This window comes from Kineococcus sp. R86509 (genome assembly GCF_042466365.1).
Lineage (GTDB): Bacteria > Actinomycetota > Actinomycetes > Actinomycetales > Kineococcaceae > Kineococcus.
The window spans coordinates 1,375,502-1,430,678 of the sequence record NZ_JAXHCE010000001.1 but is presented as its reverse complement, the minus strand read 5'-3'; the positions used below and the strand labels follow the sequence as shown (position 1 = coordinate 1,430,678).

Sequence of the window (55,177 nt, the reverse complement as noted above, 5' to 3'; positions counted from 1 at the left end):
GGGCGGGGGAGAACGTCGCCGGTGCGCTGGAGCGTGTCGCCGCCGGGAACGGCCCGTTGTGCGCGCAGCTGCGGCACAGCCTGGGCCGGGTCCGCACCGGGACGCCGCTGCTGGACGCGCTGCTGGACCTCGCCGGGCGGTGGGGCGTCGCGCCCTTCACCCGGTTCGTCGACGGGATCGCCGTGGCCGTCGAGGCGGGCAGCCCGTTGGCCGAGGTGCTGCGCGCCCAGGCGGGCGACGCCCGCGAGGCCGAGCGACGCCGACTCATCGAGAGCGGCGGTCGCAAGGAGGTCCAGATGATGGTCCCCGTCGTCTTCGGTGTCCTGCCCGTCACCGTGCTCTTCGCGGTCTACCCCGGCCTGGCCCAGCTGCAGCTCGGCTGACACCCCTCTCGAAACCCCTCGTCCGAACCCCTTGTCCGAACCCCTGAACACCGAGGAACTGGAGACCGTCCGTGTCGACGCTCGACCTGCGCCGCGTGCGCACCTGGATCGCCCGTGCCCTGGCGAACGTCCGGGAGAACTCCGACGACCGGGGCGACGTCCCCGGCTGGGTGCTGGTCACGATCATGACGGCCGGGCTGGTCGTCGGGTTGTGGGCCGTCGCCGGCCCCCGGCTGGAGGCGGTGTTCACCCAGGCGATGGACGCCGTCGTCGGGCAGTTGTGAGGAAGGACGAGGGTTCCGCCGTGGCGGAGTTCGCGGCCGTCGCGGGGTTGCTGGCGCTGCTGTTCGCGGCCGTCGTGCAGCTCGCCGTCGTGCAGCACGTCCGGGCCACGGCCGCGGACTGCGCGGGGGAGGGGGCCCGGTTCGGCGCCCTGCGGGGCAACACCCCGGAACTCGGCGCACGGCGCAGCCGGGAACTCCTGGCCGCGTCGCTCTCGCCCCGCTTCGCCGACCACGTCGCGGCGGACGTCGTCGACCTCGGCGGGCTGCGCGTCGTGCAGGTCGACGTGGACGCGCCGCTGCCCGTGATCGGCCTGTTCGGCGTCGGCCGGGGGATGCACCTCGAGGGCCACGCGGTCCTGGAGGGTGCGCGGTGACCCGCGACGAGGGCAGTGCGGCGGTGGAGTTCCTCGTCGTGGGCGTGCTCCTGCTCGTGCCCATCGCCTACCTGGTCCTCACCCTGGGCCGGGTCCAGGCGGCGACGTTCGCCGCCGAGTCCGGGGCGCGGGAGGCGTCGCGGGTGCTCGCGACCACGGCCGACGGGGAGACCCTCGCCGAGACGTCGGTGGCCCTCGCGCTGGCCGACCAGGGGTTCGCGACCCCGCCGGGGACGCTGGTGCTGGAGTGCGCGGCGGACCCGTGCCGTTCACCGGAGGCGGAGATCGCCGCGACGGTGCGGATCGACGTCGAGCTGCCCTTCGTCCCGGGTCTCCTGGGCGGGGCCGTCCCGGCGCACGTCCCGGTGCAGGTGCGCCGGGTCGCCGTCGTCGACCGGTTCGCCTCGTGAACCGGCGGGACGACGAGGGGCGGATCGCGCTGCTGTCGCTGGCCTTCGGCCTGCTCGCGATGGTCCTCGTGCTGGTCGTGGTGTCCGCCTCGGCGGTGCACCTGCAGCGCAAGCGTCTCTACGCGGTGGCCGACGCCGCGGCGGCCGACGCGGCCGACGCCCTCGACGACGCGGCCTACTACACGGGCGACGGCGACCTGCTGCTCTCCGACGCCTCCGTCCGGGCCAGCGCGGCCGACTACGTCGCCGCCCACGCGGACCTGGCCGGTGTCGTCGTGGCCGCGGACACGGGAACCCCGGACGGGCGCACGGCGGTCGTGGTCCTGGACGTCGACGTCCGGCCGCTGTTCGTCGCCTTCGTCCCCGAGGCGTTCGCGGCCGGGATCCGGCTGCGGGCCACGTCGCGTGCGGTCGCCGACCTGCGCTGAACGTGTCAGCGTCACAGCGTGAGCGAACTCAAGGACGCACGGATCCTCGTCACGGGTGCCGGCGGGGGGCTGGGACGGCCGATCGTGCGCCTCCTGACCCGGGCCGGGGCGCGGGTGGTCCTCAGCGGGCGGGACGTCTCGACGCTCGAGGGGGCCCACGCCGTGGCCGCCGACCTGCGCCTGCCGGGGGAGCCGGAACGTCTCGTGGCGGAGGCCGTCGACCACCTCGGTGGCCTCGACGGCCTGGTCCACGCGGCCGGCGTCGTCGCCTTCGGTCCGGGGGTGGAGGCCGACGACGAGCTCCTCGACGAGCTGTTCCTCGCCGACACCCTCGGACCGATCCGGCTGCTGCGCGCGGCCGTCCCGCAGATCACGACGGGCGGGTTCGCCGTCGTCGTCTCCGCGGTCGTCGCCGAACGGCCACAGCCGGGGATGGCGGCGTACTCCGCGGCGAAGGCGGCGCTCAGCTCCTTCACCCAGGCGCTGGCCCGGGAGGTCCGGCGCGAGGTGCGGGTGGTCGACGTGCGCCCCCCGCACACCGAGACGGGCCTGGCGCAGCGTCCCGTCGCCGGGACCGCACCCCGGCTGCCGACCGGCCTGGACCCGGAGGCGGTGGCGGAACGGATCGTGCGCGCGATCGTCGAGGACGAGCGCGACCTGTCCTCCGCGGCGTTCGCGTGAAGGGCGGGCCGGGTGCCCCGACGTAGACTCGTCGGTCGTGGCCATCGACTTCCCCGCTGAGATCTCCGCCCTGCGCACGACGTACGCGTCCATCCGCGAGGTGTCGGACCTCGAAGCGCTGCGCAAGGAGCTGGCCGACCTCAACGACGAGGCCGCCGCGCCGAGCCTGTGGGACGACCCCGAGCACGCCCAGACCGTCACCAGCCGCCTCTCCGCCGTGCAGGCCGAGCTCGACCGCATCGAGAAGATGGGCGGTCGCATCGACGACCTCGAGGTGCTCGTCGAGCTCTCCGAGGACGAGAACGACGCCGACTCCCTCGACGAGGCCGAGGCCGAGCTGGAGGCGGTGAAGGCGCAGCTGGCGCAGCTCGAGGTCCGCACCCTGCTGTCCGGGGAGTACGACAACCGCGAGGCCATCGTCACGATCCGTTCCGAGGCCGGTGGTGTCGACGCCGCCGACTTCGCCGAGATGCTGATGCGGATGTACCTGCGCTGGGCGGAACGTCGCGGCTACAAGAGCGAGGTCTACGACACCTCCTACGCCGAGGAGGCGGGCATCAAGTCGGCCACCTTCAAGGTCGCCGCGCCCTACGCCTACGGCACCCTGTCCGTGGAGCAGGGCACCCACCGCCTCGTGCGGATCTCGCCCTTCGACAACCAGGGGCGTCGCCAGACGTCCTTCGCCGGCGTCGAGGTCCTGCCCGTCGTGGCCGAGACCGACCACGTCGACGTCAACGAGAACGAGGTCCGCGTCGACGTCTACCGCTCCTCGGGTCCCGGTGGTCAGTCCGTCAACACCACCGACTCCGCGGTGCGCCTCACCCACCTCCCGACCGGCATCGTCGTGACCTGCCAGAACGAGAAGTCGCAGCTGCAGAACAAGGCCGCCGCCATGCGCGTCCTGCAGGCCAAGCTGCTGGAGAAGGCCCGCAAGGACCGTCAGGCCGAGCTCGACGCGCTCAAGGGCGACGACTCCGGCTCGTGGGGCAACCAGATGCGTTCCTACGTCCTGCACCCGTACCAGATGGTCAAGGACCTGCGGACGAACTACGAGGTCGGCAACACCTCCAACGTCTTCGACGGCGAGATCGACAGCTTCCTCGACGCGGGCATCCGCTGGCGCAAGCAGGTCGAGCAGGCCTGACCGAAGATCACCCGCGGGGAGTCTTGCGCTCACCCACAGTGGGCGGACCGTATGGTGGTGGTGGTCAGAGCAGCACCAGTTCTCCCTGTCCCCGAGACTGACCACCCCCACGAGTGATCACCTTCGAGCACGTCAGCAAGGTCTACGGCGAGGGGCACCGCCCCGCGCTCGCGGAGGTGACCCTCCAGATCGACAAGGGCGACTTCGTCTTCCTCGTCGGTCCGTCCGGGTCGGGGAAGTCGACCTTCCTGCGCCTGGTCCTCAAGGAGGAGCGCGCCAGCAGCGGGTCCGTCCAGGTCGCCGGGCGTGACGTCGGCCGGTTGCGCTCCTGGAAGGTGCCGGCCCTGCGTCGCCAGATCGGGGTCGTCTTCCAGGACTTCCGCCTCCTCGCCGACAAGTCCGTCTACGAGAACGTCGCCTTCGCCCTGCAGGTGCTCGGCAAACCGCGTCACGTCATCGCCCAGACCGTCCCCGAGACCCTCGGTCTCGTCGGGCTGGCCGGCAAGGAGAAGCGCCGTCCGCACGAGCTCTCCGGGGGTGAGCAGCAGCGCGTCGCCATCGCGCGCGCGTTCGTCAACCGGCCCTCGCTGCTGCTGGCCGACGAGCCCACCGGGAACCTCGACCCCGAGACCAGCGTCGGGATCATGAAGCTACTCGACCGGATCAACCGCACGGGGACCACGATCGTCATGGCCACGCACGACGACGACATCGTCGACCAGATGCGCAAGCGCGTCGTCGAGCTCCGCGACGGTCGCGTCGTGCGCGACGAGGACCGCGGCGTCTACGGATCGGGTCGCTGATGCGGATCGGTTTCGTCCTCGGTGAGATGTTCACCGGGTTGCGCCGCAACTTCACGATGACGCTCTCCGTCGTGCTCGTCACGATGGTGTCGTTGTTCTTCTTCGGGACCGGTCTGCTCGTGCAGAAGCAGGCGGGGACCCTCAAGGGCGAGTGGTACGACCGCGTCCAGGTGTCGATCTTCCTGTGCGGGGACGAGTCCCTGGCCACGAGCTGCCCCGGCGGTGCCGTCACCGACGCCCAGCGCACCGCCCTGCGGGACGCGCTGACCGCGGACCCGCTGGTCGAGCGGGTCTACTACGAGTCGAAGCAGGAGGCGTACCAGAACTTCAAGGAGACGACGGCGCCGGGCCTGTCCGACAACGTCACCGCCGACCAGCTCCCCGAGTCCTTCCGCGTGAAGCTCAAGGAACCCTCGCGCTACCTCGAGCTCACCGCCGCGTACCAGGACTCCGCGGGGGTCGAGGAGATCCCCGACCAGCGCGCCATCCTGCAGCCGCTGTTCACGGTGCTCGACACCGCGACGCGCGTCTCGCTCGGGCTGGCCGCGCTCATGCTGATCTGCTCGATGATGCTCGTCTCCACGACCATCCGGCTCACCGCGTTCAGCCGCCGTCGGGAGACGACGATCATGCGCCTGGTGGGGGCCTCGCGGGCTCTCATCCAGTTGCCGTTCGTCCTCGAGGGGGTCGTCGCGAGCCTCGTCGGCGGCGTCCTCGCCTCCGGGGCGCTGTGGGCGATGGTCAACTTCGGGGTCTCGAGGCTGCAGTCGCGGCCGGGGTTCACGACGCGGCTCATCTCGACCCACGACGTGCTCACCGAGACCGGACCGATCATCGTCGCCGTCGGCGTGGTCTTCGCCGTCATCGCCTCGCTGTTCAGCCTGCGCCGCTGGCTGAAGGTCTGAGTCGGCGCCGCGGGAGAACCGCGGTGCGGGACCCGGCGCGCGGCGCCTAGACTCGAGGGTCCGAGATCGAGACCTGGAGGTCCACGTGCCGCGCGAGACCGGTCGCAAGGTGATCGCCAGCAACCGCAAGGCGCGCCACGACTACTTCATCGACGACGTCTACGAGGCGGGCGTCAGCCTGATGGGCACCGAGGTCAAGGCGCTGCGGATGGGGCGGGCGTCCCTGGTGGACGGCTTCGCCCACATCGACCGCGGTGAGATGTGGCTCGAAGGGGTCCACATCCCCGAGTACGTCCAGGGCACGTGGACCAACCACACCCCGCGACGCAAGCGGAAGCTCCTCCTGCACCGCGAGGAGATCGAGCGCTGGGCCGGGAAGGTCCGCGAGTCCGGGCTGACGATCGTGCCGTTGGCGCTCTACTTCAACGACGGCAAGGTCAAGGTCGAGATCGGGCTGGCCCGGGGCAAGAAGAACTACGACAAGCGCCAGACCCTGCGCGAACGTCAGGACCGGCGCGAGGCCGACCGCGCGATGTCGGAGCGCAAGAACCGCTGACGTCCGACGAACTGCGGATGCGCGCCCGGTCCGTGAGCGCTGTCATCGGTCCATGCGCACCGCGACGACCCTGTTCGCCGGCCTCGGGGCGGCGGCCCTGATCCTGGGGCCGCTGGCCACCGCGGCCTCGGCCTCGGCCGACGGTCCCTCCGACGACGAGCGCGTCGACTCCTACGCGGCCCGGCTCACGGTCGGTGCCGACGGGTCCGTCGCCGTGCGCGAGGAGATCAGCTACGACTTCGGCCGCGAGGGCCACCACGGCCTGGAACGCTTCCTCCCCGTCCAGGCGCCGCACGACCAGACCCACGACCGCCGCTACCCCGTGCGCGACCTGCAGGTCACCAGCCCGACCGGGGCCGCGACCCAGGTGAGCACCGAGACCGACGACGGCTTCCTCGACGTCCGCATCGGCGATCCCGCCGCGAACGACGTCACCGGCCGGGAGACCTACGTCCTCACCTACACCGTCCCCGCCGTCGTCGACCGCGTCGACGGGGGACTGCAGCTCGCCTACGACGTCGTCGGCACCGGGTGGGAGGTCCCGATCGACCGCGTCGACGTCACCCTCGAGACCCCGGCCGCCGTCACCGATCCCCGGTGCTTCCAGGGCGCGGAGGGCAGCACCGACCGCTGCTCGGCCGCCACCACCGCCACCGGCGCCACGTTCGCCGCCACCGGACTGGGCCCGAAGCGGGGAGTCACGATCGCCGCCGCGCTGCCCACCGGATCCCTGGACCCCGCCGCCCCGCTGCTCGTCGACACCTTCAGCCCGGCCCGCGCCTTCACCGCCGACGGCCCGACCCTGGGCGCCGCCGCAGGTGTCCTCGCTCTCGGAGCCGGGGGGATCGCGCTGGCCCGCCGTCGTCCGGAGGCCCGCGCCACCCAGGGGGCCGTCGGGGTCACCGACGTCCCGCCCGGGGTGCTCGGGACCGTCGTGCACGGTGGCGCGCGCACCGTCGACGTCGTCGCCACCCTGCTCGACCTGGCCCAGCGCGGGCACCTGGGCCTGGAGGAGGTCACCGCCCCCGACGGCTCCGTCGTCGACTGGGACCTCACCCGCACCGACAGTCCCGATCCGCTCGCCCCCGCCGAGCGGCGACTGCTGGACACCGTCTTCGCCGACGGCGACGACACGTCGCTGTCCGCGGTCCGCACCACCGCCCGGGCCGGGACGGGGCTGACGAAGGATCTGATCGAGGACGACGCCGTCGCCCGCGGCCTGTTCACCGACCGCCCGCGGAACGTGCTGCGCCGGTGGGCGCTGCGCAGCGTCCGGGTGGCCCTCGCCGGCGGCGCGCTGACCCTGGTCCTGGCGCTCTGGACGACCCACGCCCTCGTCGGCGTCGCCGTCACCGTCGTCGGACTCCTCGCCCTCGTCGCAGGGTTCGCCGGGGCCGCACCCAGCCCGCTGACCGCCCGGGGACGCGAGATCCGCCGGCAGGCCGGCGAGTTCGCCGCCACCCTCGCCCGCTACGGCGACGCCGACGCGCTCGCCGACGGTGGTGCCCCGCACCGCTTCGCCCGGCTCGTGCCCTACGCCGTCGCCCTCGACGCCACCGACGCCTGGGTCGCCGGCGCCCGCGCCCTGCAGGCGGCCGACGCACCCCTGCCCGCCCCCAGCTGGTACTCCGGGCGGGCCCACGAGGGGTCGACCTTCAACGTCGCCCTCTTCGCCGGGACGATGGGCGGCTTCTCCGCCAGCACCACCGACGCCCTCAGCGCCGCACCCCCCGCCACGGCGAGCTCCGGCTCGTTCAGCGGTGGCGGCGGGTTCACCGGGGGAGGGGCCGGTGGCGGTGGCGGTGGGTCCTGGTGAGCGAGCAGGAATGTGGGCGACGGCTCGGCCGTTGAGGGGTACGCTAGGGACACAACTGAACATGGGGATGACAGGTTTCGACGGTGGACGTCGAGCCAGGGGAAGCGGGTCGAGGATGCATGGTCATCTCGTCAACGATCCATGCAAACCAATAGGTGCCGATTCCAAGCGCACCGAGTTCGCCCTCGCCGCCTGAGCGAGTGTGACTCTGTCAGCCCGGGTGTGCTCCCGCCCCGGGTCCTGGCATCAGCTAGGGGGCTCACCTCTCACCGAGGTCGCGTAGGTGAGAGGGACAATCAACGCGGCTGGGCCCGGCGGTGACATGCCTGTATGAGCATCGGGGCCGAGCAGACCGCTGAACAGGATGCACCCGGAGAAGCCCTGGTTTCACGCTATCGGACGCGGGTTCGATTCCCGCCATCTCCACCAGCACCACGAGAGCGCCCCACCGGCTGGTCCGGTCGGGGCGCTCTCGCGTTCCCGGGCCGGGCGTAGGTCCCAGGGCTGACCCGGCGTCCGGGAACTCCGTCCCCGCTCCGACGCGCGAGCCACAGCGGATCGACAGGCTCGAGGCATGGACATCCTCACCGCCCGCGGTCTCGTCATGACCTACGGGACCACCCGCGCCCTCGACGACGTCGACGTCACGCTCCCCGCCGGGGAGTCGCTCGCCGTGATGGGACCCTCGGGGTCGGGCAAGACCACGTTGCTGCACGTCCTCGCCGGGATCCTGCGCCCCACCTCCGGGGCCGTCGAACTGGCCGGACGCGATCTCGGATCCATGTCGGACGCCACCCGCACCGTGTTGCGACGCAACGACTTCGGTTTCGTCTTCCAGTCCGGTCAGCTGCTCTCCGAACTGCCGGCCGACGAGAACACCGCGCTGCCGCTCATGCTCGCCGGGCAGTCCCGCGCTGCCGCCATGGCCCGGGCGCGGGAGCTCCTGGCGAAGCTGGGGCTGGCGGGGATGGAACACCGGCGACCGGGTGAGTTGTCCGGAGGACAGGCGCAGCGCGTCGCGATCGCGCGGGCCCTGGTCGGCTCGCCCAGCGTCGTCTTCGCCGACGAACCCACCGGCGCGCTCGACCAGGCCACGGGTCGGGAGGTCCTCGAGCTGCTGACCTCCGCCACCCGTGCCACCGGCGCGGCCCTGGTCGTGGTCACCCACGACGCCGGGGTCGCCCGCTGGTGCGACCGGACGCTGGCCATGCGCGACGGTCACGTCGTCAGCGAGTTCCGCGCCCCGGCCGGGGTCCGCGCGTGAACGCCACCCTGGCGATCTGGTGGTCGCTGGTCCGTCACACCCACGGCACCCCGCGCGACCGGTTGCCGACGACGCTGGCCGTCACCGCCTTCGCCGTCACGACGTGGTCGGTGCTCACCGTCGCCGGCGGGGTGCAGGCCTTCGCGGCCCGGGCCGCGAGCGCCGGGGCGGACTCCGACGCGCAGGTCTACCCCCTGCTCTCCTGGGTCTCCGTCGCGCTGCTGCTGGTGCCGACGGCGACCCTCGGTGCGGCCGCGGCCCGCCTCACGGTCGCCCGGCGCGACGAGCGGCTGGCCCGGTTGCGCCTCGCGGGGGCGACGAGCACGCAGATCGGTGCGATGGCCCTCCTCGACGCGGCCGTGCAGGCCGTCGTGGGCGCGTCGCTGGGTGTGGTGCTCGACGTGGTGGCGCTGCCGGCGCTCGCCCGGTTGCGGTTCCAGGGCCGCGCCTTCGACGTCGCCGAGCTGCGGCTGGGCCCGTGGCCGGTGCTGGCGACCGTCGCGGCGGTCCTGCTCGTCGCGCTGGTGTCCTCCGCGGTCAGTCTGCGACGGGTCGCGATCACGCCGCTCGGGGTGGCGCAGCGCCTGCCGCAGAAGGGCCTGAGCTGGACGCGGGTCGTCCCGGTGCTGGTGCTGGGGGTGGGTTTCGTCGCCGCCTTCAACGCGGGCAGCGTGGTGTTCGGGGCCGGTGTGGTGGTCGGGGCGCTGGTCCTGGTCGGCTTCCTGGCCGGTGCGTTCGCGGTCTTCAACCTCGTCGGGCCGCTGCTCGTCTCCGTCCTCGGCCGGGTCCTCGGGGCCCGGGCCCGGACGGTCCCGACGCTGCTGGCCGCGCGGCGGATGAGCGAGGACCCGAAGAGCACCTGGCGCAGCGTGGGGGGCATCTCGCTGGTCACGTTCGTCGCGGGGTGCCTGAGCGTGACCCCGGGGTTGACCGCCGGTTCGCCCGGTGAGGGGGACGCGCAGCTGCTGGGTGACATCGGCACCGGGGCGGCCGTGACGCTCGTCATCGCCGCGGTCCTCGCGGCCGTCTCGACGGGCGTGACCCAGGCGTCGCGGGTGCTGGACTCCCGCGGTCGCTACCGGACGCTGCACCTGGCGGGGACCGACGTCGCCGTCCTGCACGCCGCGCGGTCCCGGGAGACGTGGATCCCGCTCGTGGTCACGATGGGCGGGGCGGGCGCGCTGGCGCTGCTGATCGTCTCCCCGGTGATCGGTCTGCTGTCGGCGGCGCCGACGGGTGTCCTGTGGTTCGTGGGCTGCGCGGTGGCCGGTGCCGGTCTCGTCCTGGGTGCGGCGAGGGCCAGCCAGCCGCTCGTCGTCGCCGCCGCGCAGGGCGATCCGACGGGAATCCCGTCTCGCTGAGTGATTCGTCAGAACGCAGCGTCGCGCGGTGTGCGCCAGGTCGGGGGTCTTTCGGATCGGGCTGCGAGACACGCCGTTCGAACTCGTACGGTCGGCTGACACCGACTCCTCCGGAGTCGGCCGGACCGAGGGGGAGCTGTGCAGGACGCCGACTACCGGCGCCTCGTGGAGGACTCTCCGCTGGCCACGCTCCTCGTCGCTCCGGGCGGGGACGGGTGGCTCACGACGTGGGCGAACCCCGCCGCCGCCGACCTCCTGGGCCGCTCGGGGGCCGAGGAGGCGACGGGGCTGGCGCTGGCCGACCTCGTCCACCGCGACGACGTCACCGAGGTGCTCGAGGCGCTCGAGCACGGGGTGCCGGGCGAGCAGACGGCTTTCGAGTGGCGGTTCGTGCGCCCCGACGGCGAGACGGTGACGGTCGAGGTGCTGCTGGGCCCCGCCGACGGTTCCGGTGGGCTGAGCCTGTCCTGCTGGGACGTCAGCCAGCACGTCGCGCGCACCCGCGACCTCACCCACCGCGCGACCCACGACCGCCTCACCGGTCTGCCCAACCGTGGCCTGCTGGAGGACCGCTGGGCCCTGGCCCGTTCCCGTGCCCGCCGCACGGGCCACGCCCCGGTCGTCGCGTTCTGCGACGTCGACGACCTCAAGCAGCTCAACGACGTCCACGGCCACCTCGTCGGCGACCACGCCCTGGTGCGCATCGCGGAACGGCTCACCGGGGCCTCGCGCGGGGAGGACACCGTCGCCCGCTTCGGCGGCGACGAGTTCATCGTCCTCGTCGAGAGCTCGCTGGACGTCGAACCGCAGGCCCTGACCCACCGGCTGCGCGAAGCCGTCGCCGGCGTCCCGGTGTCGCTGCCCGACGGCACGGTGATCACGGTGTCCTGCAGCGTCGGCCTCGTCGTCGACGACCTCGGCGAGTCCACGGCCGAGGTGCTGGCCCGCGCGGACCGGCACATGTACGAGGACAAGCGCCGTCCCCGCTGAGGGGTAGCTTCCCCTCGTGGCCAAACTGCTGGAACCCCTCACCCTGCGCGGCACGACGCTCGCGAACCGCATCTGGGTCTCCCCGATGTGCCAGTACTCCTGCGACGCCGAACGGGCGCCGGGCGTCCCCACCGACTGGCACCTCGTCCACCTCGGGGGACTGGCCGTCGGCGGGGCCGCGCTCGTCCTCACCGAGGCCGCGGCCGTCGTCCCCGAGGGCCGGATCAGCCCGCAGGACGCCGGGTTGTGGAACGAGGAGCAGGCGCGGGGCTGGACCCGCATCGTCGACTTCGTCCACTCCCAGGGCGTCGCGATCGGTGTCCAGCTCGCCCACGCCGGCCGCAAGGCCAGCACCTACCGGCCCTGGGCCGAGCAGCAGGGCAGCGTCCCGCCCGCCGACGGCGGCTGGGAGACCGTCGCCCCGAGCGCGCTCGCCTTCGGCGGCTACGCGACCCCCACCGAACTCGACCTCGACGGCATCGCCCGGGTCGTGGCGGGCTTCGCCGAGGCCGCCCGCCGCGCCGACGCCGCGGGCTTCGACGTCGTCGAGCTGCACGCGGCCCACGGCTACCTGCTGCACCAGTTCCTCTCACCGGTCTCCAACCACCGCACCGACGCCTACGGCGGTGACCTCGCCGGCCGGTCGCGGCTGCTGCTCGAGGTCCTCGACGCCGTCCGGGCGGTGTGGCCGCAGGAGAAGCCGGTCCTGGTCCGCCTCTCCACCTCCGACTGGGTGCCGGGTGGCTGGGACGTCGCGGAGTCCATGGAGCTGACCCGGGAACTCGCCGCCCACGGGGCCGACCTGATCGACGCCAGCTCCGGCGGGAACGCCCCGGAGCAGCAGATCCCCGTCGGCCCCGGCTACCAGGTGCCCAACGCGGCCCGGATCCGCCGCGAGACGGGTGTCCCCGTCGCCGCCGTCGGTCTCATCCTCGAACCGGCCCAGGCCGAGCAGCTCCTCGTCAGCGGTGACGCCGACGCCGTCTTCCTCGCCCGCCCCCTGCTCGCCGACCCGCGCTGGCCGCAGCGCGCCGCTCAGGCGCTGCACGCGCCGGAGGCGGTCGCGTGGCCGCCGCAGTACGTCCGCGCCACGCGGGCGCCGGTTCCCTTCGTGCAGCCGCGGGTGTGAGGACATGATGGGGAGGTGAGCAGCGCGATCCCGTCGTCGACCCTGGCCGGACGGCTGCTGCTCGCGACCCCCGCGCTGACCGACGAGAACTTCGCCCGTGCCGTCGTCCTCGTGCTCAACCACGACGAGGACGGCGCGCTGGGCGTCGTCGTGAACCGGCCGCTGGACGTCGACGTGGACAGCGTCCTGCCCGGCTGGCAGCCCTTCGCGACGGCCCCGGGCAAGCTCTTCCAGGGTGGCCCGGTGGCGCTGGACTCCGCCCTGGGGCTCGTCGCCGTGCCCGGGGACCGACCCGACCCGCTCGGTGTCCGTCGCGTCTTCGGTTCCGTCGGGCTCGGCTCGGTGGGCCTCGTCGACCTCGACACGCCACCCGAGGCCGTCGTCGCGGAGCTGTCCGGGCTGCGGATCTTCGCCGGGTACTCCGGGTGGAGCGCCTCGCAGCTGGAGACGGAGATCGCCGAGGGAGCCTGGTTCGTCCTGCCCGCCGAGGCCCGGGACGCCTTCAGCGACACCCCGCACGACCTGTGGGCGCAGGTGCTGCGCCGTCAGGGGGGTGACCTGGCCCTCGTGGCCAGCTTCCCCGACGACGTCTCCATGAACTGAACGGCCCCCCGCCGGGCGCGTACGATCCTGCCCATGAGTGGCCGCCTGAGCTCGCCGACCGACGACCCGTTCCGCACCCAGCCCGAACAGTCGCCCGCGTCCACCCCCTCCCGCACCGCGGTCCTGGACCGCGAGGAGCAGGTCGAGGAGAAGGTCGAACCCGGCGACCACGAACGCTTCGCGCACTACGTGAAGAAGGAGAAGATCATGGAGTCCGCCCTCTCGGGCGACCCCGTGATCGCACTCTGCGGGAAGGTCTGGGTGCCCGGACGCGACCCGAAGCGCTTCCCCGTCTGCCCGACCTGCAAGGAGATCTACGAGACGCTCTCCGGCAAGGGCGGCGACAAGGGTGGGGACAAGGGCGGCGACGACGGCTCGTGAGCCGAACGCTCAGAAGGTCCACCGAGTGAGCCTCGTGCTGCCCGGCAGGATCCGCCGCACACCTCGGTAGGCCCAGCGCCGGCCCGGGGAGGTGATCCGGTCGGCCAGCGACAGCACGTCGACCGCCTCGCCGAACCGCAGCGCGGGGGCCAGGGCGCGCACCTCGTCGGGACCCCGGGGGGCCCAGTGCATCGCGAACGCGCCGTACACCGCGGGCAGCGACCCCGAGACCCGCACCACCCACGGGGCGACGACGTCGAAGAGCACGTCCCCGTGCTCGAACCGCGCCGTGATCCGCTCCAGCAGCGCCTGCACCTCGGCCGCCGAGAGGTACATCAGCAGGCCCTCCGCGACGACCAGCACCCGCGGGCCACCCAGGTCCGCCAGCCAGGCCGGATCGGTCACCGAACTCGCGACGACCCGCCCGGGTGCACCGGGGTAGAGCGCGCGTCGCACGTCGGCGACGTCCGGGGTGTCCACCTCGATCCACCTCGGCCCGGCCCCCAGCCGGAGTCCGCGGGAGTCCAGCCCGCAGCCCAGGTGCAGCACGGTGACGTCGGGGTCGGCCCGCAGCACCTCGGCCGCCCACGCGTCCAGCTGCGCCGCCCGCAGCGCCACGAGGTCCCGGTCACCGCTGGTGGCCGCCAGCCACGGCGAGTCGACGTCCGCGCCGCTCGCGCGCAACCGTTCCAGCGCGGGCACCGCCCACGCGTCAGCCAGGAGCGGGTGCGCCGAGCGGGCGTCGAGGGCGCGCAGGTGCAAGGTCACGAGGCTCGTCCATCCCACCCCGTCCAGCTCACCGACACCCACTGCCCCATGGTGCGCGCGTCGCCGCGCCGGAGCACCCCCGAGCCTCGTCTACGGTGGAGGGACCGATGAGCACCACCGAACACGAACCCCAGCTGGCCCTGGCCGACACCGTCACCGCACGCGGTCACGGTCCCGTGGTCGACGCCCCCGGAACTCCCGCGGCGCGTCCCCTGCGGGCCTGGCAGAACGCCGCCCTCGAACGCTACTTCGACCCCGCGCGCGACGAACCGGCCGACTTCCTCGTCACCGCGACGCCCGGCGCCGGCAAGACGACCTTCGCCCTCGCGCTGGCCCGTCGGCTGCTGGACTCCCGCCGGGTCGACCGGATCGTCGTCGTCGCCCCGACCGACCACCTGCGCACCCAGTGGGCCGAGGCCGCCCACCGCGCCGGCGTCGAGCTCGACCCCACGATGACCAACGCCGTCGGGCCGGTGCGTCCCGACATGAAGGGCTACGTCACCACCTACGCCCAGGTCGCGGGACACCCGATGCTGCACCGGGCCCGGGCCACCGCGAAGCGCTCGCTGGTGATCATGGATGAGATCCACCACGCCGGGGACGGGCTGTCCTGGGGTGACGCCGTGTTCGAGGCCTTCGGCGACGCCCGCCGCCGGCTCTCGCTGACGGGGACCCCGTTCCGCACCAAGACCGACGAGCGCATCCCGTTCGTCAACTACGTCGACGACGACTCCCCGGAGTCCGAGGGCGGCCTGCGGAGCAGCGCCGACTACGGCTACGGCTACAAGGAGGCGCTCGCCGACGGCGTCGTCCGGCCCGTCGTGTTCGCCGCCTACACGGGGGTCTCGCGCTGGCGGAACTCCGCCGGCGAGGTCGTGGCCGCCTCGCTGACCGACGCCACCACCAAGTCGGTGGAGTCGCTGGCCTGGAAGACCGCCCTCGACCCGCGCGGCGACTGGGTCCCGCACGTGATCGCCGCCATGGGCGAGCGCCTCGACCACCTGCGCGAGCACGGCATGCACGACGCCGCCGGCCTGGTGTTGGCCTCCGACCAGGAGGACGCCCGCGCCTACGCCAAGATCGTGCAGCGGGTCACGGGGGAGAAGCCGGCGCTGATCCTCTCCGACGACCCGAAGGCCTCGCAGAAGATCTCCGAGTTCGCGCAGAGCGACCAGCGGTTCGCGGTCTGCGTCCGGATGATCTCCGAGGGCGTCGACGTGCCGCGCGCCGCCTGCCTGGCGTGGATGACGTCCTACCGGACCCCGCTGTTCTTCGCCCAGGCCGTCGGCCGCGTCGTGCGCTCGCGGGTACCGGGGGAGTCCGCGACGGTCTTCCTGCCCGCGGTGCGCCCCCTGCTGGCGCTGGCCGCGGCGATGGAGAGCGATCGCAACCACGTCATCCCGCCGCCCGCGTCGGTCTCCTCCGACGAGGTCGACGAAGGCGGCCTGGACCTGCTCCCGCCGCCCGAACGCGAACCCGGCGGCCCCCAGGAGTACGAGGCGCTCGAGGCCCAGGCCGAGTTCGCCCACGTCCTGCACGGGGGCAAGGCCCTCACCGGCGACCTCCCGCAGGTCAGCGTCGACGAGCAGGACTACCTCGGCCTGCCCGGCCTGCTCTCGCCCGAGCAGACCGCGGCGCTGCTCCACCAGCGCGACGCGGAGATCCGCAAGCGCACCGCGACCCCGCGCCACGTCGAGGACGCGCCCCCCACGGAGGACGCCGAACCCGAGCAGGAGGACGCCACCTGGCACACGGCCGCCGTGCTGCGCAAGGAGATCCACGGCCTCGTCGGCCGGGTCGCCGCGGGCCGGCAGATGCCGCACGCCAGCGTCTACTCCAAGCTGCGCGCGGCGGTGCCCGGACCGCCGTCGGCCTCGGCCTCGGTGGACGTCCTGCGCGCTCGCCGCGATCACCTGCTGTCCATGGTCTAGGTTGCTGAGGTGCCCGAGATCGTCCAGCGGACCATGGTCCGCGCCCCCGTCGCCGAGGTGTTCGACATGTCCCTCGACCTCGACGTGGAGCGGGTCGCGGGCAAGCGCTACAAGGTGAAGGCCGTCGAGGGGGCCGGGCGCACCAGCGGGCGGATCGAGCTGGACGAGAAGGTCCAGTGGCGGTTGCGCCTCCTCGGTCTGCGGGTCACCCACACCTCCCACATCACCGCCCTGGACCGCCCGCGGCGCTTCGTCGACGAGATGGAGTCCGGGGCGTTCCGGGCCTTCCGCCACGAGCACACCTACGAGCCCGAGGGCCCGCGAATGACGATCATGACCGACCGGATGGCGTGGACCTCGCCCTACGGTCTCCTCGGCCGCGTCGCCGACCTGCTCTTCGTCCGTCGCACGCTGCGCCAGCTGCTGGCCGACCGCAACTCCGAGATCGTCCGCCGCTTCAGCTGACGGAACCCCCGCGGGTCGGTGGCCGTTGCCCCGGTATGGGATTCCTGGACAACCTGAAGAGCAAGGGCCTGCTGGCGGGCGACCAGCTGAAGACGAAGGTCGGTCAGTTCAAGAGCAAGGACTTCGCCGAGGCGAGCATGGCGACCTGCGCCCTCATCGCGGCCGCCGACGGCAGCATCGAGCCGGAGGAGCGCCAGAAGACCGCGGCCTTCATCGCCAGCAACGACGTCCTGTCGATCTTCAACGCCGGAGAACTGCGTGAGTCCTTCGACAAGTGGTGCGGGAAGCTGACCGCCGACTACGACTTCGGCAAGATCGAGGCGCTGCAGGCCGTCGGGAAGCTGCGCAGCAAGCCCGAACAGGCCCGCGCGGTCGTCCAGGTCGGCGTGGTCATCGGCGGTGCGGACGGCGACTTCGACCCGAACGAACAGCGTGCGGTGCGTGAGCTCTGCCAGGCCGTGGGCATCGACCCCTCCGAGTTCGGCGTCGCCTGAACCTGACACGCTGACGACCATGAGCACGCCGGCCGGGTGGTACCCGGATCCTTTCGCCCCTGACGCGCTGCGGTGGTGGGACGGTGGGCGCTGGACCGAGCACGTCCACCGGGCCGCCACCACCAGCCCCCCGCAGCCCTGGCTCAGCAAGGCCCCGACCGCGCCGCAGCAGGCCCGCAGCCCCTACGGCGCACCGCACCAGCAGTACCCGCCCTCGCAGTACCCCGTGCCCGGGGTGAAGGCCATCGCCACCCCCGACGGGCAGGCGCTGGGCGGGTTGGGGTTCCGGCTGCTGGCCCGGATCGTCGACTGGATCCTGCTCGGCGTCATCGGGACCATCGCGGCGTGGTCACCCCTGCAGACCATCGACGCGCAGGTCCGGTCGGCCTTCGACGTGTGGATGGCGGGAGACCCGGAGCGCGGGTCGACGCTGATCGTCGAGGCCACCCGCAGCGGCGCCGCCTCCACGGCCACGTTCATCCTGCTGGCCGTCAGTGCCGTCTACACGATCCTCACCGTGCGGCTGGCCGGGGCGACCCCCGGCAAGCTGCTCTTCCGGCTGCGGGTCCGGGACTGGCAGCGCCCCGGGCTGCCGTCGTGGGGTCAGGCGATCATCCGCTGGCTGGGGTGCGACCTGCTGGGACAGGTCGTGCCGTTCTACTCCCTGATCGACTTCCTCTGGCCGTGCTGGGACCAGCGCAAGCAGGCCCTGCACGACAAGATGGGCCGCACCGTCGTCGTGCGGAAGCGCTAGGAGCACCACCGGGGACGACTACCCGAGGATCGGTTCCCCGACGAGGGCGACGCCCGCGCTGCGCAACTGCGCCAGCGCGGGCTCGACCGTCGCGGCCGAGATCCCGGCCGTCAGCCCGAGCAGCACCGTCGTCCTGAACCCTGCGGCCGCCGCATCCAGCGCGGTCGCCCGGACGCAGTGGTCGGTGGCGATCCCGACGACGTGGACCTCGGTGACCTCGTGGGCGCGCAGCCAGTCCGCGAGCCCGGTGTCCAGTTCGCCACCTTCCTCGGTGACCCGGCTCGTGGTGCCCTGGAACCCCGAGTAGGCCGCGCTGTACTGCCCCTTGCGGAAGACCGCCTCGATCCGTCGGGTCTCGAGGTTGTCGTGCAGCAGCGCGCCGTAGCTGCCGGCCCGGCAGTGCGGCGGCCAGCTGTCGACGAAGTCCGGGGTCGGCGAGAAGTGCGCGCCCGGGTCGATGTGGAAGTCCTGGGTCGCGACGACGTGGTCGTAGCCGATGCCCCGCCCGGCGGAGGTGTCCTGCTTCAGCAGCTGCGAGATCGCCGCGGCCACCTCGTCACCGCCGGCCACGCCCAGCGAACCCCCGGGGCAGAAGTCGTTCTGCACGTCGACGACGATCAACGCGCGGGTCACCGCAGCACCGTCCGGTTCGCGTCCAGCACGGTGGTCGGGATCGCCGGTTCGCCCTTGGACAGGGCCAGTCCGTCCCACGGCAGCGTCACCAGCGCCCGGTGCAGGTGCTCGCGGGCCGCATGCAGGTCGGGTAGGCCGCCGGAGTCCGCGGGGACCCGTTCGCCGTCCACGACCATCGGGATCTGCAGCGGCCGGTCGTTGGTCTCGCGCGGGGGGGCGGACCCGACGCCGAGGACCTCGTCGGTGGCGGTGCCCGTCGCCCGGTGCCGCCGGATCGCGACCTTGCGCCCGCCCTGGGTGACCTTGGACGTCGAGCGCTTCGCGACGGGACGGCCCTCGACCTCGACGAGCTTGTAGACCAGCCCGGCCGTGGGGGCGCCGGAGCCGGTGACCAGCGAGGTGCCCACGCCGTAGCCGTCGACGGGGGCGGCGGCGAGCGCGGCGAGGGCGTACTCGTCGAGGTCGCCGGAGACGACGATCCGCGTGGAGGTGGCGCCGAGGGAGTCCAGCTGCTCACGGGCCTGCACGGCGATCACGGACAGGTCGCCGGAGTCGATCCGGACGGCACCGAGCTGCGGTCCCGCGACCTCGACGGCCGTCGCGATGCCGGCGGTGATGTCGTAGGTGTCCACCAGCAGCGTGGTGGAGACCCCGAGCGCCGCGACCTGGGCGGCGAAGGCCTCCGCCTCGGTGTCGTGCAGCAGGGTGAACGCGTGCGCGGAGGTCCCCGAGGTGGGGATGCCGTACGTCGCGCCGGCCTGCAGGTTCGACGTCGAGGTGAACCCCGCGAGGTAGGCGGCGCGTGCGGCGGCGACGGCGGCCTGCTCGTGGGTGCGGCGCGAGCCCATCTCGATGATCGGGCGGTCCCCGGCGGCGTGCGCCATCCGGGCCGCGGCCGCGGCGATCGCGCAGTCGTGGTTGAGGATCGAGAGCACGACGGTCTCGAGCACGACGGCCTCGGCGAAGGTGCCGGTGACGGTGAGCATCGGGGAGCCGGGGAACCACAGCTCACCCTCGGCGTAGCCCTCGATCGACCCCGTGAACCGGTACCCGGCCAGCCAGCCCAGCGTCCTCTCGTCCAGCACGCCGTGCAGCCCGCTCAGCAGCTCCGGGTCGAAGGTGAAGTCGCGCACGGCGTCGAGGACCCGCTCGGTGCCGGCGACCACGCCGTAGCGGCGGCCGTCGGGCAACCTCCGGCCGAAGACCTCGAACGTGCACGGCCGGTCGCCGGTGCCGTCGGCCAGGGCCGCCTGCAGCATGGTCAGCTCGTACATGTCGGTCAGCAGCGCTGTGCTCGCGCGGGGGCTCCCCATGCTGGGAATCTAGCGAGCGCGGGGTTGCCTAGACTGCGGGGGTGCCCGCCGCTGTCCCCGTCGTCCTCACCGCTCCCACCGAGCTCGAGCGTCCGGAGACCGACCTCGGCACCGCTCCGGACACCCCGTGGGTCACCATCGTCTGGAACGACCCCGTCAACCTGATGTCCTACGTCGCCTACGTGTTCCGCACCCACTTCGGCTACTCCGAGGCCAAGGCCGACGCGTTGATGCTCGACGTGCACCAGAAGGGCCGCGCCGCCGTGAGCGCCGGCCGCCGCGAGGCGATGGAACGCGACGTCGAGGCCATGCACGGCTACGGGCTGTGGGCCACCCTGCAGAAGGACGAGTGAACGTGGCCACCTTCCGCCGGACCCGGCACGGGCACTTCTCACTGACCCTGCACCCCTCCGAGGCCGACCTGCTGGCCTCGCTGGCCCGTGAGGTCCTCGAACTCCTCGAGGTGCCCGCGCCCGCGCCGCAGCGACCCGTCGACCCGCTGCAGGCCGAGCTCGGTCTGCACGACCTGCCGAGCTTCGACACGCCCCTCGACGGCCTCGCCGGCGACGGACCGCTCGCCCCGCCCGAGGACGAGGTGCTGCGCCGGTTGCTGCCCAACGCCTACGGCGACGAGGACCCCGCGGCCTCCGCGGAGTTCCGCCGCTTCACCGAAGGCGGTCTGCGGGAACGGAAGGCGGCCGCGGCGAGCAGCCTGCTGGCCTCGCTGGCCCCCGTCGAGGGACAGGGCGGCCGGATCCAGCTCGACCCCGACGGCGCGCGCTCCTGGCTCTCCGCGCTCAACGACATCCGGCTCGCGCTCGGCACCCGCCTCGGCGTGAGCGACGACAGCGACCCCTTCACCGACCTCGCCGAGGACGACCCGGCGCGCTGGGCGTGGGCGGTCTACGACTTCACCACCCACCTGCAGGAGACCCTCGTGCGGTCGCTGTCGTGAGCCTCGAGCAGGACCTGCCGATCGGGATCTTCGACTCCGGCGTGGGGGGTCTCACCGTCGCCCGCGCGGTGCTGGACCAGTTGCCGCACGAGGCGGTCCACTACGTCGGCGACACCGCGCACGCCCCGTACGGGCCGAAACCCATCGCCGAGGTGCGCCGCCTCGCCCTCGACGTCCTCGACCGGATCGTCGAGTCGGGGGTGAAGATGCTGGTCATCGCCTGCAACTCCGCCTCCGCGGCGATGCTGCGCGACGCCCGTGAACGCTACGACGTGCCCGTCGTGGAGGTCATCCAGCCCGCCGTCCGCCGGGCCGTGCGCGCCACCCGCAACGGCCGGGTCGGGGTCATCGGGACCCGCGCGACGATCTCCTCGCGCGCCTACGAGGACGCTTTCGCCGCCGCCCCGCACCTGGCCCTCACCGCGACGGCCTGCCCGGCGTTCGTCGAGTTCGTCGAGCGCGGCATCACCAGCGGTCCCGAGCTGCTCACCGCCGCCCGGGGCTACCTGGAACCGGCGATCGCCGCCGACGTCGACACCCTCGTCCTGGGCTGCACCCACTACCCCCTGCTGATGGCCGTCCTGCGCAGCGTCGTGGGCGACGACGTCACCCTCGTCTCCAGCGCCGAGGAGACCGCCTTCGACGTCTACCGCGAACTGGCCACCCGCGAACTGCTGCGCCCCGACGACCGTCCGCAACCCCGGCACCGGTTCACCTCCACCGGCGACAGCGTCGCCTTCCGCCGCCTCGCCCAGCGCTTCCTCGGTCCCCAGCTCGGGCCGCAGCTCGTGGACGTCGAGGAGACCGGCCCGCTCTACCTCGGCGCCCTGCGCTGAGCGCCCGGCGGGTGGTGCCGGCGCAGGCCGCGCACAGCCGCCGGTGAGAAGGTGGGCCTCGTGACTGACCCGACCCGTACCTCTGGACGCGCCGACGGCCGCGCCGCCGACGAACTCCGTCCCGTGACCATCACCCGCAACTGGCTGGACCACGCCGAGGGCAGCGTCCTCGTCGAGTTCGGCCGCACCCGGGTGCTCTGCGCGGCGTCGTTCACCGAGGGTGTTCCGCGCTGGCGCAAGGGATCCGGCCAGGGCTGGGTCACCGCGGAGTACGCCATGCTGCCCCGGTCCACGAACACCCGCAGCGACCGCGAGTCCGTCAAGGGCAAGATCGGCGGCCGCACCCACGAGATCTCCCGGCTCATCGGCCGCAGCCTGCGGGCCGTCGTCGACACCGCCCAGCTGGGGGAGAACACCATCGTCCTGGACTGCGACGTCCTGCAGGCCGACGGCGGCACCCGCACCGCGGCCATCACCGGCGCCTACGTGGCGCTCGCGGACGCGATCGGCTGGGCCCGCGGCAAGGGCATCGTCAAGGCCTCCCGGCAGCCGCTGACCGGGACGGTCTCGGCGATCAGCGTCGGCGTCGTCGACGGGGTGCCGGTCCTCGACCTGCCCTACGTCGAGGACGTCCGCGCCGAGACCGACATGAACGTCGTCGTGACCGGCGACGGCAAGTTCGTCGAGGTGCAGGGCACCGCCGAGGGCGCGCCCTTCGACCGCGCCGAGCTGAACGCCCTGCTCGACCTCGCGCTGGGCGGCACGAGCACCCTCGCCGCGCTGCAGGCGGAGGCGCTCGCCCGATGAGCAGGGTCGTGCTGGCCACCCGCAACGCCCACAAGGTGGGGGAGCTGCGGGCCGTCCTCACGCCGCTGCTGCCCGACGTCGAGGTCCTCACCGTCGACGCCTTCGAGCACGTCCCCGAGGTCGCCGAGACCGAGGTGACCTTCGCCGGGAACGCGTTGCTGAAGGCCCGCGCGGTCGCCGCCGCCACCGGCGTCCCGGCGATCGCCGACGACTCCGGCATCAGCGTCGACGTCCTCGGCGGGGCCCCGGGGATCTTCTCGGCGCGCTGGTCGGGCCGGCACGGCGACGACGTCGCCAACCTGGAACTCCTCCTCGCCCAGATCGCCGACGTCCCCGCGCGGCACCGCGGCGGGGCGTTCGTCTGCGCGGCGGCCCTCGCCCTGCCCGACGGCTCGGCCGCCGTCCGGCTCGGGGAGCTGCGCGGGACGATCACCCCGACCACCGCCGGGGGTGGTGGCTTCGGCTACGACCCGATCTTCGTCCCCGAGGGGGCGCAGCGGACGCTGGCCGAGCACACCGCGGCGGAGAAGAACGCGGTCAGCCACCGCGGGGCGGCCTTCCGGGCCCTGGCCCCCCTCGTCGTCGACGTTCTCTCCGGGCGACCAATCCGACCCGAGCACGGCTCCGAAGGACAGTGATGTGAGGACAGCCACGAACACGGGGGAGAGCGCACCACCCGGCGTTGCGGAGGGGAAGCGCCGGTGGACCGGTGCGCTCTCGGGTGTTCTCAGCGCGGGGCTGACGTTCGGCGTGGGGCAGCTCGTGGCGGGGATCGTCTCCCCGTCGGCGGCTCCTCTCGTCGTCGTCGGCGACGCGGTCGTGGACCGGGTCCCGGCCTGGCTGAAGGATACCGCCATCCGGGCCTTCGGGACCCACGACAAGGTGGTCCTGCTCGCGACGATCACGGTCGTGGTCGTGCTGCTCGCCGCCCTGGCGGGGGTCCTGGCCCGGCGACGGCTGGCGGTCGGCGTCGGGATCGTGGGTCTGCTGGGTGTCGTGAGCGTGCTCGCGGCGGCCACCCGGCCGGACGCGACGACGCTGTCCCCCCTGCCCTCCGTCCTCGGGGCGGCGGCGGGGGCGTACGCGCTCACCGTGCTCACCCGTCGGCTCGCCGGACCCGGGGTGACGGGCCGCGCGGGCGGTCCACCCCGCCGGGCGGTCCTGCTGGGCGGTACCGCCGTCGTCGCGGCCGCCAGCGGTGGCGCGGGGCAGCTGCTCGTCGCCACCCGCAGCGCGGAGATCTCCCGTGACGCCGTCGTGCTGCCCGCGCCGGCCGATCCGGCGCCGGTCCTCCCCGCGGGGATCGACCCGAGCGACGCGATCGCCAGCGGGCTCACCACCTACGCGACGAAGAGCGCCGACTTCTACCGCATCGACACCGCCCTCGTGGTGCCCGACCTGCGGGCCGAGGACTGGTCGCTGAAGGTCCACGGTCTCGTGGACCGCGAACTCACCCTGACCTTCGACCAGCTCCTCGCGATGCCGCTGCGGGAGCGCTGGATCACCCTGACCTGCGTGAGCAACGAGGTCGGCGGCGACTACGTCGGCACCGCCCGCTGGCTCGGCTACCCGCTCGCCGACCTGCTCGGAACGCTGGGGGTGCAGTCCGGGGCGGACATGCTCTACGCCACCAGCACCGACGGGTTCACCCTCTCCGCTCCGCTGGCCGAGGTGACCGACGGCCGGGACGCGATGCTCGTCGTCGGGATGAACGGGCAGCCGCTGCCCCGCGAGCACGGGTTCCCCGTCCGCATGGTCGTCCCGGGTCTCTACGGCTACGTCTCGGCCTGCAAGTGGGTCACCGACATCGAGGTCACCCGGTTCGCCGAGAAGACCGCGTACTGGACGGACCGGGGCTGGGCCGAGAAGGGCCCGATCAAGACGGCCTCCCGCATCGACGTCCCGCGCTCCTTCGACAAGGTGCGCGCGGGGCGGGTCCCGATCGCCGGCGTCGCCTGGGCGCAGCACCGCGGGATCAGCGCCGTCGAGGTGCGGGTCGACGAGGGGGAGTGGGAACCGGCCCGGGTCCTGCCCTCCGCCTCCGCCGACACCTGGTGCCAGTGGGTCTACGACTGGGACGCGACCGAGAAGGGCAGTCACACGGTGCAGGTGCGGGCCACCGACGGCACGGGTGCGCCCCAGACCGACGTCGTCGCCGCTCCCGCCCCCGACGGGGCCAGCGGGTACGACTCGATCACGCTCAGCGTCCAGTGAACGTCTGAACTTCCTGCGCCGCAGACCAATCCCTCCGGTGCTCCGGTCCGAACCCCAGGTGTTCGAACGCTAGGGAACCTCCCCGGCCGGACCGCTGGGGGGAATCGTGGAGCTGGAGAGCGAATTCGGGGCCCGGTCCTGCGGGGTGGGTTCCCGTTGAGACACCTGGGACGACACCCGGGGCACCGGGCAGGAACCGCGTGCCGAGCCCCCGCCGGGGTGACACAGTGACGGTGATGACGACCTCGAGACCCCGCGACGCCGCGGAGACCAGCGCCGAATCGGCCCTGGCCTCCTCCGCCGACGGTGACCAGGCCGCCTTCGCGACGTTCTACGACGCGACCGCCGCGGCAGTCCACGGCACGGTCCTGCGGGTCCTGCGCGACCCGGCCCAGTCCGAGGAGGTCGTCCAGGAGGTGTTCCTGGAGGCCTGGCGGACCGCGGCCCGGTTCGACCCGACCCGGGGCAGCGCCCGCGCCTGGGTCGTCACGATGGCCCACCGCCGTGCGGTGGACCGGGTGCGTGCCTCGCAGGCCAGCTCGGACCGCGACGAGAAGGTCGGGGTCCGCGAGATCCCGCCCTACGACAGCGTGAGCGAGGAGGTGGTGGTGATGCTCGAGCAGGACGAGGTCCGCCAGGCCCTCGACGCGCTCAGCCCGTTGCAGCGCGAGGCCATCGACCTCGCCTACTTCGGCGGCCGCACCCACCGGGAGATCTCCGAGGACCTCTCGGTGCCGCTCGGCACCGTGAAGACGAGGTTGCGCGACGGTCTCATCAGACTGCGCGACGTCATGGGGGTGGCCCGATGAGCCCCCGCAACCACACCGACCCGATCAACCCGACCGACCCTTCGGAGGACCCCTTGCTCGCCGCAGCCTGGGCGCTCGACGCGCTCGACGACGCGGAGCGCGAGGCCTACGAAGACCGCCTGCGCTCCCACCCGGAGGAGCGCGCCGACGCCGACGCCCTGCGCGAGACGGCCTCCCGTCTCGGTGCGGCCGTCGCACCGCCCGCCCGGTTGCGTTCGTCCGTCCTCGACGCGATCGCCGCGACGCCACAGGAGACCCACGGACACGCCGCGCCGCCCCCGGTGCTCGACCTCGACGTCGCCCGCTCCCGGCGCGCACACCGTCGTGACGGTGCCCGCAGACCGTCGCGCTGGAGCATGCTCGTCGCCGCCGCGGGGATCGTCGTCGCGGCGGCCGGGGTCGGGGTGGGAGTCTCCTCCCGTACCGACCGACCGCCGACCGTGAGCGCCGAGCAGTCCGCCCGGCAGGAGGTCGCGTCCCTGCTGAGCACCCCCGGGGCGGTGGTCTCGACCGTCGCCGCCAACGACGGGGGAACCGCGACGCTCGTGCGGGCCGACGGCCGCCTCGGGGTGCTGACGACCGGTCTGCCCGCCGCCGGTGACGGCCGCGGCTACCAGCTGTGGCTCGCCACCGGCGACACGATCTCCTCCGCGGGGATGATCACCGTCGGAACCGGCGGGAGTTCCGCGACCGTCGTCGACGCCGGCAGTTCCGACGGGGTCGGGATCTCGGTGGAACCCGCCCACGGGTCGCAGCAGCCGACGACGACCCCCGTCGTCTTCACCGCCCTGCAGGCCTGACCGGTTCGGGTCCCTCTCCGGCACCACCGGTGCGGGAGAAGGGACTCGAACCCTCACGCCTCTCGGCACAGGAACCTAAATCCTGCGTGGCTGCCAGTTACACCACTCCCGCTCGCCCGCCAGGTTACTGGTCGAGCCCGAGGTCCTTGCGCAACTTCGCGACGTGCCCCGTGGCGCGCACGTTGTACTGGGCCACCTCCACGACACCCTTCGGGTCCACCACGACCGTCGAGCGCACCACGCCGACCGAGGTCCGCCCGTAGTTCGTCTTCTCCCCCCAGGCCCCGTACGCCTCCAGGACCCGGTGGTCGGGGTCGGAGAGCAACGGGAAGGTGATGCCGTCGCGTTCCGCGAACTGCGCCAGCTTCGCGACGGAGTCCTTCGAGATCCCCAGCACCCGGTAGCCGGAGGCGTTCAGGGCGTCGAGGGAGTCGCGGAAGTCGCAGGCCTGCGTGGTGCAGCCCGGGGTCATGGCCGCCGGGTAGAAGTACACGACGACGTGCTCCCCGCTCTCCTCCCGCAGCGACCGCAACGAGACGGTCGAGCCGTCGTGAGCGGGGAGCGTGAAGTCGGGGGCGAGGTCACCGGGCGAGAGTCTGGCGGTCATGTCCGGACGATAACGACTGCGCCGCCCGCGTGCCCCGTCAGGAGAGCGGGTCCCGGCTCCGGTACGGTTCCGGGGACACGCAGCAGGACGACGTCCTCCCCGGGTCGTGCCCGGGCTGCACGAGAACGACGTCGGACGAACACAGGAGGTGGCCGTGGCGGCCAGCGACGGCAAGGCCGAGATCACGACGACCGACCCCCGCGCCCTCGAGCGCGAGGTCGAAGCCCGTCGTGCCCAGCTCGCGGGCACCATCGACGAACTCACGTCGCGACTCGCTCCGGCGGCCATCAAGGACCGTTCGCTGGCGAGCGTGAAGGCCAAGGTCAACGACTTCGCCTTCGACCACCGCGGCGGGCTGCGCGTCGAGCGCGTCGCCGCCGTCGGCGTCGCCGTCCTCGGCGTCACCACGTTCCTGGTCGTCCGCGCGGTGCGCAAGCGCCGCTGAGCGGACCCCCCGACAGCGCCCCCGGCTCCCCACGGACCCGGGGGCGCTACGGTTCCCGCCGTGACACCCTCCACGACCGACCGGGACGGGCTGCCCGTCCGGATGCTGCACGACCGCGTGCTCGTCCTGCCCGACGACGCCGCCGAACGGAAGTCCTCCGCCGGCATCCTCATCCCGGCCACGGCCGCGGTGGGGAAGCGGTTGTCCTGGGCCGCCGTCGTGGCCGTCGGCCCGCACGTCCGTCAGGTCTCCCAGGGGGACCGGGTGCTCTTCGACCCGGAGGACAAGGCCGAGGTCGAACTGCACGGCAAGGGCTACACCCTGCTGCGCGAACGCGACCTGCACGCCGTCGCCGCCCCCGGCGAGCAGGACGGCCGGACCGGGTTGTACCTCTGAACCGCTACTCGCCGCTGGACGTCGCGGGGCCGCTGCCCTGGGACATGGTCCGGGCCGTCCCCGCGATCATGCGGGCCCCGCACCTCTTCCTCACCGACGTCACCCGCCGGCACGGACCGGTGGCCACCATCCCGATGCCCAGGACCCCGGTGCTCGTCCTCGCCGATCCCGACGGCGTCCGTCGCGTCCTCGTCGAGAACGCCCGCGGCTACGGCAAGTCCACGATCCAGTACTCGGCGCTCGCCACCGTCACCGGCGCGGGTCTGCTCGCCGGTGACGGCGAGGTCTGGAAGCAGCACCGGCGCACCGTCCAGCCGGCCTTCCACCACGGCAGCCTCGAGGACGTCGCCGCCCACGCCGTGCACGCCGCCCGCGGACTCGTCGCCGAGGCCGACGCGCTGGCCCCCGGGACGCCCCTGGAGGTCCTCGACGCGACCTCGCGCGCCGGGCTCGAGGTCGTGGGCCACACCCTCGCCGCCGCGGACCTCTCCGGCGACGCCCCCCTGCTGGTCGACGCCGTGGGCCGGGCGCTGGAACTCGTGGTGCGCCGGGCCGCGAGCCCCGTCCCCACGGCCTGGCCGACCCCCGCCCGGGCCCGCCTGGCCCGCGAGGTCGCCGTCATCGACGAGGTCTGCGCCCGCATCGTCGAACGCCGGCGCACCCGGTCCGTCGCGGAACCCCGCGACGTCGTCGGTCTGATGCTGGCCGCGGGCATGGACGACCGGCAGATCCGCGACGAACTCGTCACGTTCGTCGTCGCCGGCCACGAGACCGTCGCGTCGTCGCTGACCTGGACGCTGGACCTGTTGGCGCGCAACCCCTCCGTGCTCGCCCGCGTCCACGCCGAACTCGCCGACGCCCTCGGCGGGCGCGAGCCCGGCTGGTCGGACCTGGGGAACCTCCCGCTGCTGCGCGCCGTCGTCGACGAATCGCTGCGCCTCTACCCGCCCGCCTGGGTCGTGACCCGCAAGGCGCTCGCGGACGACGTCGTCGCCGGCGTCGAGGTCCCGGCCGGGACGCTCGTCATCGTCTGCACCTGGGCGCTGCACCGCGACCCCGCCGTCTGGGAGGCCCCGGAGGAGTTCCGCCCGGACCGGTTCCTGGCCGGGACCCGGCCCCCGGCGGGTTCCTACGTCCCCTTCGGGGCCGGGCCGCGGTTGTGCATCGGTCGCGACCTCGCCCTCGTCGAGGAGGTCCTGGTCCTCGCGACGTTGCTGCGGGGTCACACCGTCGCTCCGGCGGGCCCGCCGCGACCCGTGGACGCCCTCGTGACGTTGCGCCCGCGGGGCGGGCTGCCGTTGCACGTCGAGCGACTGGCACCCTCCCTCCCATGAGCGAGAGCACTCCCGTCAGCCGCAAGGAGACCTTCGTCTTCACCCCCGCCGACGGCGTCCCCCCGCAGGTCGGGCCGTTCGCGCACGCGACCCGCCTGGGCGACCTGGTCTTCGTCACCGGTCAGATGCCCACCGATCCCGCGACCGGGGCGGTCGTCGCCGGCGGCGTCGTCGAGCAGGCCGAGCAGGTCCGGGCGAACCTCGCCGCCGTGCTCGCGCAGTTCGGCATGACCTTCGACGACGCCCTGCAGGTCCGGGTGTACCTGCGGGAGTTCGACCAGGACTTCGCCGCGTTCAACGAGCGGTACACGACGTGGTTCGAGGGTCCGCTGCCCGCGCGGACCACCGTCGGCGTCACGGGCCTGGCCGTCGGCGCCCTCGTCGAGGTCGACCTGATCGCCGGCCGCTGAGGGCGCCTGCGCCGGACGGGTGAACCGGGAGCGGTGCTGCTCAAGCCCGTGACGTCCGCGACCGATGACCGGTGCACGGCCCCACCGGCCGTGCCCACGAGGTCGAGGAGGACCGCCGTGAAGCCGCTCCACCAGGTTCTGCGAGACCTCGAGTTCGCCGCCGGCCAGGGCACCCTGACGCCCACGTTCCTGGACGACTACGCCCTGCGCCACGGTGAGCAGGTCCTCGCCCTCTACGGTCTGGCCGCGCGCCGCGGCCTGACCGTCGCCGGTGAGGACGGCCGCAACGACCACCTCGCGGAGCAGAAGGAGTGGCACTCCAGCGTCGACCCCGTCGCGGTCGAGCGGGAACTCGACGCGCACTGCGCCGACGTCCTGCGCAGCGTCCGCGACGCCGTCGACGACGGTCGTCCCGCGTGTCTGCGCAAGCGCAGCCGGACCGGGTTCTACCCGATCACGCCGGGGCACTGAGGCTCAGGGCATCTCCATCGTCTCGGCGCGGCGGACCTCCGCCAGCGCCGCGTCGATCCGGCGCCGCAACGGGATCGCACCGGCCGTCACGAGCTCGTGGACCAGCAGCACCGAGTGCTGCAGGACCAGCGCGTGACCGAGGCGGGGGATCTCCTCCGGGTCCGGGTGCTCGCCCAGGGCGGCGGTCAGGACGACGACGAGGATCCGGGGGTCCAGTTCCGTGAACCAGGTCGCCGTCCCCGCGGTGGTGGTGACCGCGTCGCGCACGTCGTCGGCGTCGAGCCCGTCCGGGTGCTGCTCCTCCAACGTCTGGCGCAGCACCCACCCCAGGACGATCCGCGCCTGGTCGGCGTCGAAGCCGGCCAGCGCGGTCCCGGCGGCGGCGAAGTCGTCCGCGTCGGCGCGGGCGACCGCGTCCACCGCGTTCGTGACGAGACGGAGCAGGTGCGCGGGGTCGGCCGGGGTGGGACTCACCCCGCCATCCTCGCTGCTCCTCCCGCCTACGCTGCCGGGGTGCCCCTGGACCGCGTTCCCGACCTCACGTCGCTGCGGTTGTTCGTGGCCGTCGTCGAGACCGGGTCGATCGGCGCGGGCGCCCGCAGCGTCGGGATCACCCAGCAGGCGGCCTCCGACCGCCTGCGCGGGGTGGAGTCCCAGGTGGGCGTCGCCCTCCTGCACCGCAGCCGGCAGGGATCGGTCCCCACCGAGGCCGGGACGGTGCTGGCCGGCTGGGCCACGCGACTGCTCGACACCGCCACCGAGGTCGCCGAGGGCATCGCGACCCTGCGCACCGACAGCGCCGCCCGGCTGCGGGTCGCCTCGAGCATGACGATCGCCGAGCACCTCGTCCCGCGCTGGTTGCTCGTGCTGCGCCACCGCGCCACCACCGCCGGGTCGGTGCCGCCCGCGGTGGAACTCACCGCGACCAACAGCGTGCGGGTCCTCGCCGCCCTCGAACGCGGCGACGTCGACCTGGGTTTCGTCGAGGGGGCCGCCGTCCCGAAGGGTTTCCGCAGCCGTCCCCTCGCGCAGGACCACCTCGTCGTGGTGGTCTCCCCGGGCCACCCCTGGACCCGTCGCCGCCGGGTGGTCACCCCCGGGGAACTCGCCGCCACCGCCCTGGTGTCCCGGGAGACCGGGTCGGGGACCCGTGAGGTCCTCGAGAACGCGCTGGCCGCGGTCGGGCACGGCCTGGTGCCGCCCGCGGTGGTGCTCACGACCGCCACCGGCGTGCGCGAAGCCGTGCGCGCGGGCGCCGGTGTCGCCGTCCTCAGTCGCCTGGCCGTCGCCGACGACCTCGAGGCCGGTCGGTTGCAGGCCGTCCCCGTGGGGGGTCTCGACCTCGGACGGACGTTGAGGGCCGTCTGGACCGGCGCCGCCCGGATGCCACCGGGCCCCGCCCGCGACCTCCTCGGCGTCGCGGCCGCGAACCGCTGACGACGCTGCGTGCCCTGTGGACGAACTCCGGGGCGTTCCGCGAGTCCGGGTTAGTTTCCTCCCACGTCAGTAGTGACCGGGAGGAGGGGTTCGGGTGGACGAGTTGTCGACGTTGTCGCCGGGAGCCGCCGACGCCGCGGCCACCTCCGCGCGGCACGCCGCCGTGGCCACCGCGGCCATCGCGGGGCACGTCGGGTCGGGTGTGTCCGCCCTGGGGGGCTGGTACGGCGTCGCGCGCGACGGTTACGGCGAGCGGGTCCTGGAGTTGCAGGCCCAGTTGGACACGTTGTCCTGGACGGCCACCGCCGGCGCGACCCTGATCGAGGGTCACGCCCTGCAGTTGCGGATGCTGAAGGCGAAACTCGCGGGGATCGACGACGACATCGGAGCGGTCCGGCGCCGGCTGGACTCCACCCTGGTGGATCCGGCGGCCACGCAGGTCGACTGGGCGGAACTCGAACGCTGGCAGGCGAGTCGGGAACGGGTGCTCGCGGAGTTCGACGACGTCTCCGCGGAGTTCGCGACCCGGATGTTCTCGGTCCTGGACCAGGTCTCCGACCGCCCCCGCCGCCTCGGCGAGCACGTCGACGACGCCGTGTCGACGGTCGTCTCGGCGGGGCGGGACGCCGCGTTCACGGCGCTGGGCTGGGCCTGGGACCGACCGGGCTGGGTCTCGACCTGGAAGCAGGTTCCCGGGGCCGCCCTCGACGCCGCGCAGCACCCCGTCGAGACCCTCGCCGACGCCGTGGACTGGGACGACTGGTCGCAGGGTCGCTACGGCGCGGGCGCGGCGAGCCTGGGGATGGCGGTCGTCGGCCGGGGCGCCACCCGCAGCACGGGTCGGCTGGGCAAGGTGCTGCCGGACGGCCACCGGTGGGCGAAGTACCTGGACGCGGACGGGAACCCCCTGCCGCAGACGGTGGACGAACTGTTCGCCGGGGTGGACCTCGGCCGCAACGAGGTCTTCCGGGACGCGCACACGGTGGCGCGGCACGTGGACGTGGACGACGAGTTCCTGCGGAACCGGTTGCGGACGGGGGTGGTGGAAGGTGGCAGACTCAGGAGGCCCCCGCCCCGTGCGTCCCGCTGGACCGACGAGGCCACGGCGGAGAAGGTCATCGGTGAGGCGCTGCGTGAGCGCTCGGCCGACGTCGACCGGGCTGTCGGTCAGGGTGAGGAGAGGTACACCGTCCGGGCTCCGGCCGCGGCGGACGTCGGGGTCGTCTGGACCCTCGATCCCCACGGGAAGCCCGTGGAGGTTCCGGTTTCCGAAGTCGTCATCGTTCTCGAACAGGCAGGAGACGGATCGTGGTTCATCCTGACGGCGTACCCCGACGTCGCGTCGAGCCCTACCCCCTCAAGAGTGCCTTCATCGGACTGACGGGTTCGAGCCTCTGCCTCCGTCACCCCCTGGAGCGGGCGCTCGGAGGGCGCGGAGTCGACTTCGCCGACCAGCTCGACTGGTGGCGCTCCATCGTCGCCCTCGGCCACCGGGAGGACTTCGTCACCGTCATGCAGGACGTCGCGGGGGTGCTGTTCGTCGACCCACCCGAGGGGAACTCCTGGGTCCGCTGGGCGAACTGGGTGGACGAGCGGCTCACGGAACTCGTCGACGACCCGACCACGGTGGCCGACGTGCCGAGGTACGCCGAGAACTGGCAGATCCGGTACGGGGAGCTGGATGCCGCGGCCCGAGACGGCCTGCGTCGGGCGATGGCGAAGCTGTCCGTACCCGGAGGCGTGTCGCGGCGGGACTACCTCGTCCTCGACGTGGGCCGGCCCGTCGGAACGGTGAGCGCGGGAGAACACGACAGCAACCGGAGGTTCGACGAGACCGTGACCACCCGGGTCGGCGTGGTGCTCGAGCGGAGCGGTCGAACCCGGGTGATCGGCGTGCACGCGGCCGATCCGGAGGACGAGTTCCGTGGGGCGCAGTGGCGCGCCCGGTGGCCGGTGCTCACCTCGCTCCTGGGGGGGTGGTTCAGTCTCGCCGCGGTGGGCGACCAGGATCCGTCCGCGATGCAGTACCGGATGCTCCGGGAGGAGTCCGGCGAGCACCTCGAACGCCTCGCCGCCGAGGGCGCGGAACTCCTCGCCCTCGGCGACGACGACCTGCACGCCGCCGTCCGGGCGCTCGGGTGCTACGTCGAACCCTCCTGGCTCCGGCTCTGGCTGGAGTGGATGTTCTGGCGCATCGGGTACTTCGACTGGACGTGAACCCTCAGCAGTCCAGGCCCGACGACAGCGCCCTGAGGTTCTCCTCCATCAACGACAGGTAGTCCTGGTCCGCCTCGACGCGTTCCACGGGGTGCAGCACGGCGGTCGCCACCCCGAGTTCAGTGGCCAGCAGTTCGGCGACGGCGGGGTTCGCGCTCGCCTCGAAGAAGATCGTCTCGACGGGGTTCTCGCGCACCACCCGCACGACGTCGCGCAGCCGGGCCGGGGAGGGTTCCACGGACGGGTCGACACCGGCGATCCCGATCTGGCGCAGGTCGTAGCGCTGGGCGAGGTAGCCGAACGCCTCGTGCGAGGTGACCAGGGCCGCGCCCGCGCACCCGGCGAGCGCGTCGCGGTACCGGGCGTCGAGGTCACCCAGCCGGGAGTCGAGGCGGGCGGCCCCCGCGCGGTAGTCGTCGGCCCCCGCGGGATCGACGGCCGACAGTTCGGCCGCGACGTCGTGCCCGACCCGGGCCAGTCGCGTCGGGTCGAGCCAGAAGTGCGGGTCGTCCTCGAGGTCGGCGTAGCGGGCCGCGTCCACCAGGTGCTCCGGCGGTCGCGACGCCAGGACGTCGTCCACGGCGGGCTGCAGGGTCGAGAGGTGCACGACGACGTCGGCGTCGACGAGCGTGGCCAGCTGCCGGGTCGACACGTCCGCGTCGTGGCTGTCGGCGCCGGGGGCCACCAGGTTCGTCACGGCCGCGCGGTCCCCGGCCACCGCGGTGGCCACGAACTCCAGCGGGTGCGAACTCGTCACCACCGTCAGGCCCTCCTCCTGGCCGGCGGCGGGGGAGCAGCCGGCGAGGAGGAGGAGGACCAGGACGAGGAGGAACCTCACGCGGCGGCCTCGCCGGGCACGCCCTTGAGCTCGTTGGGCGTCACGCTCAACGCGGCGCTGCGGAAGACCTCGCCGGTCGCGATGTCGACGGCGTGCACCGACCGCGTCGCGGGGTCGCTCACGTAGGCGGTCCCGTCCAGGGTGAACACCTGCGGCTGCGGGCTCTGCCAGTCCTCCTCGACCTCCCACGCACCGACGACGGGGGTGGAGCGGACGACGGCGCCCGCCGCGGTGTCGATGAGGTGCAGCGCCCCGTCGGTGCCGAGGACGACCCCTTCGCCGTTCTCGCCGCGACCCAGCGAGCGGTACCAGTACGAACTGGGGAGGTCGACGAGGCGCAGTCGCCCCGTCGTCGTGTCGACCAGGGAGACGCGGGTCGTGAGTTCGACCTCGGCGTCGGGGTCGGTCTTGTAGTCACCGAGGACGATCGGGGAGTCCTCGGTGCCGAACTGGTTGCCGATGCGTCCGAACGCGTCGGGGCTGGCGACCTTGGTGGTGACGCCGTCGCGGTGGACGAGCACCCCGTCGCTGCACCCGATGACGACGGTCTCGTCAGCGGCGACCGTCTCGCCGTGGACGGCGGGGCACTCGTCCGAGGCGGCGACCTCGGCGTTCGCGGCGTCGAGCACGCGGATCCCGGTCCGTCCCTCCTCGTCGCCCTCGGAGACGACGACGTGCCCGTCGGAGAGTTCGACCGCGACACCGTGGTGGGGGTGCGGGGTGTCGAACTCCCGGGTCTCGGGGGCGTCGGCGATGTCCTCGCTGTCGAAGGACACGACGTGGCCGGTGCCGTCGTCGAAGAGGACCGTGCGTCCGGCGTGGGCGACGACGTGGCCCGGCTCCTCGGCGGGGAAGACGACGCCGGTGTCGTGCGGCTGCGTCGTCCAGAAGTGCGAGTGGTCCCCGTGCGGTTCGCTCCAGGCGCCCGTGTCGAGGACGTGGAAGCCGCTGACCCCGTCCCGGGTCCCGGACACCACCAGGTGCCGACCGTCGCCGGCGGGGTTGAGGCGGGTGAAGCCGTCGTAGGGCACGTCGGCGAGGACCTCCAGCGTCGAGCCGTCGAGGACCTGGACCCCGCCGTCGTAGCTGATCGCGACCCGTGGGGCCGCGGCGGCCACCTCGGTCTTCGCGTACGAGGGCTCGGCGGGGGCGGCGGGTTCCTCGGCGGCACCCCCTCCGCACCCGGTGAGCAGGGTCAGGGACAGCGGGAGGGCGAGGAAGGGGCTGCGGCGCACGGTGACTTGTCCAACCTGGTCGGGGGCTGTGAACGACCACGAAGCTAACACAACTGAGAATCGTTACTATCTAGCCGGACAGATGGGGCCCTCCGGTCGAGAAGGCGCGCCGTCTGTGGTGGGGTGAGCCCACAGATCGGCAGGCAGTACGGAGGAGGGTTCGTGAACGAGGTCGGCAGCACGGTCGATGACGGTGTCCAGGCACCCGCGGTGACGGTGGAGGCGGCCGAGCACGAGCCGAGCGAGATCACCTACGACGAGCAGCGCTACGAGGCGCGTCCCCGGGCGCTGCGCCGGCCTCGTCCGCAGGCCCGCCTGCGCGGGACCGATGCGCCGCCGAAGCCGGCGGCCGGGGAGGGTCCCGCCGACGGCAGCAACCCGGAGTACGTCCGGTGGCTGCTCGTGCAGTCGATGCTCGCCGACGCGCAGAAGATCAGCCGCCAGTTCTCCGGCCAGGCCAGCATGTGGCAGAACCCGTACGCCAAGCCCGACCCCCGGCGCGCGGTCGACACCGCCGCGGTCTGGTTCACCGCGTACCCGATCTCGCTCATCACCCGCCAGGGCCGGTCCTTCCTCGGCTCGCTCGGCGACCCGGAGCTCTGGCGGGCGTTTCAGCACATCGGCATCGAGGCCGTCCACACCGGGCCCGTGAAGTCCGCGGGCGGGCTCGACGGCTGGCGTCAGACGCCCAGCGTCGACGGCCACTTCGACCGCATCTCCACCGAGATCGATCCGATGTTCGGCACCGAGGGGGAGTTCCGCCACCTGTGCGAGGTCGCGGCCGAGCACTCCGGCAGCGTCATCGACGACATCGTCCCCGGCCACACCGGCAAGGGGGCCGACTTCCGCCTCGCCGAGATGGCGTTCCAGGACTACCCCGGGATCTACCACATGGTGGAGATCCCGCGGGAGCACTGGGAACTGCTGCCCGACGTCGCTCCCGGGCACGACGCCGCGAACCTCGACGCCGCCGCCGAGGCGGCGCTGTCCGAGCTGGGGTTCATCATCGGCCAGCTCCAGCGCGTCATCTTCTACGCCCCGGGCATCAAGGAGACGAACTGGTCCGCGACCCGTGAGGTCGAGGGTGTCGATGGGATCGTGCGCCGCTGGGTGTACCTGCACTACTTCAAGCAGGGTCAGCCCTCCGTGAACTGGCTCGACCCGAGCTTCGCCGGGATGAAGCTCGTCATCGGCGACGCGCTGCACTCCCTGGGCGACCTCGGGACGAGCGCGCTCCGCCTCGACGCCAACGGTTTCCTCGGGGTCGAGAAGAGCGTCGAGGGGCCCGCCTGGTCCGAGGGGCACCCGCTCTCCGAGGCCGCGAACCACCTCATCGCCGGGATGGTCCGCAAGGTCGGCGGGTTCACCTTCCAGGAACTGAACCTCACCATCGAGGACATCCGCGACACCTCCGAGGTGGGGGCGGACCTCTCCTACGACTTCATCACCCGTCCCGGCTGCCAGCACGCCGTCGCGACGGGGGACACCGAGTTCCTCCGGCTCTGCCTGCGCCAGGCCCTCGAACTCGGCGTCGACCCCGCCTCGCTCGTGCACGCCCTGCAGAACCACGACGAGCTGACCTACGAACTCGTCCACTGGGCCACGCGGCACGCCGAGGACGAGTACGACTACCGCGGCGGCAAGATCACCGGTGCGACCCTCGCGGAGACGGTGCGGGCCGACCTCGTCGAGAAGCTGACCGGGGACGCCGGTCCGTACAACCTGGTCTTCACCACCAACGGGATCGCCTGCACGAGTGCGAGTGTCATCGCGGCCAGCCGCGGTCACCGCGACCTCGACGAGCTCACCGACGACGACGTGGAGCAGATCAAGCGTGCCCACCTGCTGATGGCGATGTTCAACGCCTGGCAGCCCGGTGTGTTCGCGCTGTCCGGCTGGGACCTGATGGGCATGCTGCCGCTGCCCGTCGAGAGCGTGAAACCCCTGCTGTCCTCCGGTGACACCCGCTGGATCGAACGGGCCGCCCACGACCTCATGGGGGTCGCTCCCGAGGCGACGATGTCGGCGTCGGGGATCCCGGTCGGTCGTTCGCTCTACGGGACGATGCCGGAACAGCTGGCCGACGAGGCCTCGTTCGCGAACCGGCTCAGTGCGGTCCTCACCGTCCGTCGCGACCACAAGATCGCCACGGCCCGCCAGATCGACATCCCGGCCGTCGCGCACCCGAGCATGCTCGTCATGGTCCACGCCCTCGACCCCGCCGACCACGACGGCCAGGAGGTCCTGCAGGTCACGGTGCTGAACTTCGGGCAGGAGACCATCGAGGGTTCGGTGCGCTCCGAGCACTTCACCCCGCGGGTCCCGGTGTGCGACATGACGTCGGGTGCGGAGATCGGCTGGGTCGACGACCTGAAGAGCTTCGGGGTCTGGCTCGCGCCCTACGGCGGGTTGTCGCTGCTGCTCAAGCCGGTGACCGTCGAGGACGAGGACGTGCGCACCGTCGGCTGATCCTCACCGTCCCTGCGCGGGGACGTTGAAGGGGGTCAGGATCTGGATCGTCGAGGCCGAACTGCGCTGATCCGAACGCGTGTACGGGGCCTGCAGGAGCATCCTGCAGGCCTGGGCGCAATCGGTGCGCAGGTCGTGGTGCAGCACGGCGGAGATCTCGCCGCGGCTCAGCAGGTCGGCGTTCTCGCCGTCGAGGTCGTGCACCACGAACGGCAGCGGGCGAGAACCCCGGCGCTCGAAACCCCGGAGCACGCCGGCGTTCCCCCCGGCCCCCGCGCACATGGAGTACACCGCGCGCAGCCCGGGCCGTTCCTCGAGGACCTTCGCGACCGCGTCCTCGAGGGCGCTCGGGTCGAGGTCGTCGTCGTAGACGTCGACGACGGTGCGCACCGAACCCTCCAACTGCGCCAGGGTCGCCTCGAAACCCCGCGAGCGTTGACGTTCGCTGTCCTGCTCCAACCGGCTGCGGACGACGAGGACGGGGTCCTCGGGGTCCGGAGCCCACTGCGTCAGCAGGTAGGCGGCCGTCGCCCCGGCACCGAGGTTGTCCGCACCGACGTACCCGCGACGGGCGCTGCCCGGGAGGTCGCTGGCCAGCGTCACCACCGGGACCTGCCCGTCGGCGAGCCGTTGCACAGCGGCGCGGACGGCGGGGGAGTCCGGTGACTGCAGGACGACGCCGTGGGACCCGGTGCGCAGCACCCGGTCCAGCTCGGCCGCGACCCAGTCCCCGTCCGCGCCGTGCGAGGTGTGGAAACGGGCCCGCACGGTCGCGGGGCGCAGGGTGGGCAGCTCGACCTCGAGGGCGGTGCGCACGGCGTCGGCGAACCGACGCGGTGCGGACATCACGACGTCGAACATCACGGTGCGACCGCTGAGGCGCACCTGCGACTGCTGGAGCTCCAGGTCGGCGACGGCCCGGCGCACCTGCTCCACCGTCCCGGCCCGCACCCCCGGACGCTCGTGCAGGACCCGGTCCACGGTCGCCTCGGACAGCCCCGCCTGCACGGCGATGTCCCGCACGCTGAACTTCCGCCTCACCGCGTGAGTCTCGCACCCACCCGGGCCCGGACTCAGCCCTGGTAGCGCCCCGGGCGGTGGTTCATCGACAGCACGAGGTTGAGCACCACCGCACCGAGGGCGGAGAGCCCGACCACCGAGGGCGGGACGACCGTGAGGGAGGCCAGCACCACGACGACGTCGAGGGCCATCTGGACGTACCCCGCGCGCCAGCCGAACCGGTCCTGCAGCAGCAGGGCCAGGATCCCGAAACCCCCGAGACTGGCCCGGTGGCGGAACAGCACCAGGATCCCGAGGCCCGCGGCCAGGTTCCCGAACAGCACCGCGTAGACCGGCGCGACGTCCAGGTCCGGCAGGGCCGCCGCGTGGATCGAGGAGAACACCGACACCGCGACCACCGCGACGAGGGAGCGGACCGTGAACGCCCAGCCGCGCGTGCGCAGGGCCACCACGAAGAACGGCAGGTTCACCAGCGGGAAGAGCACGGCGAAGGGGATCGGCGCGGCGTAGCTCAGCAGCAGGCTGAGCCCCGCGGTCCCGCCGGTCACGGCGGACGTGCTGTGCAGCAGGAACAACCCGAAGGAGGCGAGGAACGTCCCGACGGTGATCCCGGCGACGTCCTCGACGAGCGTGTGCGGTGGCGCCGCGGTCAGCGTCGGCGCGCTCACCGCAGCACCGCCAGCACGCGGTCGTTCGTCGCCGGATCGGCGAGGGTGATCCGGACCCCGTCGCCGGCGTAGCCCCGCACCAGGACGTCGGCGGCGGCGAACGCCTCGACGAGTTCCTCGCGCCGGGCGTCGTCGGCGCGCAGCCAGACGAAGTTCGCCTGCGAATCGGGAACCGTGAAACCCGCGGCCCGCAGCTCGCCCGTGACCCGGGCCCGCTCACGGGTGACCACGCGCACCCGGTCGCGGACCTCGTCGGCCGCGTCGAGGGAGGTGATCGCGGCCCGCTGCGCGAGCGCGCTCACCGCGAAGGGCAGGGCCACCCGGCGCAGTCCCTCGGCGAGTTCCGGGGACGTGACGGCGTAGCCGACGCGCAGGCCGGCGAGTCCGTAGGCCTTGGAGAACGTCCGCAGGACGCAGAGGCCGGGGAAGCGGCGTCGCAGCTGCAGGCTGTCCGGGCCGGTGCCGTCGGCGTACTCGACGTAGGCCTCGTCCACGACGACCAGGACCCCCGCGGGCACCTTCCCCAGGAACTCCTCGAACTCGACCGCGGAGATGCCCACGCCGGTCGGGTTGTTGGGCGAGCAGACGAGGACCGCCCGGGTCCGGGGGGTGATCGCGGCGGCCATGGCGTCCAGGTCGTGCCTCTCGTCGGCGCGCAGCGGAACCGGGACGGGCCGGGCCCCGGCCAGGGTCGTGAGGATCGGGTAGGCCTCGAAGGAGCGCCAGGCGAAGACGACCTCGTCGCCCGGGTCGCAGACGGTGGCGAGGACCTGGGCGAGGACACCGACGCTGCCGGGACCGACGGCGATCTCCTCGGCCCGGGCGCCGAGGTGTGTGGCCAGGCTTGCGCGCAGGTCCTCGCACGTCGGGTCGGGGTAGCGGTTCAGGGTGGCGGCGGAGGACAGCACGACGTCCAGCACCGACGGCAGCGGCGGGTAGTGGCTCTCGTTGGCGGCCAGCGCCGCGGTCAGGTCGCTGGTCGCGCGGCGACCGGCGACGTAGCCGGGAAGTCCGGCCACGGTGGACCGGGGGCTCATGATCGTGCTCACCCGCCCAGGTTCGGGGCCCGGTGGAGGCTGCGCAACAGACGCATCCGTGGCTGAGCACGATGGCACCATCTGGCCGCGAATCGTGGCATCGTGCTCAAGGTGACGACTTTCACCGCCCTGGATCCGCTCGACGCCCGGATCCTGCTCGCCCTGGACGCCGACCCGGACGCGACGGTCCTGTCCCTGGCCCGTGAGCTCGGGGTCGCCCGCAACACCGTGCACGCCCGGCTGCACCGGATGAACGCGGCCGGCGCGCTGGGGGAGTTCAGTCGCCGCCTCGATCCCGTCGCGCTCGGCTACCCGATGGTCGCGTTCCTGTCCGTGGCGCTGAGCCAGGCGTCGGGACCGGAGGCCGTCGCCGCGCTCCGCGAGGTCCCCGAGGTGGTCGAGATGCACGCCACGACGGGCGACGCGGACCTGCTCCTGAAGATCGTCGCCAGGGACACCTCCGACCTGCACCGCATCACGACGTCGTTGTTCAGCGTGCCGGGGGTCGTCCGCACCAGCACCTCGATCTCGCTGGCCACGGAGCTGCCGCCGCGGCACGGGGCGCTGCTGCGCCGGGTCGCGGGGGGCTGACGCTCACATCAGCACCGACGACAGCAGCAGGCTCGTCTCGGAGTTCACCACCCCGTCGACCCCGCGGATGCGGCCGAGCACGCGGTCGAACTCGGTCAGCGACGTCGTGCGGATCTCGGCCACGAGGTCCCAACCACCGTTCGTCGTGTGCAGCGAGACGATCTCGGGCAGGCCGCGCAGCCGCTGGATCACCCGGTCCGTGGCGCGACCCTCGAGCTCGATGAACGAGATCGCCCGGACGTCGCCCTCAGCCCCCTCCCGGACCCGGGTGGTGAACCCGAGGATGGACCCGTTGGTCTGCAGCCGCTCGATCCGGTGGGTGATCGTCGCCCGGGTCACCCCGAGCCGCCGGGCCAGCGACGCCGCGGGTTCCCGGGCGTCGGTGCGCAGGGCGGCCAGCAGTCGCCGGTCGAGGTCGTCGAGTTCGGGCACGAGAGCAATCTAGGCGTTGTGCGTCAGGACCCGGTCCGATCCGCGCAGTTGCCACCTGCAGATCGCGCGATCAGCCGGTTGATCCGCAGCAGCCCCCGTTCCTAGCCTGGGGGACATGCAGTTCGTGAGCGTGCGCAACATGGCCCGGTGGGTCAGCTCGACGGGACCCGAGGCGGTCATCGCCGGGATGGTCGACGTCCTGGAGCGGGACTTCCGGCGGTGGCCGGACTTCGAGCGGACACCCCGGCTCGCGGCGCACTCCGCCGTCGGGGTCATCGAGCTCATGCCGACCACGGACGGCGAGCAGTACGGGTTCAAGTACGTCAACGGCCACCCCGGCAACCCCGCGCACGGTCTGCAGACGGTGACCGCGTTCGGCGTGCTCGCCGACGTCTACACCGGCTACCCGACCTTCCTCGCCGAGATGACGCTGCTGACCGCGCTGCGCACGGCCGCGACCTCGGGGCTGGCCGCCCGCTGGCTCGCCCCGCCGGAGGCCCGCGACGGGGTGATGGCGATGATCGGGACCGGGTCGCAGGCGGAGTTCCAGGCCCTCGGCATCCGCTCCCAGCTCGGCATCCACCGGTTGCGGGTCTTCGACGTCGACCCCGCCGCCACGAGCAAGTTCGTCCGCAACCTCGCCCCGCTCGGCTTCGAGATCACGGTCTGCGCCAGCGCCGCCGAGGCCGCCCGGGGGGCCCAGGTCGTGACGACCTGCACGGCCGACAAGCAGAACGCCACCGTCCTGCACCTCGACGACATCGCCCCCGGCGTCCACGTCAACGCCATCGGCGGTGACTGCCCCGGCAAGACCGAGCTCGACCCGCGCATCCTGCAGGCGGCCGACGTCTTCGTCGAGCACACCGAGCAGACCCGCGTCGAGGGTGAGATCCAGCACCAGCCGGCCGACTTCGCGGTCACCGAGCTCTGGCAGGTCATCCGCGGTGAACGGGCCGGCCGGGGCAGCCGCACCACGGTCTTCGACTCCGTGGGCTTCGCGATCGAGGACTTCTCGGCGTTGACCTACGTCCGGGACGCGGTGCGCGACAGCGCCTTCGCCGAGACGATCGACCTCATCGCCGGACCCGAGGACCCCAAGGACCTCTTCGGTCTCCTCGGAGCGCCCGTGCCGATCGGGTGACGCTCGGGTTGCCGCAGCGCCACTCCCGCGGGACGGTTGAGGTCCGGACGGACCAGGGAGGCAGTCGTGGCACGGCTCGAACTCGACGCGGAGTTGTCCTCCGTCGGCGCCGCCCGGCACTGGGCCGCCGACGAGTTCCTCCGCGGTGACGGCCGCGGCGACGACCACGAGCTCGCGGTCCTCGAACTGCTGGTGACCGAAACGGTCTCCAACGCCCTCCGCCACGGCCGCGGACCGGTCAGCCTCGAACTGAACCGGGACCTCGCCACCGGCGGCGTGCACGTCGCCGTCCACGACGGCGAGCCGAGCGCCCCCGTCCTGCGGGACGTCGACGACCACGCGACCGGGGGCCGGGGCATCGCCCTCGTCGACCAGCTCGCGCAGTCCTGGGGAACCGACCTCCAGGGCGCCGAGGGCAAGACGGTGTGGTTCGACCTCGTTCCCCTCCCCGCCGCCGCCTGACCCCTCGTGCGCGAACGTTTCACGCGCGAACGGGTAACCTGGCGCGATGACCGCTGAGCTCGAGACCGACCCCCTCGCCCTGGAGCGACAGGTCTGCTTCGCGCTCGTGGTGGCCGCCCGGACCGTCTTGTCGGTCTACCGGCCGGTGCTGGAGCCGATGGGGCTGACCCACCCGCAGTACCTGGTCATGCTGGCTCTCTGGGGCAGCGAACCGATGTCGGTGAAGGACCTCAGCGAGGCCCTGCAGCTCGACCCGCCGACGCTGTCCCCGCTGCTGAAGCGGCTGGAGGCCGCGGGTCTGCTGGAACGCCGGCGCCTCCCCGAGGACCAGCGGGCGCTGGCCGTGACCCTCACCGAGCAGGGCCGGACGCTGCGCGTCGAGGCGTTGAAGGTCCCGGCGCAGATCGTGGCCAGGCTGGGCATGGACGTCGGGGAGCTCGAGCGCCTCCGCGACGGCCTCACCCACGTCATCGACGCCGCCGTCCGCGCCGACAAGGGCGCCTGACCGCCCGGGACGTCGTCCCGCGAGCTCAGGAACCCGTCGGGTACGGGTGATCGGCGTCGTCGGCGTAGCAGATGCCGAAGGGCTTGTTCGTGATGAACAGGAACGTGCAGTCGTTGTCGGTGGCTCCGTGCTCCATCCAGCCGCCCTCGGGGAACCACACGAAGCTCCCCGGTCCGTGGTCCCCGGAGTGGGTGCGCAGCACCCCGTCGAGCACGAACATGCCGTGCGCGCAGGGATGGGTGTGCCAGACGTTGGTGAAACCCGCGGCGTAGCGCATGAGGAAGACCTGCATCCCGGTCTCGGGATCGTCGTGCAGCACCTTCGTCGGGATGCGGGCTCCGGTCTGCGGCACCGTGAACAGGTCCCAGGGCAGGGAACTGGTGTCGGTGGCGAGCACGTCGACCAGGTTGGTCGGGATCATCGGGAACCTCCGGGGTGGGTGTCGGTCAAGCGGCGGTAGAGCTCGAGGTGGGTCCGTGCGGCGGCGGTCCAGGTGTGCCGGGCGGCCAGCTCCCGACCGCGAGCGACCCGGTCGGGATCCGGGGTCTCGATCGCGGACCGCAACGCCTGCGCCATCCCCGACGGTTTCGCCGCGAACAGGGCCGCCCCGTCGAAGACCTCCCGCAGCACGGGCAGTTCCCGGGTCACCAGCGGGACCCCGGCGGCCAGCGCCTCCATCGCGGCGAGCCCGAAACCCTCCTTCGTCGACAGGAAACCCATGGCCGCTGCACCCGCCACCAGCCCCGGGAGTTCCTCCTCGTCCACGACACCCAGCACGACGGGGTCCACCCCGAGTTCCCCGGCGAGCCGGTCGAACCGCACGCGGTAGTCCCGGTGGTCGAACAACGTCTCGCCCCCGGCGATCACCAGCCGGACGTCGGGGAGCTCCTCCCGCAGCAGGGCGAGCGCCCGCAGCAGGTCGAGGCTGCCCTTGCGGGGTTCGATCCCGCCGACGGCGACGACGTAGCGACCGAACCGGTCCCGCCACCGTCCGGGGTCCGCGCGGGCGAACCGGGCGGCGTCGACCCCGTTGGGGATCACCGTCGCCGAGATGCCCCACCCGTCGGCGAGTTCCCGCGCCACCGCACCGGACACGCAGACGTGCGCGAACGGTTCGACGATCGCCTTCTCGTGGCAGGTCGCGAGCTGCGGGGTGGTGAAGGTGTCCAGGTGGTGGACGGTCCGCACGCAGCGCCCCACGGCGTTCGCGCTGATGCAGTCCTGGGCGTGCACCACGTCGTAGCCGGCCGGGTCGAACCCCGCGCGCAGCACCTCGATCGACCGGACGATCCTCTCCCCGACGTCCTCGCCGTCCCGCGCGGTGAACTCGACCACCCGGACGTCGACCCGGGGGTCCACCGGCCGGAAGAACGCCCGGTCGCCACCCCGGCCCAGCGTCCACACCGACACCTCGGCCCCGGCGGCGACGAGCGCCTCCGCCAGCGCGAGGGTGTGGACGACCCCGCCGCGGGGTTTCGTCGAGTACGTGGTGAGCGCGATCCTCATCAGCGGACGGCGACCAGGTGACGCGCCGGGGACAGTTCCTGGACCCGGTCGGCGAGGAACTCCGCGTCCCGGGCCACCCCGGCGAACCGCCCGGAACCCCAGGTGTGCATCCACGGCAACCCGAGGAAGAACAACCCCTCGGTACCGGTGACGCCGCGGGTCTGGCGCGGTCGCCCCCGGCCGTCGAACACGCCGAGCTCGATCCAGCGGTAGTCCGCCCGGTACCCGACGCTCCACACGATCGAGGTGACGCCGCTCGCCGCCAGGTCCAGGACGGTGACCTCCTGCTCCGGGTGCCACACCGGAACGTAGCGGGCCTGTTCGGGCGCCTCGATCCCGCGGGCGGCGATCCAGCGGTCGATGGAGTCCTTGATGCTCTCCGCCACCGCGTCGGCGTGGTCCAGCGCCCCGCCCAGCGTGGGCGCGAACGTGACGACCCCGTCGCGGACGTCCTCCAGCCGGCCGTGCAACCGCATGCCCTCCAGGGCGAAGGTCCGCAGGTCGATGTCCCGGCCACCGTCGCGGCCCGTCATGTAGTGGTTCGTCTTCTCCTGCGCGGCAGCACCACCGGGGACCTCGGTGGCGGAGACGTCGTAGACGCCCATGTCCTCGAGCCAGGCGATGCAGTCCCGGCCGCGGTAGGTCCGGGCGCAGCGCGGGGCGTTGCCGACGGCGAGGTGGACGGTGCGCCCGGCCAGGTGCAGGTCCTCGGCGATCTGGGCCCCCGACTGCCCCGACCCGACGACGAGCACCGCCCCGTCGGGGAGTTCCGGGGAACCACGGTAGAGCGAGGAGTGCAGCTGCGCGATCTCCTCGGGAACCCGCTCGGCCGCCGCCGGGACGACGGGGAGGTGGTACCCGCCCGTCGCCACGACGACCTGCCGCGCCGTGAACTCCCCGGCGCTGGAGGCGACGTGGAAGAGCCCGTCGTCCTCGCGGGTCAACCGCGTCACCTCCACGTGCTCGCGCACCGGCGGTCCGAAACCGGCGGCGTAGGAGGTGACGAACCGGTGCACGTCGTCGCGGGGCATGAACCCGTCGGGGTCCTGACCACCGAACTCACCGGTGTAGGAGAACCCGGGGAGCCGGCACTGGAAGTTCGGGGTGACCAGGGTGAACGCGTCCCAGCGACCGTCGCGCCACTCGTGGCCGATCTCGTCGCGTTCCAGCAGGACGTGGTCGATCCCGCGCTGAACGAGGTGCCAGCTGAGCGACAACCCCGCCTGCCCCGCGCCCACGATGAGCACGTCGTGGTGTTCGGTCATGACTCCTCCTGGGAGAGCGGGGGTTCGAGGGCGAGGACCCGGACCGTCCCGGCCGTGCCGGCGGCACGGTCCTCGATGGCGGCGAGCTGGGCCACGGCCGAGGTGCAGGTCATCCCGAACTTCGCCCGGACCCGTTCGCCGGCCTCGGTCAGCGCCGTGCGGGCGCGGGCGGTGAACTCCTCGACGGTGTACTCGGCGCCGACCTCGAGGTGGTCGTGCACCACGAGCGAGGGGGAGTAGCAGTGCTGGACGCCGCCGGCCGGCCACCGGACGCTGAACGTCATCTCAGGCATGCGCCGGCTCCCGCACGAGGGCGCCGTACACGTCCGGACGGCGGTCGCGCAGGTTGAACATCGCCCGCCGCGCCGCGTCGAGTTCCGCCTCGACGTCGACGTCCGCGGCGGCGACCCCGGTGTCCACCCCGGTGTCGGCCAGGACGTCACCGCCGGGTCCGACGACCTTCGCGCTGCCCACGAACCGCAGCGAACCGAACGTGCCGGCCTGGTTGGAGGCGACCCAGACCACCTGGTTCTCCAGGGCGCGCGCCTGGTCGTAGAGGTCGAACCGCTTCTTCCAGCGGTCCTGCGCGAGGTCGGCCGCGGCCGCGGTCCGGGCCCCGGGCCAGGCGGAGATGCTGACGATGATCCGTGCCCCGTCGAGCGCCGCGGTGCGGGCGGCCTCCGGGAACGCCTTGTCGTAGCAGATCTGCAACCCGATCCGCCCGACCGGCGTCTCGAACGCCTCGAAGGTCGAACCCGCCGCGTAGGAGAGGTTCTCGCCGAGGGGCTGGTGCACCTTGCGGTGCACCCCGAGGACGCCGTCCCCGGTCAGTGCGACCGCGGTGTTGTACCGGTCGGTCCCGCCGTCCTCGCAGATCCCGAGGACGACCACGACGTCGCGAGCCATCTCCTGCACCCGGCGCAGTTCCGGCCCGTCCAGGGCCAGGGCCGGTGGACCGGAACGCTGCCGCCGGGTCTCCGCGGTCCCGCGGTCCTCCGCGGAACCCAGGGAGGACAGGTACCCGCCGAGGCAGGCCTCCGGCAGGGCGATCAGTCCCGTGCCCTCCGCCCGGGCCCGCCGCAGCAACCGGTCGATGGTGGCGTAGGCGGCGTCGAGGTCACGGCCGAAGTTCTCGGCCACGGCAGCCAGTCTGGTTCTCATGCGGTTCCCATTCCCGTCACGGTGCCCCGGATCACCGGGGTCACCTCTCCGTCGGGCCAGCGCAGCGAGACCCCGGAGGGTCCCGGCCGGAGGCGGCCGATCGTTCGTGTGGTGGCCGGTCCGGCGGGTGCCGGTGCCCGGCCGGGGGTGTCGGCGGTCAGCATCCCGAACCCCGGGAAGCAGGTGAACCAGTCGCCGACGGTGGTCCCGGCCGGACGCGGCACGGCGGCGACGTCGATCTCGGCCGCGACCCCGCTCGCCTCCGCGAGCATCCCCGCGGTCCCGACGAGACCGGCCATGCTGACGTCCTTCGCGGCGGCCGGTGCGGTGCGGGCCACGAACGACCCCATCGCCCGCAGGTCGCCCGCGCGCCGCCAGGACGTGGAGTCCCACTGCGACCCCGCGTACCCCGGTCGCCAGTGGCCCTCGAGGTCCGCGGTCAGCGACAGGTCGTGCCCCACCCGCCCCCCACCGGCCGGGACCGGGTGGTCGCTGCGCCCCAACGCCGTCACCGACAGGGCCGCGGGAACCCCGAGCTGGGTGTGTCCTCCCAGGACCGGGACCCCCCAGGCCTGCGACGCCGCCCGCAACCCGGCGACGATCTCGGCGGCGTGCTCCCGGGTCGGAGCCGCCAGCGCGTCCAGCAACCCGACGGGTTCGGCCCCCATCGCCGCGAGGTCGTTGACGTTCACGAGGACGGCGCACCACCCGGCCCACCGCGGGTCGCGGTCCACGAGCGAGGGCAGGATCGCGTCGCAGGCCGCGACGACGTCGGTTCCCGGTACCGGGGAACCGTCGTCCCCGCGGAACCCCATCGGAGTTTCGACGAACTCGGCCAGCAACCCCGCCAGGGCCGACTTCGTCGCGTCGGCCAGCCGTTGCGGGCGGTCCACCGGGTAGCGGACCAGCACGTGCGGAGTGCCCTGCACCTCGACGTCGCGGACCCGTTCCCACCCCAGCCGCCGGAACAGCACCGCGTTCGCCGCCTGGACCGTCGCCTCGAACCGCAGCGCGCCGAGGTCCTCGGCGTGGGCGCAGGCCGCCCGGACCAGCGCGGTCCCGACCCCGCCGAGGGTGCGCGCACCGGCGGCCACGACGAGCCGGCTCCCGCGCCACCAGCCGACATCGGGTTCCGCGCACGGCGCCAACCGCACGCCACCCACGACGGTCCCGTCCGGGGTCCGGGCCACCAGGACGCGGCGACGCGGGTCGTCGTCGGCCTCGTCGTGGTCGTCGAGGTCGAACAACTGCTGCTCCGCGACGAAGACCTCGCGCCGCACCCTGCGGTACGCGGTCTCGGCCGCGGCGTCCGCGACCTCGACGTGGAACCCCGTGCGGGGCCGCGGGACCCCGGCGAGGACGGGCACGTCCGGCGCGGCGAGGAACTGGTGCGGGACGAGGTGCTCGAGGTCCACCGGAACCCCCTACGCGCCGAGGTTCTGCAGGACCGAGCAGGCGCCGCAGGCGGCGCAGCCGGCCATCTGGTCCGACCCGCGCATCCCGGCGGCCTGCAACGCCTCCGCGACCCGGCGCGAGACGTCCGCCAGGACGGCCGGATCGGGTGCGGCGGCCCCGTCCTCGTCCACCGCGAGGGTGCCGGCCAGCGGCCGGAACGGGACGACGAACGGGTAGACGCCGAGCTCGACGAGGCGCTGCGCCCCGGCGACGAGTTCGTCCGGGTCCTCACCCAGCCCGACCAGCAGGTAGGTGGAGACCTGGTTGCGCCCGAACACCCGGACCGCCTCGGTCCACGCCGCCCAGTACTCGGCCAGCGGGCCGCTCGACTTGCCGGGCATCCACCGACGGCGGACCCCGTCGTCGAGGGACTCGACGTGGATGCCGATCGACGACGCCCCGGCCTCCCTGAGCTCGGTGATCGTGGCGAGGTCGGCGGGGGGTTCGCACTGCACCTGGACCGGCAGTCCCGGAACGGCCGCCACGATCGCCCGGACGCACCGGGCCAGGTGCCGCGCCCCCCGGTCCGGTGCGGTCGAGGTCCCGGTCGTCATGACGACGTGCCTGACCCCGTCGAGGCGGACCGCGGCCTCCGCGACCTCGGCCAGCATCGCCGGGGTCTTGACCGCGATCGTCGCGCCGGAGTTCAGGGACTCCTCGATGGCGCAGAACCGGCAGCGGTTCTCCGGTGCGTAGCGGGAGCACGTCTGCACGACGGTCGTCGCGAGGACGTCCTTCCCGTGCAGCTTCGCGATCTTCTCGTAGTTCGTCCCGTCGGCGGTCTCCAGGTCGTAGAACCTCGGCCGTCGCACGGGCTCGACCTCGATGCCGAGGTCGGTGACCGACCCCATCCGCTCGATGAGCAACCGCCCGTCACGGACGAGGTAGGGGCTGTCGGCACGCCGGGGGATCGCGGAGGCGAACCCGTCCAGGACCACGTGGCCGTCGTCGCTGGGGCCGGCCCCACCCGTGCGGCGCACGGGCGTGGCCAGCCGGACACCCCGGATCGCGACGTCGGCACGCGTGGCGACCCTGTCCGGGCAGGACATCAGAGGTTGTAGGTCGAGTTGATGATCGCGCCCTTGCGGGCGTAGTGGATGAGGGCGTCCTGCACGTCGAGCGGGTGGCAGGGGATGACGCCCTCGATGAGGTCCTCCTCGCGGTTGCCGTGCAGGGCCAGGCCGAAGCGGCAGCAGTAGACCGTGCCGCCCTCGGCGATGAACGTCGCCAGCGAACCGTTGATGTTCTGCTCACCCGGGAAGCCCGAGTCCCCGACGGTCGGGAAACCGCGGGTGTCGATGCAGTTCATCGAGCCGGGACCGTAGAAGTAGATGGCGGAGTCGAAACCCTTCCGCAGCGCGCGGGTGGCCTGCAGGACCGCGACGAAGCTGACCGACGACTCGTGGGCGATGCCGTGCACGAGGGTGAAGTAGGTCTCACCGCCCTCGGCCTGGTAGTCGGGGAACACCTTGGTGGAACCGTAGAGGTTCTCGCCCTTCGCCTTGCTCGGGTGCGGGACCTCGGCCAGCGACTTCGCGATGTTCGCCTCGATCTGCTCGTCGATCGCGGTGCCGGTGGTCGACGTCGTGGTGGTCGTGGTCATGTCTGGCTCCTCAGCCGTAGAGGGTGGAGTAGTTGTCCTGCAGGAACATCCGGACGAGTTCGGAGTTCCCCGAGGCCGCCTGCAGGCGAGCGAGCTCGCCCGCGTGGTCGCCCCACGGTTCGTCGCTGGCGAAGAGGACGCGGTCCGCGCCGACCCCTCGCCGTTCGATCTCCTGCGCGAGCCACCGGGGCGCGAAGCCGATGGCCCAGCTGGTGTCGGTGTAGACCTGCTTGCCGGCCTCGATCCAGTCGAAGAACCGGCCACCGATGAGTTTGACGTGGGCGCTCATCCCGCCGCCGAGGTGGACGAGGTGGATGCGGACGTGGTCGCCGTAGCGCTCCACGAGCTTCCCCACCTCGTCGATGTCCGAGGCCGCACCGGGGGAGGTGTGCACGTGCACGACCAGGTTCCGCTCGCGGGCCGTGCCGAAGATCTTCTCGATCTGCGGTTGCGAGGTCGGGTCGTCGACCCCGCCACCGAGCAGGAAGCTCGTCTTGAGCGCGACCACCCCACGTTCCCCGGCCAGGGCCAGGGCGGCGTCGGTGAGTTCGGCGTCCTGGGCGCGGGGCGAGGTCCACAGCCCGCAGAGGAACCGGTCGTCCTTCGCCGCGGTCTCGAGGACCAGGTCGTTCAGGGCGAAGGACGCCGCCGCGACCGGGACGCCGTAGTTCGGCAGGAGGAGGGCCCGGGCCGTGCCCTCACGGTCGAGGTCGGCGAGCAGGTCCGCGATCTGGTCGCGGGCCGTGGTGTCGGGGTTGACCGGCGGGCCCCCGTAGAAGGGGTACGCCGGCAACCGTCCGAGGTGACGGTGCGCGTCGTACGTCGTGGTGCTCGGGGTGTTCGGCACGGGACATAGTTCACGCCCTAACTGTTTCGTGCTGGTTACACCTGGAACACGTTCAGGTTTCGTACACGTCGCTGCGCCGCTCGTCCAGGTGGTGCAACGTGCGCCGCGCCCGGGCGACCTCGGCCTCGACGTCGACCTCGACCGCGGCCAGGCCGCCCTTGGACCCCGTCCGGGCCAGGACGTCGCCTCCGGGGCCGACGACCTTGGCCTGACCGAGGAAGCGGAGCGAGCCGTGCATGCCGGTCTGGTTCGAGGAGATCCAGACGACCTGGTTCTCCGCCGCCCGGGCGCAGTCGTAGAGGTCGAAGAGGCGCGACTGGCGGTCCTGGGGGAGTCGTGAGGCGCGGTCGGTCACGCTCGCCGGCCAGGCGGACAGGCAGGCGATGGCCTGCGCGCCCTGCAGGGCCAGGGTGCGCGCGGCCTCGGGGAAGGTCTTGTCGAAGTCGATGAGCATCCCCAGCCGGCCGACGGGGGTGTCGAACGCGGCCAGCCGGTCACCCGCCGCGTACAGCTCCGCCTCACCGGGCGGCAGGTGGACCTTGCGGTGCCGGCCCAGCACCCCGTCCCCGCTGAGGCAGACCGCCGCCGGGTGCTGCACGGGGGTGCCGTGGACCTCCTCGACCTCGGTGTAGCCGAGGCACACCGTCAACGGTCCGCACGCCTGCCGCAGGACCTCGAACACGGGGTCGTCCGCGGCCAGGGCCGGGGGGACCTGCGCGGAGTCGATGTCCACGAGGTCCGGCAGGTAGCCGCCCAGGGTGCCGTGCGGCAGCACCAGCAGGTCGGTCCGGGACGCCCGCGCCTCGGCGACGATCCCCAGCGCCTTCGCGAGACCGCGCTCGAGGTCGGGGCCGAAGTTCGCGGCCACCGCCGCGACGCGGACGGGGTGGGACACGTCAGGAACCCCGCGTCAGTCGAACGCGGCGACGTGCTCGCCCAGCAACGACAGCGCGAGCTCGCAGAACATCGAGTCGGCCCAGGAGAACCACTCCCGCGTCCACTGCGAGGGGTCGTCGACGTGGAAGCCCTCGTGCACGTGCAGGGTCCCGTCGTCGGTGTCGGCGATGAGCTGCAACGTCGCGACCCGCTCCTCGGGGTCGCCGCTCGTCAGGGCCTGCACGGCCAGCGAGATCGGCCAGACGTAGCGGTCGGGGGTGTGCGGGCTGCCGACCCCGGTCGCCGCGGTCCCGCGGTGGAACCACGGGTTCGCCTCGCTCAGGACGAGGGCCCGCGTCGCGACGTAGAGCGGGTCGTCGGGCGCGCACGCGCCCAGCAGGGGCAACGACAGCAGGCTGGGGGTGTTCGCGTCGTCGGCCAGCAGGACGCCGCCGAGACCGTCGACCTCGTAGGCCCAGACCCGTCCGTGCACCGGGTGCTCCACCACCCCGAACTCCTCGACCCCCGCCCGCAGTTCCGTGGCCAGGGTCTCCGCGTCGTCGGCCAGCCGCGCGTCGTCGAACACCTCCCGCGCGAACGTCACCACGTGGTCGAGCGCGCGGGCGGCGAAGAGGTTCGCCGGGACGTTGTAGCCGTACTCGCAGGCGTCGTCGCTGGGCCGGAAACCCGACCAGGTCATGCCCGTGCGGCCGAGCGGGGTCCCGAGACCGTCCCGGTCGAGGGTCTCGCTGCGCTCGTCGGTGGGGCGCACGAAGCGGTAGGGGGACTTCTCCTCGTGGTCCTGCTCGAGGCGCCACTGGTCGACGATCGCCCGGCAGGCCGCCGCCGCGTCGTGCCCGAGGACGTCGTCGCGGCCGGTCGCCCGGCGCAACCGGTGGGCGAGCAGCACCGGGAAGGCCAGGGAGTCGACCTCGTACTTGCGTTCCCACAACCAGGGGTCGTCGCCGAGGTCGCCCGGTTCGTGGCAGGCGCCCGTCGGGCCGTCGTTGAAGGCGTTGGCGTAGGGGTCGTGGACGATCGAGGTGAACTGGGTGCGCAGCACCCCCGCGATGACGTCGGCCAGCGCCGGCGCCCGGTCCAGCAGCAGCAGGTACGCCTGCCACTGCGCGGTCGAGTCCCGCAGCCACATGGCCGGGATGTCGCCCGTCACGACGAAGACGGATCCGTCGGGCCGCAGGGTCGGGGTGCGGTCGACGGTCTCGCGCAGGGCCCGGGCGAACATCGCGCCCACCCGTTCCCCCGCGCGGCGCGAGACCTCTGCGCTGAGGTCGTCCACGAGGCCTTGCGGCAGCAGTTCGCTCACGCCCGCAACCTAGCGCGCGGCCTCTACCCGCCACAGGTTCGCCGCCCCGATGGCCGCGACGGGACGGTCCCCGGGCAGCAGGACGAGCCGGTCGTGCAGGGCGAGCCCGCGCAGGAACGGCGAACCCACCGCCTGCTGCTGCAGCGCGTCGGACACGCTGCGCAGCAACGGGTCCCCGAGGGCCGCGACCCCTCCGGCCAGCACGACGGTGCTCGAGTCGGCGGTCAGGGCCAGGGTGCGCACGGTGAGGGCCACCGCCGCGGCCCACCGGTCGCGGACGCCGACGGCGGCCGGGTCCCCGGCCTCGGCCGCGGCGAACAGGTGGACGGCGGAGCGTCCTTCGTCCCCGTGCGGCCACGCGCGCCGCAGCGCGGCACCGGAGGCGATCGTCTCCAGGCAGCCCCGCTGCCCGCAGCCGCAGAGGTGGCCGTCCCGGTCCAGCGCCAGGTGGCCGATCTCGCCGGCCGCGCCGCTCGATCCGCGCAGCACCCGACCGTCGACGACGATCGCTGCCGCGAGGCCGGTGCCGAGCGAGACCAGGGTCAGGTCGCCGCCGAGCACGGCGTGCGCGCCGAGGGCGGTCGCCTTGACGTCGTTCTCGACGACGACGGGAACACCGCCGACCGCGCGGCTGACCAGGTCGGCCAGCGCCACCCGTTCCGGACCGAACCCCAGGTTCACCGCACTGCGCACGGTCCCGGCCACCGGGTCCACGAGTCCCGGGATCCCGATCCCCACGCCGGCCACGGGCAGGGGCGAGTCGCCCACCAGGTCCGACACGAGGGCGACCACCGTCGACACCACGTCGACGACGCCCCCGGGGGAGGGACGGCGCGCCGTCGCGAGGACCTCGTCCCCGGGACCGAGCGCCACCCCGTCGATCTTCGTCCCGCCGATGTCGAGGCCGACGCGCACGCTCGCCCGCGGGCCCCGGAGCTCGGCTCGCCGGGGCGTGAGCACGGCCACCGGTCAGCTCACCGCACGCAGCAGGGCGTGGCGCAGGGTGGAGAACTCGGCGAGGCTGTCGGCCAGCCCACCCGGCCGCGACCGCAGCAGCCAGCACGCCCGCTGCTCCTCGAGCAGGTCGTCGAGCTCGGGGAGCATCCGCGCCGCCGCGGTCGCCTCGAACGAACC

Annotated in this window: 66 protein-coding genes, 1 tRNA gene and 1 other RNA gene (2 of these 68 cut by a window edge); 43 read left to right on the top strand and 25 right to left on the bottom strand. The window is 73.1% G+C overall.

Going from position 1 to position 55,177, the window contains the following annotated elements:
• The 18 genes from SJY07_RS06840 to SJY07_RS06755 all read left to right on the top strand — a co-directional run.
• A protein-coding gene (locus tag SJY07_RS06840; protein WP_380157943.1) for a type II secretion system F family protein crosses the window boundary here: on the top strand, positions 1–383 show its end. Its footprint begins 520 nt before the window's first position; only the last 383 of its 903 coding nucleotides appear in the window; its start codon lies off the left edge, out of view; it ends in the stop codon at positions 381–383.
• Between the two features lie 95 nt (positions 384–478).
• Entirely contained in the window at positions 479–667 is a 189-nt protein-coding gene (locus SJY07_RS06835; RefSeq protein WP_380162200.1) for a hypothetical protein, read from the top strand.
• Between the two features lie 20 nt (positions 668–687).
• Positions 688–1,041, top strand: a complete 354-nt coding sequence (locus SJY07_RS06830; protein WP_328295001.1) for a hypothetical protein — start codon at positions 688–690, stop codon at positions 1,039–1,041.
• Entirely contained in the window at positions 1,038–1,451 is a 414-nt protein-coding gene (locus SJY07_RS06825) for a pilus assembly protein (protein ID WP_328295002.1), read from the top strand. Before SJY07_RS06830 ends, SJY07_RS06825 begins: the two co-directional genes overlap by 4 nt.
• Positions 1,448–1,879 carry a hypothetical protein gene (locus SJY07_RS06820; protein ID WP_380157940.1) on the top strand — a complete coding sequence of 144 codons (432 nt, stop codon included), beginning with the start codon at positions 1,448–1,450 and terminating at the stop codon, positions 1,877–1,879. The genes SJY07_RS06825 and SJY07_RS06820 overlap by 4 nt, the downstream gene beginning before the upstream one ends.
• An 18-nt stretch (positions 1,880–1,897) precedes the next feature.
• On the top strand, positions 1,898–2,560 hold the full coding sequence (locus tag SJY07_RS06815; RefSeq protein ID WP_328295004.1) for an SDR family oxidoreductase: 663 nt from the start codon (positions 1,898–1,900) through the stop codon (positions 2,558–2,560).
• 37 nt (positions 2,561–2,597) lie between these two features.
• Entirely contained in the window at positions 2,598–3,704 is a 1,107-nt protein-coding gene (gene prfB / locus SJY07_RS06810; RefSeq protein WP_380157937.1) for a peptide chain release factor 2, read from the top strand.
• A gap of 113 nt (positions 3,705–3,817) precedes the next feature.
• Complete coding sequence (gene ftsE / locus SJY07_RS06805) at positions 3,818–4,507, top strand: cell division ATP-binding protein FtsE (protein WP_328295006.1); 690 nt, start codon at positions 3,818–3,820, stop codon at positions 4,505–4,507.
• Positions 4,507–5,412: a permease-like cell division protein FtsX gene (ftsX, locus tag SJY07_RS06800; protein WP_380157935.1), complete on the top strand. Its 906-nt coding sequence runs from the start codon at positions 4,507–4,509 to the stop codon at positions 5,410–5,412. Before ftsE ends, ftsX begins: the two co-directional genes overlap by 1 nt.
• 85 nt (positions 5,413–5,497) lie before the next feature.
• Positions 5,498–5,968, top strand: a complete 471-nt coding sequence (gene smpB, locus SJY07_RS06795; protein WP_380157933.1) for an SsrA-binding protein SmpB — start codon at positions 5,498–5,500, stop codon at positions 5,966–5,968.
• Positions 5,969–6,020: 52 nt separating this feature from the next.
• Complete coding sequence (locus SJY07_RS06790; RefSeq protein ID WP_380157931.1) at positions 6,021–7,784, top strand: DUF2207 domain-containing protein; 1,764 nt, start codon at positions 6,021–6,023, stop codon at positions 7,782–7,784.
• A gap of 63 nt (positions 7,785–7,847) precedes the next feature.
• Positions 7,848–8,213: a transfer-messenger RNA gene (ssrA, locus tag SJY07_RS06785) on the top strand.
• 145 nt (positions 8,214–8,358) lie between these two features.
• Positions 8,359–9,048: an ABC transporter ATP-binding protein gene (locus SJY07_RS06780; RefSeq protein WP_380157929.1), complete on the top strand. Its 690-nt coding sequence runs from the start codon at positions 8,359–8,361 to the stop codon at positions 9,046–9,048.
• Complete coding sequence (locus tag SJY07_RS06775; RefSeq protein ID WP_380157927.1) at positions 9,045–10,409, top strand: FtsX-like permease family protein; 1,365 nt, start codon at positions 9,045–9,047, stop codon at positions 10,407–10,409. Before SJY07_RS06780 ends, SJY07_RS06775 begins: the two co-directional genes overlap by 4 nt.
• A 138-nt stretch (positions 10,410–10,547) precedes the next feature.
• Positions 10,548–11,399 (top strand): GGDEF domain-containing protein, encoded by an 852-nt coding sequence (locus SJY07_RS06770; protein ID WP_380157925.1) that lies wholly within the window; start codon positions 10,548–10,550, stop codon positions 11,397–11,399.
• A 16-nt stretch (positions 11,400–11,415) separates the two neighbouring features.
• Entirely contained in the window at positions 11,416–12,528 is a 1,113-nt protein-coding gene (locus tag SJY07_RS06765) for an NADH:flavin oxidoreductase/NADH oxidase (RefSeq protein ID WP_380157923.1), read from the top strand.
• 15 nt (positions 12,529–12,543) lie between these two features.
• Positions 12,544–13,131, top strand: a complete 588-nt coding sequence (locus SJY07_RS06760) for a YqgE/AlgH family protein (RefSeq protein WP_328295014.1) — start codon at positions 12,544–12,546, stop codon at positions 13,129–13,131.
• Positions 13,132–13,164: 33 nt separating this feature from the next.
• Positions 13,165–13,512 (top strand): DUF3039 domain-containing protein, encoded by a 348-nt coding sequence (locus SJY07_RS06755; protein ID WP_328295015.1) that lies wholly within the window; start codon positions 13,165–13,167, stop codon positions 13,510–13,512.
• Positions 13,513–13,521: 9 nt separating this feature from the next.
• Here the strand turns inward: SJY07_RS06755 and SJY07_RS06750 are convergent, their stop codons facing one another.
• Positions 13,522–14,322 (bottom strand): class I SAM-dependent methyltransferase, encoded by an 801-nt coding sequence (locus tag SJY07_RS06750; protein WP_380157920.1) that lies wholly within the window; start codon positions 14,320–14,322, stop codon positions 13,522–13,524.
• A 65-nt stretch (positions 14,323–14,387) separates the two neighbouring features.
• Here SJY07_RS06750 and SJY07_RS06745 point away from each other — a divergent pair, with 65 nt between their 5' ends.
• The 4 genes from SJY07_RS06745 to SJY07_RS06730 are packed head-to-tail and all read left to right on the top strand — an operon-like array spanning position 14,388 to position 17,924.
• On the top strand, positions 14,388–16,211 hold the full coding sequence (locus tag SJY07_RS06745; RefSeq protein ID WP_328295018.1) for a DEAD/DEAH box helicase family protein: 1,824 nt from the start codon (positions 14,388–14,390) through the stop codon (positions 16,209–16,211).
• A gap of 9 nt (positions 16,212–16,220) precedes the next feature.
• Positions 16,221–16,676 carry an SRPBCC family protein gene (locus SJY07_RS06740; RefSeq protein ID WP_328295019.1) on the top strand — a complete coding sequence of 152 codons (456 nt, stop codon included), beginning with the start codon at positions 16,221–16,223 and terminating at the stop codon, positions 16,674–16,676.
• Positions 16,677–16,711: 35 nt separating this feature from the next.
• The gene (locus SJY07_RS06735) at positions 16,712–17,170 is read left to right on the top strand and encodes a TerB family tellurite resistance protein (protein ID WP_328295020.1); all 459 of its coding nucleotides are present in this window, start codon (positions 16,712–16,714) and stop codon (positions 17,168–17,170) included.
• A gap of 19 nt (positions 17,171–17,189) precedes the next feature.
• Positions 17,190–17,924: an RDD family protein gene (locus SJY07_RS06730; RefSeq protein WP_380157916.1), complete on the top strand. Its 735-nt coding sequence runs from the start codon at positions 17,190–17,192 to the stop codon at positions 17,922–17,924.
• A gap of 18 nt (positions 17,925–17,942) precedes the next feature.
• Here SJY07_RS06730 and SJY07_RS06725 read toward each other — a convergent pair whose 3' ends face one another.
• Together SJY07_RS06725 and SJY07_RS06720 are read right to left on the bottom strand one after the other, a co-directional pair.
• Positions 17,943–18,557, bottom strand: coding sequence for an isochorismatase family protein (locus tag SJY07_RS06725; protein ID WP_328295022.1), 615 nt, complete (start codon positions 18,555–18,557; stop codon positions 17,943–17,945).
• Positions 18,554–19,870: a nicotinate phosphoribosyltransferase gene (locus SJY07_RS06720; RefSeq protein WP_380157914.1), complete on the bottom strand. Its 1,317-nt coding sequence runs from the start codon at positions 19,868–19,870 to the stop codon at positions 18,554–18,556. Before SJY07_RS06720 ends, SJY07_RS06725 begins: the two co-directional genes overlap by 4 nt.
• 41 nt (positions 19,871–19,911) lie before the next feature.
• Between SJY07_RS06720 and clpS the strand changes: the two genes are divergently transcribed.
• The 8 genes from clpS to SJY07_RS06680 all read left to right on the top strand — a co-directional run bounded on the left by clpS (position 19,912) and on the right by SJY07_RS06680 (position 26,291).
• Positions 19,912–20,223, top strand: coding sequence for an ATP-dependent Clp protease adapter ClpS (gene clpS / locus SJY07_RS06715; RefSeq protein ID WP_328295024.1), 312 nt, complete (start codon positions 19,912–19,914; stop codon positions 20,221–20,223).
• A 2-nt stretch (positions 20,224–20,225) separates the two neighbouring features.
• A complete protein-coding gene (locus SJY07_RS06710) occupies positions 20,226–20,825 on the top strand; it encodes a DUF2017 domain-containing protein (RefSeq protein ID WP_328295025.1) in 600 nt (199 codons plus the stop codon).
• Positions 20,822–21,661, top strand: coding sequence for a glutamate racemase (murI, locus tag SJY07_RS06705; RefSeq protein ID WP_380157911.1), 840 nt, complete (start codon positions 20,822–20,824; stop codon positions 21,659–21,661). The genes SJY07_RS06710 and murI overlap by 4 nt, the downstream gene beginning before the upstream one ends.
• A 60-nt stretch (positions 21,662–21,721) precedes the next feature.
• Entirely contained in the window at positions 21,722–22,468 is a 747-nt protein-coding gene (gene rph, locus SJY07_RS06700; RefSeq protein ID WP_380157909.1) for a ribonuclease PH, read from the top strand.
• Positions 22,465–23,106, top strand: a complete 642-nt coding sequence (gene rdgB, locus SJY07_RS06695) for an RdgB/HAM1 family non-canonical purine NTP pyrophosphatase (RefSeq protein WP_380157907.1) — start codon at positions 22,465–22,467, stop codon at positions 23,104–23,106. Before rph ends, rdgB begins: the two co-directional genes overlap by 4 nt.
• Before the next feature lies 1 nt (position 23,107).
• Positions 23,108–24,682: a molybdopterin-dependent oxidoreductase gene (locus SJY07_RS06690; RefSeq protein WP_328295029.1), complete on the top strand. Its 1,575-nt coding sequence runs from the start codon at positions 23,108–23,110 to the stop codon at positions 24,680–24,682.
• A gap of 236 nt (positions 24,683–24,918) precedes the next feature.
• A complete protein-coding gene (gene sigK, locus SJY07_RS06685; protein ID WP_328295030.1) occupies positions 24,919–25,491 on the top strand; it encodes an ECF RNA polymerase sigma factor SigK in 573 nt (190 codons plus the stop codon).
• Positions 25,488–26,291 carry an anti-sigma factor domain-containing protein gene (locus SJY07_RS06680; protein WP_380157904.1) on the top strand — a complete coding sequence of 268 codons (804 nt, stop codon included), beginning with the start codon at positions 25,488–25,490 and terminating at the stop codon, positions 26,289–26,291. The genes sigK and SJY07_RS06680 overlap by 4 nt, the downstream gene beginning before the upstream one ends.
• A 30-nt stretch (positions 26,292–26,321) precedes the next feature.
• Here SJY07_RS06680 and SJY07_RS06675 read toward each other — a convergent pair.
• Positions 26,322–26,403: transfer RNA gene (locus SJY07_RS06675), tRNA-Leu, on the bottom strand.
• Positions 26,404–26,415: 12 nt separating this feature from the next.
• Positions 26,416–26,898: a thioredoxin-dependent thiol peroxidase gene (gene bcp / locus SJY07_RS06670; protein ID WP_328295032.1), complete on the bottom strand. Its 483-nt coding sequence runs from the start codon at positions 26,896–26,898 to the stop codon at positions 26,416–26,418.
• Between the two features lie 154 nt (positions 26,899–27,052).
• Here bcp and SJY07_RS06665 point away from each other — a divergent pair, with 154 nt between their 5' ends.
• From SJY07_RS06665 to SJY07_RS06645, 5 genes are all read left to right on the top strand, one after another.
• Positions 27,053–27,343 carry a DUF3618 domain-containing protein gene (locus SJY07_RS06665; RefSeq protein WP_328295033.1) on the top strand — a complete coding sequence of 97 codons (291 nt, stop codon included), beginning with the start codon at positions 27,053–27,055 and terminating at the stop codon, positions 27,341–27,343.
• A 102-nt stretch (positions 27,344–27,445) separates the two neighbouring features.
• Positions 27,446–27,739: a GroES family chaperonin gene (locus tag SJY07_RS06660; RefSeq protein ID WP_380162198.1), complete on the top strand. Its 294-nt coding sequence runs from the start codon at positions 27,446–27,448 to the stop codon at positions 27,737–27,739.
• Complete coding sequence (locus SJY07_RS06655; RefSeq protein ID WP_380162196.1) at positions 27,736–29,073, top strand: cytochrome P450; 1,338 nt, start codon at positions 27,736–27,738, stop codon at positions 29,071–29,073. The genes SJY07_RS06660 and SJY07_RS06655 overlap by 4 nt, the downstream gene beginning before the upstream one ends.
• Entirely contained in the window at positions 29,070–29,483 is a 414-nt protein-coding gene (locus SJY07_RS06650; protein WP_380157902.1) for a RidA family protein, read from the top strand. The genes SJY07_RS06655 and SJY07_RS06650 overlap by 4 nt, the downstream gene beginning before the upstream one ends.
• Positions 29,484–29,600: 117 nt before the next feature.
• A complete protein-coding gene (locus tag SJY07_RS06645; RefSeq protein WP_328295036.1) occupies positions 29,601–29,954 on the top strand; it encodes a hypothetical protein in 354 nt (117 codons plus the stop codon).
• Between the two features lie 3 nt (positions 29,955–29,957).
• Here SJY07_RS06645 and SJY07_RS06640 read toward each other — a convergent pair whose 3' ends face one another.
• Positions 29,958–30,428, bottom strand: a complete 471-nt coding sequence (locus tag SJY07_RS06640; protein ID WP_380157900.1) for a hypothetical protein — start codon at positions 30,426–30,428, stop codon at positions 29,958–29,960.
• Positions 30,429–30,467: 39 nt separating this feature from the next.
• On the opposite strand from SJY07_RS06640, the gene SJY07_RS06635 reads away from it, so the two are divergent.
• The 3 genes from SJY07_RS06635 to SJY07_RS06625 all read left to right on the top strand — a co-directional run bounded on the left by SJY07_RS06635 (position 30,468) and on the right by SJY07_RS06625 (position 33,608).
• Positions 30,468–31,391, top strand: a complete 924-nt coding sequence (locus SJY07_RS06635) for a LysR family transcriptional regulator (RefSeq protein WP_380157896.1) — start codon at positions 30,468–30,470, stop codon at positions 31,389–31,391.
• A gap of 94 nt (positions 31,392–31,485) precedes the next feature.
• A complete protein-coding gene (locus tag SJY07_RS06630; RefSeq protein WP_380157894.1) occupies positions 31,486–32,772 on the top strand; it encodes an RNase A-like domain-containing protein in 1,287 nt (428 codons plus the stop codon).
• Positions 32,700–33,608, top strand: coding sequence for a hypothetical protein (locus SJY07_RS06625; protein ID WP_380157892.1), 909 nt, complete (start codon positions 32,700–32,702; stop codon positions 33,606–33,608). The genes SJY07_RS06630 and SJY07_RS06625 overlap by 73 nt, the downstream gene beginning before the upstream one ends.
• Before the next feature lie 4 nt (positions 33,609–33,612).
• On the opposite strand, the gene SJY07_RS06620 is transcribed toward SJY07_RS06625, so the two are convergent.
• Positions 33,613–34,446: a metal ABC transporter substrate-binding protein gene (locus SJY07_RS06620; protein WP_380157890.1), complete on the bottom strand. Its 834-nt coding sequence runs from the start codon at positions 34,444–34,446 to the stop codon at positions 33,613–33,615.
• A complete protein-coding gene (gene aztD / locus SJY07_RS06615) occupies positions 34,443–35,681 on the bottom strand; it encodes a zinc metallochaperone AztD (RefSeq protein WP_380157888.1) in 1,239 nt (412 codons plus the stop codon). Before aztD ends, SJY07_RS06620 begins: the two co-directional genes overlap by 4 nt.
• Before the next feature lie 162 nt (positions 35,682–35,843).
• Here aztD and treS point away from each other — a divergent pair, with 162 nt between their 5' ends.
• The gene (gene treS / locus SJY07_RS06610) at positions 35,844–38,150 is read left to right on the top strand and encodes a maltose alpha-D-glucosyltransferase (RefSeq protein ID WP_380157886.1); all 2,307 of its coding nucleotides are present in this window, start codon (positions 35,844–35,846) and stop codon (positions 38,148–38,150) included.
• Between the two features lie 3 nt (positions 38,151–38,153).
• Here treS and SJY07_RS06605 read toward each other — a convergent pair whose 3' ends face one another.
• The 3 genes from SJY07_RS06605 to hisC are packed head-to-tail and all read right to left on the bottom strand — an operon-like array spanning position 38,154 to position 40,875.
• Complete coding sequence (locus tag SJY07_RS06605) at positions 38,154–39,191, bottom strand: LacI family DNA-binding transcriptional regulator (protein ID WP_380157884.1); 1,038 nt, start codon at positions 39,189–39,191, stop codon at positions 38,154–38,156.
• Positions 39,192–39,223: 32 nt separating this feature from the next.
• Positions 39,224–39,838: a YitT family protein gene (locus tag SJY07_RS06600; protein WP_380157882.1), complete on the bottom strand. Its 615-nt coding sequence runs from the start codon at positions 39,836–39,838 to the stop codon at positions 39,224–39,226.
• A complete protein-coding gene (gene hisC / locus SJY07_RS06595) occupies positions 39,835–40,875 on the bottom strand; it encodes a histidinol-phosphate transaminase (RefSeq protein ID WP_380162194.1) in 1,041 nt (346 codons plus the stop codon). Before hisC ends, SJY07_RS06600 begins: the two co-directional genes overlap by 4 nt.
• A gap of 111 nt (positions 40,876–40,986) precedes the next feature.
• Here hisC and SJY07_RS06590 point away from each other — a divergent pair, with 111 nt between their 5' ends.
• Positions 40,987–41,466: an Lrp/AsnC family transcriptional regulator gene (locus SJY07_RS06590; RefSeq protein WP_380157880.1), complete on the top strand. Its 480-nt coding sequence runs from the start codon at positions 40,987–40,989 to the stop codon at positions 41,464–41,466.
• 3 nt (positions 41,467–41,469) lie between these two features.
• Here SJY07_RS06590 and SJY07_RS06585 read toward each other — a convergent pair whose 3' ends face one another.
• On the bottom strand, positions 41,470–41,898 hold the full coding sequence (locus tag SJY07_RS06585; protein ID WP_328295048.1) for an Lrp/AsnC family transcriptional regulator: 429 nt from the start codon (positions 41,896–41,898) through the stop codon (positions 41,470–41,472).
• A gap of 115 nt (positions 41,899–42,013) precedes the next feature.
• On the opposite strand from SJY07_RS06585, the gene SJY07_RS06580 reads away from it, so the two are divergent.
• From SJY07_RS06580 to SJY07_RS06570, 3 genes are all read left to right on the top strand, one after another.
• Positions 42,014–43,039, top strand: coding sequence for an ornithine cyclodeaminase (locus SJY07_RS06580; RefSeq protein ID WP_380157878.1), 1,026 nt, complete (start codon positions 42,014–42,016; stop codon positions 43,037–43,039).
• Positions 43,040–43,105: 66 nt separating this feature from the next.
• Positions 43,106–43,501, top strand: a complete 396-nt coding sequence (locus SJY07_RS06575; protein ID WP_380157876.1) for an ATP-binding protein — start codon at positions 43,106–43,108, stop codon at positions 43,499–43,501.
• A gap of 46 nt (positions 43,502–43,547) precedes the next feature.
• Positions 43,548–44,006 carry a MarR family winged helix-turn-helix transcriptional regulator gene (locus SJY07_RS06570; RefSeq protein WP_380157874.1) on the top strand — a complete coding sequence of 153 codons (459 nt, stop codon included), beginning with the start codon at positions 43,548–43,550 and terminating at the stop codon, positions 44,004–44,006.
• A 25-nt stretch (positions 44,007–44,031) separates the two neighbouring features.
• On the opposite strand, the gene SJY07_RS06565 is transcribed toward SJY07_RS06570, so the two are convergent.
• The 13 genes in view from SJY07_RS06565 to SJY07_RS06505 are tightly spaced (at most 52 nt apart) and all read right to left on the bottom strand, a layout consistent with a single transcriptional unit that may run on beyond the window.
• The gene (locus SJY07_RS06565) at positions 44,032–44,427 is read right to left on the bottom strand and encodes a cupin domain-containing protein (RefSeq protein ID WP_328295052.1); all 396 of its coding nucleotides are present in this window, start codon (positions 44,425–44,427) and stop codon (positions 44,032–44,034) included.
• Positions 44,424–45,512, bottom strand: coding sequence for an MSMEG_0565 family glycosyltransferase (locus SJY07_RS06560; RefSeq protein WP_380157871.1), 1,089 nt, complete (start codon positions 45,510–45,512; stop codon positions 44,424–44,426). Before SJY07_RS06560 ends, SJY07_RS06565 begins: the two co-directional genes overlap by 4 nt.
• Positions 45,512–46,777, bottom strand: a complete 1,266-nt coding sequence (locus SJY07_RS06555; protein ID WP_380157869.1) for an MSMEG_0569 family flavin-dependent oxidoreductase — start codon at positions 46,775–46,777, stop codon at positions 45,512–45,514. Before SJY07_RS06555 ends, SJY07_RS06560 begins: the two co-directional genes overlap by 1 nt.
• Entirely contained in the window at positions 46,774–47,070 is a 297-nt protein-coding gene (locus tag SJY07_RS06550; protein WP_380157867.1) for an MSMEG_0570 family nitrogen starvation response protein, read from the bottom strand. Before SJY07_RS06550 ends, SJY07_RS06555 begins: the two co-directional genes overlap by 4 nt.
• Complete coding sequence (locus tag SJY07_RS06545; RefSeq protein ID WP_380157865.1) at positions 47,063–47,938, bottom strand: carbon-nitrogen hydrolase family protein; 876 nt, start codon at positions 47,936–47,938, stop codon at positions 47,063–47,065. The genes SJY07_RS06550 and SJY07_RS06545 overlap by 8 nt, the downstream gene beginning before the upstream one ends.
• Complete coding sequence (locus SJY07_RS06540) at positions 47,935–49,353, bottom strand: MSMEG_0567/sll0787 family protein (protein ID WP_380157863.1); 1,419 nt, start codon at positions 49,351–49,353, stop codon at positions 47,935–47,937. Before SJY07_RS06540 ends, SJY07_RS06545 begins: the two co-directional genes overlap by 4 nt.
• Before the next feature lie 9 nt (positions 49,354–49,362).
• On the bottom strand, positions 49,363–50,442 hold the full coding sequence (locus SJY07_RS06535) for an MSMEG_0568 family radical SAM protein (protein ID WP_380157861.1): 1,080 nt from the start codon (positions 50,440–50,442) through the stop codon (positions 49,363–49,365).
• Entirely contained in the window at positions 50,442–50,996 is a 555-nt protein-coding gene (locus SJY07_RS06530) for an MSMEG_0572/Sll0783 family nitrogen starvation response protein (protein ID WP_380157859.1), read from the bottom strand. Before SJY07_RS06530 ends, SJY07_RS06535 begins: the two co-directional genes overlap by 1 nt.
• 10 nt (positions 50,997–51,006) lie before the next feature.
• Positions 51,007–51,843: an amidohydrolase family protein gene (locus tag SJY07_RS06525; protein ID WP_380157857.1), complete on the bottom strand. Its 837-nt coding sequence runs from the start codon at positions 51,841–51,843 to the stop codon at positions 51,007–51,009.
• Between the two features lie 52 nt (positions 51,844–51,895).
• Complete coding sequence (locus SJY07_RS06520) at positions 51,896–52,738, bottom strand: carbon-nitrogen hydrolase family protein (protein WP_380157855.1); 843 nt, start codon at positions 52,736–52,738, stop codon at positions 51,896–51,898.
• A gap of 15 nt (positions 52,739–52,753) precedes the next feature.
• Positions 52,754–54,043 carry a glycoside hydrolase family 125 protein gene (locus SJY07_RS06515; protein ID WP_380157854.1) on the bottom strand — a complete coding sequence of 430 codons (1,290 nt, stop codon included), beginning with the start codon at positions 54,041–54,043 and terminating at the stop codon, positions 52,754–52,756.
• A 9-nt stretch (positions 54,044–54,052) separates the two neighbouring features.
• A complete protein-coding gene (locus SJY07_RS06510) occupies positions 54,053–55,009 on the bottom strand; it encodes an ROK family protein (protein WP_380157853.1) in 957 nt (318 codons plus the stop codon).
• Between the two features lie 3 nt (positions 55,010–55,012).
• Positions 55,013–55,177 carry the end of a family 20 glycosylhydrolase gene (locus tag SJY07_RS06505; protein ID WP_380157852.1) on the bottom strand. Its footprint extends 1,629 nt past the window's final position, so 165 of the gene's 1,794 nt are visible here — the last part of the coding sequence; the start codon falls outside the window, past its right edge — the gene reads right to left on this strand; it ends in the stop codon at positions 55,013–55,015.

What these genes read in the sequence shown, in the direction of transcription:
- hisC (WP_380162194.1), bottom strand. Translation starts at nt 40,875, where the DNA reads ATGAGCCCCCGGTCCACCGTGGCCGGACTTCCCGGCTACGTCGCCGGT.
- SJY07_RS06730 (WP_380157916.1), top strand. Translation starts at nt 17,190, where the DNA reads ATGAGCACGCCGGCCGGGTGGTACCCGGATCCTTTCGCCCCTGACGCG.
- sigK (WP_328295030.1), top strand. Translation starts at nt 24,919, where the DNA reads ATGACGACCTCGAGACCCCGCGACGCCGCGGAGACCAGCGCCGAATCG.
- SJY07_RS06790 (WP_380157931.1), top strand. Translation starts at nt 6,021, where the DNA reads ATGCGCACCGCGACGACCCTGTTCGCCGGCCTCGGGGCGGCGGCCCTG.
- SJY07_RS06650 (WP_380157902.1), top strand. Translation starts at nt 29,070, where the DNA reads ATGAGCGAGAGCACTCCCGTCAGCCGCAAGGAGACCTTCGTCTTCACC.
- bcp (WP_328295032.1), bottom strand. Translation starts at nt 26,898, where the DNA reads ATGACCGCCAGACTCTCGCCCGGTGACCTCGCCCCCGACTTCACGCTC.
- SJY07_RS06680 (WP_380157904.1), top strand. Translation starts at nt 25,488, where the DNA reads ATGAGCCCCCGCAACCACACCGACCCGATCAACCCGACCGACCCTTCG.
- SJY07_RS06530 (WP_380157859.1), bottom strand. Translation starts at nt 50,996, where the DNA reads ATGACCACGACCACCACGACGTCGACCACCGGCACCGCGATCGACGAG.
- SJY07_RS06735 (WP_328295020.1), top strand. Translation starts at nt 16,712, where the DNA reads ATGGGATTCCTGGACAACCTGAAGAGCAAGGGCCTGCTGGCGGGCGAC.
- SJY07_RS06545 (WP_380157865.1), bottom strand. Translation starts at nt 47,938, where the DNA reads ATGAGAACCAGACTGGCTGCCGTGGCCGAGAACTTCGGCCGTGACCTC.
- SJY07_RS06560 (WP_380157871.1), bottom strand. Translation starts at nt 45,512, where the DNA reads ATGAGGATCGCGCTCACCACGTACTCGACGAAACCCCGCGGCGGGGTC.
- SJY07_RS06555 (WP_380157869.1), bottom strand. Translation starts at nt 46,777, where the DNA reads ATGACCGAACACCACGACGTGCTCATCGTGGGCGCGGGGCAGGCGGGG.
- SJY07_RS06550 (WP_380157867.1), bottom strand. Translation starts at nt 47,070, where the DNA reads ATGCCTGAGATGACGTTCAGCGTCCGGTGGCCGGCCGGCGGCGTCCAG.
- SJY07_RS06780 (WP_380157929.1), top strand. Translation starts at nt 8,359, where the DNA reads ATGGACATCCTCACCGCCCGCGGTCTCGTCATGACCTACGGGACCACC.
- ftsX (WP_380157935.1), top strand. Translation starts at nt 4,507, where the DNA reads ATGCGGATCGGTTTCGTCCTCGGTGAGATGTTCACCGGGTTGCGCCGC.
- SJY07_RS06535 (WP_380157861.1), bottom strand. Translation starts at nt 50,442, where the DNA reads ATGTCCTGCCCGGACAGGGTCGCCACGCGTGCCGACGTCGCGATCCGG.
- SJY07_RS06580 (WP_380157878.1), top strand. Translation starts at nt 42,014, where the DNA reads ATGCAGTTCGTGAGCGTGCGCAACATGGCCCGGTGGGTCAGCTCGACG.
- SJY07_RS06745 (WP_328295018.1), top strand. Translation starts at nt 14,388, where the DNA reads ATGAGCACCACCGAACACGAACCCCAGCTGGCCCTGGCCGACACCGTC.
- rdgB (WP_380157907.1), top strand. Translation starts at nt 22,465, where the DNA reads ATGAGCAGGGTCGTGCTGGCCACCCGCAACGCCCACAAGGTGGGGGAG.
- SJY07_RS06755 (WP_328295015.1), top strand. Translation starts at nt 13,165, where the DNA reads ATGAGTGGCCGCCTGAGCTCGCCGACCGACGACCCGTTCCGCACCCAG.
- SJY07_RS06570 (WP_380157874.1), top strand. Translation starts at nt 43,548, where the DNA reads ATGACCGCTGAGCTCGAGACCGACCCCCTCGCCCTGGAGCGACAGGTC.
- SJY07_RS06660 (WP_380162198.1), top strand. Translation starts at nt 27,446, where the DNA reads ATGCTGCACGACCGCGTGCTCGTCCTGCCCGACGACGCCGCCGAACGG.
- SJY07_RS06565 (WP_328295052.1), bottom strand. Translation starts at nt 44,427, where the DNA reads ATGATCCCGACCAACCTGGTCGACGTGCTCGCCACCGACACCAGTTCC.
- SJY07_RS06720 (WP_380157914.1), bottom strand. Translation starts at nt 19,870, where the DNA reads ATGGGGAGCCCCCGCGCGAGCACAGCGCTGCTGACCGACATGTACGAG.